Source organism: Streptomyces marincola (assembly GCF_020410765.1).
Taxonomy (GTDB): domain Bacteria; phylum Actinomycetota; class Actinomycetes; order Streptomycetales; family Streptomycetaceae; genus Streptomyces; species Streptomyces marincola.
The window spans coordinates 3775101-3830209 of sequence record NZ_CP084541.1 but is presented as its reverse complement, the minus strand read 5'-3'; the positions used below and the strand labels follow the sequence as shown (position 1 = coordinate 3830209).

Below are 55109 nucleotides of genomic sequence, written 5' to 3'. Positions count from 1 at the left end.
TTCCGCTCGGGAATAAGTCGATCTCCGATTCATCGCTCCGATGTGACCGTCTCAGGAGACGAAGCGCCATGGCCTCGCCGCCTGCACCCCGAGGGCCCAGGGGAACAATGCCACCGGACCGCTCCGGCGCCCCGTACCCTCTGCGAGCTGCGCGTTTCTCCCCTATCGACGGCCCCTCGGAAACGCGCGCGCCATGCAAAGGAAACATGCGGCCGACACTCCCCCTGTGCCGATGGATCAGTCTCTGGTCACCGGCCGATCTCAACGTGACTACCTTAGTGGTGAAGTCGAAGCCGAAACAAGTCACGCGGACGTGAAGCGCAGCATTTCCGGGCGCGGCAATGCCTTTCCGGTCCGCCGGTCGGACGCCGCGCCCGGGCGGCGGGCCGCCCCCTGCATCCGGTGCGCGGCGGACTCGGGTGGATGGCCTTGCCGGTCTTCTGGCCCAGCCACGCCTCGCGGTGCTCGGCGGCGCAACGCCCAGGTCTCCGGCGAGCCTTCCCCGGGGTGTCCCTCGTCCGACGGTCGTGGTGGCGGGACGGTCCGGACCGGGGGGCGATGGGGCGCGGCGCGGGCGGCCTAGGGTGTCGGGATGGAGGTGCGATGACGTCAGCTGTGGTGAAGCGCCTACAGGCGGTGGGCCTGACCGAGTGGGAGGCGCGGGCCTATCTGGCGCTGCTCGACGAGGCGCCCTCGTCCGGGTACGCGGTGGCCAAGCGGTCGGGCGTTCCCACGTCGAAGATCTACCAGGTGCTCGACTCCCTCGCCGGCAAGGGCGCGGTGCACGTCACCAGAGGTGGCACCACCCTCTACCGGGCCCTTGAGCCACAGGAGTTGGTGGAGCGGCTGCGCGGGCAGGCCGCGGACCGGATCGACGCGGCCGAATCCGCTCTCGCGGACTACACCCGGCGGGGGCCCGACGACAGCGCGGCCATCTGGGACCTCCAGGGCGAGACCGAGATCATGGAACGCGCCCGGCGGCTGATCCGCTCGGCCGGGCGCCGCATCATGATGGAGGTGTGGCAGGCCGACGCGTCCCTGCTGCACGCCGATCTGGAGAACGCGGCGGCGCGCGGCGTCGAGGTGATCGTCGTGGCCTACGGGGACCCCGGGTATCCGTTCGCCCAGGTCTACCCGCACCCGTCGACGGACGAGGTGACCGCGGGGCTCGGCGGCCGGTGGCTGGTGGTCAGCGCGGACAGCAGCGAGGTGGTCGCCGGGATCGTCTCGACCGGCGCCGAGAGCCGCGCCGCGTGGACCAGCCATCCGGCGCTCGTCGTCCCGGTCACCGAACTGATCGCGCACGACATCTACAAGCTGGAGATGCTGGCGGCCAGGGGCCCGGAGCTTGAGGCCGACTTCGGTCCCGGACTGATCAGGCTGCGGGAGCGGTTCGCGCACTCCGCGCAGCGCCGGCCGGACGAGGAGGCCCCGCCCGCGCCGGCCGACGCGGAACGTTCCTGACCGCGCGCCGCTCTCGTTCGCGGGCAGGAACCGCGCCGCGCACCGGTCTTCGGGCCGGTCGTGCCGTGGGGCCGCCCGCCTACGCTGTGGGGATGACAGCGACGCGTTCCGAGGAGCAGGGCGCGGCCCGGGTGCGGGTCGTTCTCGCCGACGACCAGACCGTGGTCAGGGCCGGGTTCCGGGCGCTGCTCGACCTCACCGACGACCTCGTGGTGGTCGCCGAGGCCGCCGACGGCGCGCAGGCCGTCGAGGCGGTCCGCGTGACGCGGCCCGACGTGGTGCTCATGGACATCCGCATGCCGCGCGTGGACGGGCTCGCCGCGACCCGCGCCATCGCGGCGGACCCGGCGCTCGGCGGGGTGCGCGTGCTGGTGCTGACGACGTTCGAGGCCGACGAGTACGTGTTCGAGGCGCTGCGCCACGGTGCCGCCGGGTTCCTGCTCAAGGACATCGAGCCGGACGAGCTGCGCGAGGCGATCCGCACGGTCGCCGCCGGGCGCAGCCTGCTCGCGCCCGCGGTGACGCGGCGCGTCATCGAGGAGTTCGCGCGGCTGCGCGCCCCGCTCGCCGGCGCGGCGGCGCGGCTCGCGCCGCTCACCGCGCGCGAACGCGAGGTGATGGCGCTGGTCGCGGCCGGCCTGTCGAACGAGGAGATCGGCCGACGGCTGCTGATGTCGCCGCTGACGGCCAAGACGCACGTCAGCCGCGCCATGACGAAACTCGGCGCCCGCGACCGGGCCCAACTCGTCGTGCTCGCCTACGAAACGGGCCTGGTGCGGGCCGGCGACCCCGGCCACGGGGGCGGCCACCCCGGCGGCGCCTGACGGCGCGGGCCTGAGGCCGCCCGCCGGCTGCTCCCGGCGCAGTACCCGCCGTCTCCCGTCGGCGGATGGCACGGCCGCGCCCGGCGCCTAGCGTCGGCCGCATGATCGAAGTGCGCGAACTGACCAAGCGGTACGGCGGCAAGGCCGCCGTCGACGGGCTGTCGTTCACCGTGCGGCCCGGCCGGGTGACCGGGTTCCTCGGCCCGAACGGCGCCGGCAAGTCGACGACGATGCGGCTGGTCCTCGGCCTCGACGCGCCGACCTCGGGCAGCGCCCTCGTCTGCGGGCGGGCCTACGCGGAGCTGCCCGTGCCGTTGCGGACCGTCGGGGCGATGCTCGACGCGAAGGGGGTGCACGGCGGGCGTTCCGCGTACGCGCACCTGGCCGGCATGGCGGCGGGCAGCGGCCTCCCGCGGCGGCGGGTGGACGAGGTGCTGGACGCGGTGGGCCTCGACCCGGCCACGGCGCGGCGGCGGACGCGCGGCTTCTCCCTCGGCATGGGCCAGCGGCTCGGGATCGCCGCGGCGCTGCTCGGCGATCCCGAGGTACTGATCCTGGACGAGCCGGTCAACGGCCTGGACACCGAGGGCATCCGCTGGATCAGGGAGCTGATGACGTCGCTGGCGGCCGAGGGCAGGACGGTGTTCCTCTCCAGCCACCTGATGAGCGAGCTGGAACTGGCCGCGGACCACCTCGTGGTGATCGGCCGCGGGCGGCTGCTCGCGGACACGCCCCTGCGGGAGTTCATCGAGGCGGACTCCGGGCGCGGGACGCTCGTGCGCGGCCCGGAGGCGGAGCGGTTGCGCGGCCTGCTGGAGAACGCGGGGGCGCGGGTGTCGCCCGACGCGCGCGGCGGGTGGCTCGTGACGGGCCTCGGCCCCGAGGACATCGGGGAGCTGGCCCGCGCGCACGGGGTCGCGCTGCACGAGCTGACGCCGCGGCGCTCGACGCTCGAAGAGGTCTACACGGCCATGGCGCGCGAGGAGGCCGAGTACAGGACGGAGGTGCGGGGGTGATGGCGGGGTTCCGGCGGGCGCTGGCGTTCGAGTGGATCAAGTTCCGCAGCGTGCGCTCCACGGTGTGGACGACGGCCGTCGCGGCGCTGCTGCCGGTGCCGGGCGCGGTGTTCGTCGCCGCCTCCGGCAGTCTTCAGCCCGATGACACGGTGCTCGGCGGCAGCCTGACCCTGACCGTTCCCGCGCTGATGCTGGCCGCGGTGGCCGGGGCGCTGACGGTGTGCGGCGAGTACGGCAGCGGGACGATCAGGACGACGTTCGCGGTCGTGCCCGGGCGCGGTTCCGTGCTCGCCGCGAAGGCCGTGCTGGTCGCGGGGCTGCTGTACGCGCTGGCGCTGCCCTCGGTGGCGGGCGCCTACCTGGTCGGTGGCGGGATGCTCGACGACGGGTACGCGCAGGGCGACCCGGTGCCGGCGCTGTTCGGGGTGGCCGCGGCGTTCTCGGTGGCCGGGCTGCTCGGCCTGGCCGTGGGCACGCTGCTGCGGCACGCGGCGGGCGCGGTGACGGCGGTGCTCGCGGTGCTGCTGCTGCCGTCGATGCTGGGGCCGCTGTTCGGCGACGCGCAGCGGTGGGTGGCGGGGGCCTCGCCGACCGCGGCGCTCGAAAAGCTGACGCAGACCTCGGACGCGTCGGCCGACGCGGTCGGTTCGCTGGGCGCGTGGCCCTCGTTGCTGCTGGTGGCCGGCTGGACGGGGCTCGCGCTGCTGGCCGCGGCCGTGGTTCTGCGCCGCCGCGACGCGTAGTGGGAACGGCCGGGTCCTGGCTCTGTTCCCGCCCGGTCGGCCTCCGTTCCGCCCGGCCCGGCCCGCGGCGCTACCGCGCCGTCCGGGCCACCGCGTCGAGCAGCGCGTACTGCCGTTCGCGCGCCGCGGCGGGTGCGACGGAGTCGGTCTGCACGGCGAACGTCGCGTTGCGGGCCTCGGTCGCCAGGGTGAGCAGCCGGTCGTCCGTCGTGGCGAGCCGCAGCCGGTTCATGGCGTGGTTGACGCGGGACCTGGCGGCCCAGCTGTCGCGCCTGGCCTCCTCCTTCCTCTCCTGCGCCGTGTCGGGCAGCGTCTCCAGGTGGGTCTGCCAGTACAGGCGTTCCCTGTAGTCGGTCAGCGCGTTCGCCAGGTCGGCCGCCGCGTCCCGCAGGCGCTGCCGCTCGGCCACGTGCTCGGCCCGCACGGCCACCCAGCGCTGGAGCAGCCCGGTGGTGAGCGCGCCGAGCAGGGTGCCGGCGACCGCGATGGCGCTCGTCCACACCGCGTTCACGACGTCACATCCCCTTTCTCCGCCGCCGGTCGCGGCTCAGCGCGCCTCGGCCGCCCGCCAGGGGCTGATCCCGGCCAGTCCTGTGGTGCCGAGGTCGATGCCGCCGTCCGGCGTGATCTCCTGCGCGGGCGCGCCGGGCGCCGGGGTCACCTCGGCGTGCTCGGCGACGACGGGCGCGCCGGTGCCGGTCACGGTGTTGCGCCAGATCAGCCCGGCGTTCGCGCTCTCGCCCGGCGCCAGGGTCAGCGGACGCGGCGCGTCGTCGAACCCCTCGACGACCGCGATGCCCGCCGAGCCCTCAACCGGTTCGACGCCGACGGGCGCGCGGTCGGCGTCGAGGAGGACGAGGTGCGGGTGGCCTTCGAGCCGGTAGGGCTCGGTGCCGCAGTTGGTCAGCTGGATGTCGAGCACGCGCAGGCCCATCGCGGCCTCGACGAGCCCGGGGGTGACGCGCACGCCCGGCTCGGGGCACTCGGGGGGCGGCGGGGTGCCCGGGGCGCCCTCGGGCGGCGCGGGCGAGGGTGCCGCCGCGCCGCCCGCGGGGGCGGCGTCCGCGGGCGCGGCGGGCGACTCGGTGCCGCAGCCGGTGGCCGGCAGCACGGCGAGCGCCAGGGCCGGCAGGAACCGGCGGGTGATCGTCACCACCCGATCCTCGCACGGGCGACCGACAACGGGTCAGGAGTGCGACGGAACCCGCCCGTCCGCCTCCACCTCGTCGTGGATGCGCTCGCACACGCGGTTGAGCAGGCGGGAGACGTGCATCTGGGAGAGGCCGAGGCGTTCGCCGATCTCGCGCTGGGTCAGCTCGCGGTAGAAGCGCAGATACAGGATCTGCCGTTCGCGTTCGGGAAGTTGCCGCAGCTTGGGGCGCACGGCCTCCCGGCGCGTCACCCGCTCGTACCCCGCGTCGGCGGCGCCGATGGTGTCGGCCAGCGTGAACGTGCCGTCGCCGCCGCGCCCCAGCTCCGCGTCGAGCGACAGCGGCCGGTAGCTGTCCAGGGCGGCCATGCCGTCCCTGACCTCGGCCGGCGTCAGCCCGCTCGCCTCGGCCAGGGCGTCGACGCCCGGCGGCCGGTCGTCCACCCGGTGGTCGAGCGCGCGGTGCGCCGCCCTGACCCGGTTGCGCAGCTCCTGCGTGCGGCGGGGCACGTGCACGCCCCACAGGTGGTCCCTGAAGTGGCGCCTGACCTCGCCGACGATCGTCGGCACCGCGTAGCTCTCGAACGCGCAGCCGCGCGCCGGGTCGAAGCCGCGCACCGCCTTGACCAGGCCGAGCGCGGCCACCTGGGCCAGGTCCTCCTGGCTCTCGCCGCGGTCGCCGTAGGTGCGGGCGAGCCGTTCCGCCATGGGCAGCCAGGCGCGCACGACCTCGTCGCGCAGGCGCGCGCGCTCGGGGCCCTCGGGGAGCGCCGCGAGGCGTTCGAACTGCCGGGAGGTGTCGGGCGCGTCGTCGTGCGGGTGCCTGCGCCCGCGGCGCGCGGGCCCGGCGGGGCGCGGGCGGCGGGAGGTGCCAGGCGCGTTGGCACGTGATCCGTTGGTGCGGGGTGCGTTGGTGCGGGGTGCGTTTCGGGTCGAGGTCCTCATCACAGCTCTCCGAGGCGTCGACGGCGGTGTGCGCGGAAGTCGTTTCGCCCGGGTGCGTACCGTATCGTCCCGGGCCTGCGGGCTCGCCTGCCCGACGTCCCCGGCCGGTAAACGGGGCGGGTCCGCGCCGTTCCCGGGTTGCCGCGCTTCCGGTGCGGCAGCAAAGTGGAAACGGCGGCGAGGCAGGCGGCCCCCGGAGGTGTCCCGTGGACTTTCTGGTATTGCTCGGGCGGATTCTGTTCGTGCCCATGTTCCTCGCGTCGGCGTTCGGCCACCTGACCCGCAGCAAGGCCATGGCCGGCTACCCGGCGTCCAAGGGGGTGCCGGCGCCGCGCGCCGCCGTCCTCGCCTCGGGCGCGGTGATGCTGCTCGGCGGGCTCAGCGTGCTGCTCGGGGTGTGGCCCGACCTGGGCGCGCTGCTGCTCGCGGCGTTCCTGCTGCCGGCGGCGGTGCTGATGCACGCGTACTGGAAGGAGACCGACGCGGGCGCGCGGCAGAACGAGATGATCCACTTCCAGAAGAACCTGGCACTCGGCGGCGCGGCGCTGATGCTCGCCGGCCTGTTCGCCATCGCGGGAGACGAGACCGGCCTCACGTGGACCGGGCCGCTGTTCTGAACGGACCGTTCCGGGAACATCACCGCGTTCCCCCACGTTTCCCGATCGGGGCGCTGAGCAGGTCTACCCTCGGTGTCTCCATCATCAGTTCTTCCGCCGCAGGGCCCGCAGGAGACCGGGCGGGGTCTGCGACCGGGCGACCAGGGGGGTAGCGGTGAACCTGCTCGACGCGCTGCTGCTGCTCGCGGTGGTCCTCGCGGCCGTCTCCGGTTTTCAGCGCGGGCTGATCGCCGGTGTCATCTCGCTGATCGGTTTTGTCGGTGGCGCCGCGTTCGGCGTGTGGCTGCTGCCGTACATCGTGGAGCACATGGAGCCCGGCTCCGCCTCCGCGACGATCGTGGCGCTCGTGGTCGTCCTGGTGCCCGCGGCGGTGGGGCAGGCGCTGGCGTGGCCCCTCGCGCTGCGCCTGCGCGACTCCGTGCGGTGGGCACCGGCGCGCTGGCTGGACGGCGTGGGCGGCTCCGCGTTCAACGCGGTGGCCGTGCTGCTCGTCGCCTGGATGGCGGCGAGCGCGCTGATCCCGACGCCGTCCCCCGGGCTCAACCGGGCCGTGCAGGGGTCGCAGGTGCTCGGCGCCGTGCAGGACCGGATGCCCGACCAGGCCCCCACCTGGTTCAACCGGGCCACCGACGTGCTGGGGGACGCCGGCTTCCCGCAGGTGTTCAACCCGTTCGAGAACGCCCCGACGGCCGAGGTGCCCCAGCCCTCGGGCGACAACGTCACGCAGGCCGCGGTCGCCGCCGCGCGGAACAGCACGGTGAAGGTCACCGCGACCGCCGGGTTCTCCGGCCAGGAGGGCAGCGGGTTCGTCTACGCGGCCGAGCGCGTCATGACGAACGCCCACGTGGTCGAGGGCGCCGACGTGACGGCCGTGCAGGTGGGAGGCGTCGGCCCCCGGCTTGAGGCCGAGGTGATCCTGTACGACCCGGCCGTCGATGTCGCGGTGCTCAGCGTGCCGGGGCTCGACGCGCCGACCCTGTCCTTCGCCGGGGACGCGGAACGCGGCTCCCCCGGCGTGGTGGCCGGGTACCCCGAGGACGGCCCGCTGGACGTGCGGGCCGCGACCGTCGCGGGACGGACGGCGGCGCGCGGGCAGGACATCGACGGCAGCAGCGTCGTCACCCGCGACATCTACACGGTGCGGTCGCTGGTGCGCCCGGGGAACTCGGGCGGGCCGCTGCTGACGACGGACGGGCAGGTGTACGGCATGGTGTTCGCGCGTTCCGTCACCGACGCCGAGACCGGGTACGTGCTGACGGCCGACCAGATCACCGGGCACGTCGAGCTGGCGGGCTGACGCGGGCGGCGCGTCCGGCGCGCGCGCCCGCGCGCGGCCAGGCGCCGCGCCTCACGCGTCGCTGTCGCGCGCCGCGCCGTCGCGGGCCGCGAGGCCGTTCGCCCGCGCGTCCTTGTCGCGGCGCTCGACCGTGCCGCCGTCGGCTTCGATCAGGCGGAGCAGCTGTTCGGAGGCGCGCGCCACCTCCTCAGGGCGGCCGGGGCGCATCAGCTTCCCGGCGCGGTCGCCCCACTTGGGCGAGACGGTGTACCGGGTGCCGTCGACCTTCATGGCGAGGGTCTTGCCGCCGGTGAAACGCGCCTTGCTGGCCTCGACCTTGCTCATGGGCGCGCTGACGATGACCTTGCGGTCGGAGCCGAGCAGCTTCAGCGTGCCCCGGTCGACGGTCACGAAGCCGTGCTGGGCGACGGGCCGGACGCCCTTGTTGATGTGGACCTCGTCGAATTCGGCCTTTCCACTGAGAGTCATGATCCTTCTCCGATGCTTTCGCGATACGGAAGTATCGGATTACCCGGAAATACGACCTAAAACGTCGTCAGGTCCCCATGCCCGCCGGTTCCGGGCTCGCTTTCCCCGGACGCGGCGCGCGACACCCCGCGCCGGACGTGCGGCGCGGAACGCCCCGGTGACCGCTCGGAGAACTCTTCGACCAGGTCTGCCGCACACCCGTCCGCACGCCGGATACTCACTCGCGTCCCGTCCCGCCGTACCCGGGAGTCCTCGTGGGGTATCCAAGCCGGTATCCAAGTCGTCGCCGAGTCATCGGGGGCGCCGCCGCCCTCTCCGCCGCGCTCACCGGCGCGGTGGCCGTTCCCGCCCACGCCTCCGCGTCCGCCACCGGCGGGTGGCGGCCGGTGCCCGCGCCCCTGCGCCGGGCGCACGCCCACAACGACTACGAGCACGAACGCCCGCTGCTCGACGCGCTCGCCCACGGCTTCACCAGCGTCGAGGCCGACATCTGGCTGGTCGACGGCGAACTCCTCGTCGCGCACGACTTCGAGGACCTCGTCCCCGGCCGCACGCTTGAGGCGCTGTACCTGGACCCGCTGCTCGCGCGCGTCCGCGCCCACCGCGGGCGCGTCCACCCGGGCAGCCAGGCGCCGTTCCAGCTCCTCATCGACCTCAAGAACACCGGTGAGGCCACCTACCTGGAACTCTCCCGGCGCCTCCGCCGCTACCAGCGGATGCTCAGCACGGCGGCGGGCGGCCGGGTGCGCGCCGGCGCGGTCACCGCCGTGATCTCGGGCGACCGCGCGGCGCGGGCGCCGATGGAACGGGAGCGGGTGCGGTACGCGTTCTACGACGGCCGCCTCGACGACCTCGGCACCGCGGCGCCCGCGTCGTTCATCCCCCTGATCAGCGGCAACTGGAACAGCAGCTTCGCGTGGCAGGGCGTCGGGGAGATGCCGGCGGCGGAGCGCGACCTGCTGCACCGCGTCACGGCCGCCGCCCACCGGGCGGGGCAGCGCGTGCGGTTCTGGGCGACGCCCGACCTGCCGGGCCCCGCGCGCGAGGCCGTGTGGCGGGAGTTGATCGCCGCGGACGTCGACCACCTCAACACCGACGACCTGGCCGGCCTGGCCGCGTTCCTGAAGCGGGAGGACCGCTGACCAGGACGCCTGAAGCGGGAGGACCGCTGACGGGGCCGCCGGGCCGGGCCCGCGCGGGGCGGGTGCCGGCCCGGCGGCCGGGTCACTGGCTCCTTGCGGGCAGGTCGTCGACCCAGGCGTAGCGCGTGCCGCGCCCCTCGGTGCACTGGAGTTCGTAGAGTCCGCCCGGCTGCGGCGCCGCCAGCATCAGCGGCAGGGGCACCCGGCCGGTGATGAGGACATCGATCGTCCGGCCGTCGCGAGGGCCGCCGTCGAACCGGACGCTGATCACGTGGTGCTCAGCCATGGCGCCAACCTATCCGTGCGGCACCGGCCCGCGCGCCACCCGCAAGGGTGGCGCGCGAGACGCCGACTGGACGGTTTCCCACGTCGCGGGCCACCCCCGGGGGCGCGCCCCGCCGCCGGGGCGCCGTCAGGGCGCGGCGCGCAACTCCGAACGCTGCCGCCCGAGCCCCGTGATCTCCAGCTCCATCACGTCGCCGGCCGCGAGGTAGGGGAACCGGCCGGAGAGCGCGACGCCCTGCGGCGTCCCGGTGTTGATGACGTCGCCGGGTTCCAGCACGAGGTACTGCGACAGGTCGTGGATCAGCCGCGCCACGTCGAAGATCATGTCCGCGGTGGTGGAGTCCTGGCGCGGCTCGCCGTTCACCCACGAGCGCAGCCGCAGGTCCCGCGGGTCGCCGGCCTCGTCAGGGGTCACCAGCACGGGCCCGAGCGGGTTGAACGTCTCGCAGCTCTTGCCCTTGGACCACTGCCCGCCCGACTCCTCCAGCTGGAAGGCGCGTTCCGAGACGTCGTTGCTGATCGCGAACCCCGCGACGTGCGCGAGGGCGTCGGCGGGCGAGTCGAGGTAGCGGGCGCGGCGGCCGATGACGACGGCCAGCTCGACCTCCCAGTCGGTCCTGCGCGAGCCGCGCGGGATCAGCACGTCGTCGTGCGGGCCGACGACCGTGTTGGGCGACTTGTAGAACAGGATGGGCCGCTCGGGCGGCTCGGCGCCGGACTCGGCGGCGTGCGCGGCGTAGTTCTGGCCGATGCACAGCACGGCCGAGGGGCGCGCCACCGGGGCGCCCACGCGTTCGCCCGCGATGTCCGTCTCCGGCAGCCGGGACGGGTCGGGCACGATGCCGGGGTCGTCGCTCAGCGCGGCCAGGAACGCGCCGTCGATGTCGGCGGTGACCGGCCGCAGGTCGTGGTGGCGCTCGCTGCCGCCGCTGCCCGAGACGATGACGGGCCGCTCCCGGCCGGGTTCTCCGACGCGCATCAGACGCATGATGGGGTGACTCCTCGCTGTTCGTGACGTGCCCTGCTGGTCGCACTCTCCCCCAGCAGGCGCGCGCCACTCAACCGTTCGGGTCACGCGGGCGGCGTTCCGGCGGTGATTCAGGGGTCAGGCCGGGTGGGTCGCGGGCGGCTCGCCCGACGCCGCCGACAGGTCGATCACGGCGAACCGCACGCCCTGCGGGTCGACCACGGTGGCGAACCTGCCGAACGGGCTGTCCACCGGCCCGTCGGCCACCCGGCCGCCGAGCTGCCGCACGGTCTCCACCGCGCCGTCGCAGTCCGGCACCGCGACGTACACGAGCACGTGCGGGGCCTGGCCGTCCGCCGGCGCGGCCATCCGGCCGAGCACGGGCGTTCCGTCGAGCGTGTAGACCTGGTAGTCGAGGCCGTCGGGGTCCTCAACGCGCCGTGCCTCGAAGGGGAAGACGGCGGGGAAGAACGCGTCGGCCGCCGCCGGGTCCCGCGTCACCACCTCGGCCCAGGAGAACGCGCCCGGCTCCTCGCGCCGCTCGAACCCGCGGTGCGCTCCCGCCTCCCACACGCCGAACAGCACGCCGCCCGGGTCGGTCGCGATCAGCATGCGGCCGACCTCCCCGACCTCCATCGGTTCGAGCAGCACCCGGCCGCCGTGCTCGCGGACCAGCTCCGCGGTGCCCGCGACATCGGGCGAGGCCAGGTACAGCGTCCAGGCCGGCGGCGCGTCCTGCCCGGCCTGGCAGGGCGCGAGACCGGCCACGGCCCGCCCGTCGAGCGACGCCGTGGCGTACCCGCCGTACTCGGAGGAGCCCGTCGCGAAGGACCAGCCGAACAACCGTTCGTAGAAACGGGTGCCGGCCGTCATGTCCGGCACCGTGGCGTCCGCCCAGCACGGCGCGCCCGTGGGGAAGCCCCCGTCGAGGTCGGACATGCCCTGCACCCCTCTCGTTCGGTTGTTCGTTCGGTTGTTCGTTCGGCTCTTCGTTCGGCTCTTCGTTCGTCGGCCCTGTGCTGCTCCCGCACCCGGACCCGCGCCCCACGCTAGTCAGCCGGGCGATAATCGGCACGGTGAGCGAATCCACCGGAGCACACGGCTGGCAACGCGTCGCCCGCCTCGATCCCGACCGCATGGCCGACGCCCTCCACGAGCACACCGGAACGCGCCTCACCGTCGAGGGCCGGTGTCCCGGCGGCCAGGTCGGCACCGCCTACGTGCGCTGGCCCGACGGCCGCAGATCCGTGCTCAAGTGGCGGCCGGGCAGCCGCCTGTCCGACCTGCGCGCCGGTCCACTCGCCGCCGCGGCGGCCCTGCGGGCGGCGGGCTGGCCGGTGCCCGCCACCGAACTGTCCGCGCAGGTAGGGCCGGACGTGGTGCTCGTTCAGGAACTGCTGCCCGGCACACCGCCGGAACGCCTCGGGCACGCCGCGCTCGACCGGGTGCTTGAGCTGAACGACGCGCAGGCCGGCCGCCTCGCCGGCCACCCCGGCATCCCGGCGACCGCGCTGCACCTGCGCGGCGACGGGCCCGGCTACTGCCTGCACGGGCCGCTGCGCGCGTCCGGCCGGCGCGGCGCCGCGCTCGACGCGTGGATCACCGAGGTCGGCGCGCACGCGCCCGACCGGCTCGAAGGCGACGACGCGGTGCACCACGACTTCCACCCGGGCAACCTCCTCGCGGGCCTGGGCGGGGAGATCACGGGAGTCGTCGACTGGGACGGCGCGGGCCGCGGCGACCGCCGCTTCGACCTGGTCACGCTGCGCTTCGGGCTGCACCCCGACCACGCGGAACCCGGCGTCGCGGAACGCCTCGACGCCGTCCTCGACGCCCTTCCCGACGACGTCCTGCGCCCGATGTGGGCCTCGATGAGCCTGCGCATGACCGACTGGGCGATCCGGCACTTCTCGCCCGCGGACGCCGACCTGTGGCTGGATTTCGCCGAACGCCGCGCGCGCACGCTGTCCTGAACGCCGACGCCGGGCCGCACGCCAACTGACCGCGCGGCACCGGGCGTTCACCAACCCAGCGGCAGCCGGGGGCCGTTCTCCCGCCCCCCGCTCCGGCGCCTGGCCCGCGCCCCGCCACCGCCGTGACCGGCCCGTTCCTCCGCCGTGAGCGGCCGGTCACGGGCTCCGCGGCGTCACTTTCACGCCTCCCGCGCGTCGTCGACGCGCGGCGCGCGCGTCATCCGGGCTGGCCAGGGTGTCCGGGACCGGCGCCACCCGGGCGCCCGGACAGGAGCCGCGCACCGCTCATGGACGCACACGCCCCCGACTCCCCTTCCCTCTCCCCCCGCCGCCGTTCGTTCCTCCAGCTCGCGGGCGTCAGTTCGGCCGCGCTCCTCGCCGGCGTCGGTGTGCCCGGCACCGCGGAGGCCGCCTGGTCGGGCCAGCGGCTCCGCGAGGACCCGTTCCGGCTCGGCGTCGCCTCGGGCGAGCCGGACGACAACGGTTTCGTGCTGTGGACCCGCCTCGCCCCCGAGCCGCTGGCCCCCGACGGGCACGGCGGCATGCCGCGCGCGCCGTTCGACGTGCGCTGGGAGGTCGCGGAGGACGAACGTTTCCGCCGGGTCGTGCGCCGGGGGCGCGCGCTCGCGCTGCCGGACCTGGCGCACGCCGTGCACCCCCGCGTGCGCGGACTGCGGCCCGGGCACCTGTACTTCTACCGGTTCCGCACCGGCGACTGGACGAGCCCGGCCGGGCGGGTGCGCACCGCGCCGCGCGCCGGAACGCTGCCCGGCTCGTTCACGTTCGCGACCGCGTCCTGCCAGGCGTGGTACCACGGCTGGTTCTCCGCGCACCGCCACCTGGCCGCGGACGCGCCCGACCTGGTGTTCTTCCTCGGCGACTACATCTACGAGTACGCCATCACCGCGGGCAACCTGTGGCGGCAGGGCGCGAGCCTCGGCGAGGGCCACGACCGCGAGACCGTGACGCTCGCGGAGTACCGGCTGCGGTACGCGCTCACCAAGAGCGACCCCGACCTCCAGGCCGCGCACGCCGCCGCCGCGTTCGTCATCACGCCCGACGACCACGAGGTCCAGAACAACTACGCGGACGAGACCTCGCAGTACGGCACCCCGCCCGAGGACTTCAGGCTGCGCCGCGCCGTCGCCTACCGCGCGCTGTACGAGAACGCGCCCCTGTCGCTCGCGGCGCTCCCGGTGGGCGGGCCCGACGCCCGCTACTACCGGCGGCTGCGGATCGGGGACCTCGCGACGTTCAACGTCCTCGACACGCGCCAGCACCGCGTGCCCGCGCGCAGCATCCTCGGCGCCTCGCAGGAGCGGTGGCTGCTCGACGGGCTGCGCCGCTCGCGCACGACGTGGAACGTGCTCGCGCAGCAGGTCGCCGTCATGCACGTGACGGACGACCGCACCGACCAGTGGGACGGGTTCCCCGAGGCGCGGCAGCGGCTGCTCGACACGTTCGCGGAACGCTCGGTCCGCAACCCCGTGGTGCTCACCGGCGACACGCACCGGGCGACCGCGGGCGACCTGCTCGCCGACTTCCGCGACCCGGACTCGCGCGTCGTCGGCTCCGAGCTGATCACCACGTCCATCGCGTCCGACGGCGACGGCGCGGACCACGACGCGTACGAGCCGGACTGGACGCAGCACCCGTGGGTCAAGTTCTACAACGGCCGCCGCGGCTACACGCTGTGCCGGATGACGCCGCGCGAACTGACCGCCGATTTCCGCTCGGTGCCCTGGGTGGAACGGGACGGCAGCGCGCCGGTGTCCACTCTTGCCCGTTTCGTGACCGAGGCCGGACGCCCGGGCCTGGAGAAGGTGAACTGACATGTCTTTCCTGGCGCATCCTGTGCGCGGCCTGCGCGCCGAGGGGCGGATCGCGGCCGTCGACCTGACCTGGAACGCGGCGCCCTGGGTGCCGCTCGTGGACCACTTCGAGGTCTACGCGGCGCGCGACCGCGCGCCGCGCGAGAACGCGGACACGCTGCTCGCGCGCACGCTCTACCCGCACTTCACGCACGCCGTCCTCGGTCCGCACGCGGTGACCTGGCACTACCGCGTGGTGGCGGTCATGGCCTCGGGCGCGCGCGGGCGGGCCGCGACGGCGCGGGCGACGACGTCCGCCTCGTACGCGGCGGGCCGCCCGGTCGCGGTGGTCGGGGAGTTCGACCACAAGGGGCTCGAATTCGCGCTGTCGCCCGCGGGCAGCTCCCGCTACCTGGCGACGTTCCCCGACGGCGTGGACTACCGGTACGGGCAGAGCACGCCCGGCACGCACTGGCCGTACCTGCACCCGGGGCCGTCCGACGGCTGGGCGGGGCGGCGGTCGCACCGGTTCGCGCTGCGCTTCGCGCTGGACGCGGCCCCGGCCGCCGACCTCGGGTTCGCGCTGTGGCTGACCGACACGCACGCCACGATCCCCGGGCGGGCCGTGCTCGCGCTGAACGGAACGGAGGTCTCCGAGATCGCGTTCGAGAAGGGCGCGACGAAGGGCTCGCTCGAAGGCGACGCGACGCGGCCGGGCAACCCGCTGAAGCCGTCGTTCGTCGAACTGCCGCTGCCCGCCGACGCGTTCACCAGCGGCGAGAACGTGCTGACGCTGGAGAAGACGGACGGTTCGTGGCACGCGTACGACGCCATCGGGGTGTTCGCGCCGCGCTGACGGGCGCGCCGGGGCGGTGGGGGGCGCGCGTTGCGGGCGCGCGCCCTCATGGCCGGAACGGGAAGCCGTTCAGGTGCACCGCGACCGCTTCCCTGCCCTCCGTGCCCTCCGTGCCGCCCGCCTCGCGGGCGGCACGGGCCCGCGCCTGCCACTTGGCGACGACCGCGCGCAGTTCGGCCCCGAGGCCGGCCGTCTCCTCCGGCGTCAGCAGCGGCACGAACTCCACGCTGAACGCGGCGCCGCGCCATTCCTCGCCCCACGCGGCCTGCTCGTCGGCGTACCGTTCGAGCATGTCGGCGCGCTGCCGGTTGATCAGGCGCGTGACCGCGCCGTGCGCCGCGGCCCGCTCCTGCGCGCCGCCGAACTCCTCGTCAGGTGCCTTCGCGCGCCCGCGCACCAGCTCCCACCAGCGTTCGCGGCTGTCGCTGCTGCGCCCGCTGACCTCATGGATCAGGCCGTGGTCGGCGAGCTTGCGCAGGTGGTAGCTGACGAGGGAGACGGCCTCCCCCGCCTGGTGCGCGAGCTGGGAGGCGGTGGCGGTGCCCGCGACCGCCAGGGCCCGGTGCAGTCGCAGCCGCAAGGGGTGGGAGAACGCCTTGAGCGTGCCGAGGTCGGTGACGACGTGCAGGTCCTCGGGTGCCGCGGTACCGCCGTTGGGGGGATCGGGTGGGTCGGTGACCATGCGGGCAGCCTAGGAGGGCCGGGGTAGTCGCGGGATAAGCACCGGGGGTCTCGCCGCGCGGGCCCCCGGCGGCGCGTTCCGGCGTGGCGTCCCCGGGGAACCCGGCCCGAGCGGCCACTCTGGCTGCACCGGTTGAATCGCCACAAAACGCCAGAGAAGCCGCACTCGGCGTGCGCGCGCTCCGGTCGTGAGGTGCGATGAAACGGTCGCAACGCACCACAGATCCCGCATGAAAGGGCAGGCATGGCCACGCAGACGCCCACCCGGAGCGGCGGCGCGCACCCCGCACCCGACCCCTACACCGGCTTCGACAGCATGCCGGTCGGCGGCACGTGGCGGGCCGGCCGCGCCGGCCGGACCAAGGCCGACCACGACCCGTACACCGGCGAAGAACTGACCGAGATCCCGCTGGCCGACGCCTCCGACGTGGACGAGGCCTACCAGGCCGCGACCGAGGCGCAGCGCGCCTGGGGCGCCGCGCCGGCCGCCGAGCGCGCAGCCGTGCTCGGCCGGGCCGCGGTGGTCATGGCGGAACGCGCGGCCGAGATCGGCGACTGGCTCGTGCGCGAGGCCGGGTGCACCCGGCCCAGGGTCGCCATGGAACTCGACATCAGCCTGGCCATCACCCGGCTGGCGGCCTCGCGCACGTTCCTCGACATGCGGACCGTGCCCTCGGACACGCCGGGCAAGGAGAACCGGGTCTACCGCCGCCCGGCCGGGGTCATCGGCGTGATCAGCCCGTGGAACTTCCCGCTGTTCCTCACCAACCGCTCCGTCGCCCCCGCGCTCGCCGCGGGCAACGCGGTGGTGCTCAAACCGGCGGGGGACACCCCGGTCACCGGCGGGCTGCTGCTCGCGAAGATCTACGAGGAGGCGGGGCTGCCGCCCGGCGTGCTGAACGTCCTCGTCGGCAGCGGCGGCGAGATCGGCGACGCGCTGGTGCGGCACGACGTGCCGCGCGTGATCTCGTTCACCGGCTCGACCCCGGTCGGGCGCGGCATCGCCCGGCAGGCGGGGCTGAAGAAGCTGGCGCTCGAACTCGGCGGCAACGGGCCGCTGATCGTCCTCGACGACGCGGACCTGGACGCGGCGGTGTCGGCGGCCGTCTACGGCAGCTACTTCCACCAGGGCCAGATCTGCATGGCGACCAACCGCGTCATCGTCGACGCCTCGATCCACGACGCGTTCGTCGAACGCTGCGCGGCGCGCGCCGGGGCGCTCGTCACCGGCGACCCGCGCGACGAACGCACCCAGATCGGGCCCGTCATCAACGACAGCCAGCTCGCGTCCGTGCGCGAGAAGGTGGAGCGCGCCGTCGCGCAGGGCGGGCGCCTGCTGGTGTCGGGCGAGCCGTCCGGCCCCACCGGGCGCGTGCTGCCGCCGCACCTGATCGTCGGCGGGCAGCACCTGGCCACGGCCTCCGAGGAGGTGTTCGGCCCGGTGGCCACGATCATCAGGGCCGAGGGCGAGGACGACGCGCTCGCGCTCGCGAACCACACCGAGTACGGCCTGTCCAGCGCCGTGTTCACGCGCGACGTCGAACGCGGCCTGCGGTTCGCCAAACGCGTCGAGGCCGGGATGACCCACATCAACGACACCACCGTGCACGACGACGTGAACGCGGCGTTCGGCGGCGAGAAGGACTCGGGGCTCGGGCGGTTCGGCGGCGGCTGGGTGTTCGACGAGTTCACGAGCGAGCACTGGATCAGCATCCAGCGCACCCCGCGCGACCTGCCCGTCCACTGAGGCGGCGGGCCCGGCCCGGCACCGCGCCGGAAAACCGGGTGCCGGGCCGGAGCGGGAACGGGTAGCGTCCCGGCCATGTCGACACCGGAAGCGTCCGAGGTGGGGGCTCGCGGTCACGCCGTCAGCCCCCTGAACCACTGAACCCGCACTCCGGGTGAGTGCGCGGCACCCGCCCGCGAGCCGCCTTCGCGGCCGGGCGGGCGCGCCGACGCGGGCTGACCGCGGTGACGAGACGACGTAATCGAACGCCTCTCCTCACCCGGAGCCTCCCCCATGCCTCTTCCTCTCTACCTGCTCGCCGTGGCGGTCTTCGCCATGGGCACATCCGAATTCATGCTCGCGGGCCTCCTGCCCGACATCGCCGCGGATCTCGGCGTGACCGTCGGTACGGCGGGCGCGCTCACCTCGGCCTACGCGGTGGGCATGATCGTCGGTGCCCCGGCCGTGGCCGCGTTCGCCCGGCGGTGGCCCGCGCGGTCCGCGCTCGTCGTGTCCGTCCTCGTCTTCCTCGCGGCGCACGTCGTGGGCGCGGCCACGACGAGCTTCCCCCTCCTGCTCGCGACCCGGGTGGCCGCGGCGCTCGCCAACGCCGGGTTCCTCGCCATCGCCCTGACGACGGCCGCCGCGATGGTCCCCGCCGACCGGAAGGGGCGGGCGCTGGCCGTGCTGCTCTCCGGCACGACGACGGCCACGATCGCCGGGGTCCCGGCGGGCTCGCTGCTCGGTTCGCTGCTCGGCTGGCGCGCCACGTTCTGGGCCGTCGCCGCGCTCTGCCTGCCAGCGGCCCTCGGCATCCTCAGGGGCGTCCCGGCGCGCGGCCCCCAGGAGGGCGAACGGGAACGCCCGGCCCTACGCGCGGAGTTCGCGCAGCTCGCGCGCCCGCGCCTGATCCTGGTGATGACGCTCGGCGCGCTGGTGAACGCGGCGACCTTCGGCAGCTTCACGTTCCTCGCCCCCGTGGTGACGGACACCGCCGGGCTCGACGAGCTGTGGGTGCCGTTCGCCCTGGTCGTCTTCGGGGCCGGTTCGCTCCTCGGCGTCAACGTCGCGGGGCGGCTGTCCGACCGGCTGCCCGGCCTGGTCCTGGCGGCCGGCGGCCCGCCGCTGCTCATCGGCTGGCCGGCCCTGGCGCTGCTGGCCGAGGTGCCGCTCGCGCTGTTCGCGCTGCTGTTCGTCCAGGGCGCGCTGTCGTTCGCCGTGGGCAGCACCCTGATCGCCCGGGTGCTCCACGAGGCGGCGGGCGCCCCGACCATGGCCGGCTCCTACGCGACCGCCGCCCTCAACGTCGGCGCCGCGGCCGGGCCGCTCATCGCCGCGGCCACGCTGCGCGGCCAGGGCGGCGGCCTCGGGCCGCTGTGGGCCGGCGGCGCGCTCGTCGGCGTGGCCCTGCTCGTCCTCCTCCTGTTCCGCGACGCGTTCGCGGTCGGGCGCGAACGCGTCGCGGGGCGCTGACGCACGGCCGGACCCACCGATCCGCCCGGCCGCCGGTGTGACGCCCCTCACAGGAAAATCCCTCGGCCACCCGCAACGCCACCGGCGGCCGCACGTCTGTGGGGAGTGGAGGCGCCTCCACCCACGGACGGCTCCGCGACCGTTCGCGCAGCCGTCCGCCCACAGAACCGAAGGAGCAGCATGCCCACACCCCAGGCCGGGCCGCCGCGTTCCGGCGCCCGGCGCCTCCGCGTCGCCCTCGTCACGGCCGCCGCCGGGCTCGCCGTCACCGTCGGCGGCGTCCTGACCGCCCACGCCACCAACGCGTCCCCGGCGTCGTCCGGCGCGGAGCCCGCGCCCGTTCCGGCTGAGGAAGCACCGGCGGAGGAAGCACCGGCGGAGGAGGCGCCCGCGCCCGTCCCCGCTCCGGACGAGGCCGGTCCCGAGGACTCCGGTGCCGAGCCCGTGCCCGTTCCGGCCGAGGAAGCACCCGCAGAGGAGCCCGTGCCCGTCCCCGCCGAGGACTGCCCCGAGGAGTCCGGCGCGGAACCCGCGCCCGTGCCCGTGCCGCGCGAGGCACCGCCCGTGGACGAGGACCCGCCCGCGCGTTCCGGCCGCTGACGCCTGACCGGACGGCGCCGCCGGAGCCGCCGGGTGACGGCCGTGAGCCCGTCACCCGGCGGCCTCGCCCCGCGCGCCGTCCGCCCCCTCCCGAGGAAACGAACACGATGACGGGACTCCCGGTGGTGCGCGGCGGAACCGGCCGGCGCGGCACGCGACCCGCGCCCGAGCCGTCCGGCGGGCCGCCGCCCTCGCCGCCCGGCGGCGGGGCCGGGGACGCGCGGCGGCCGGACATCGACGACCTCTACCACCACAGCCGCCTCGACCTGGTCCGGCTCGCGCTGTTCCTGGTGGACGACGTGCCCACGGCCGAGGATGTCGTGCAGGACGCGTTCGCCGCGCTGCTGCGCCGCCACGGCCCCGAACTCGACGCCGTGGACGCCCCGGAGGCGTACCTGCGCACCAGCGTGGTGAACGCGGCCCGTTCCGTGCTGCGCCGGCGCAGGACCGTGCGCGCGCACGTGCCCGAACGGCCGGGGCACGGCCCCTCGGCCGACGAGTACGTGCTGCTGCGCGAGGAGCACAGGACGGTGCTGCACGCGCTGCGCCGCCTGACCAGGCGGCAGCGCGAAGTCCTCGTGCTGCGGTACTGGTCCGGCCTCTCCGAGATCCAGATCGCCGACACCCTCGGCCTGTCGCCCGGCACGGTGAAGTCCACCGCGAGCCGGGCGTTGACGGCCCTGCGCAGACACCTGGAGACCAGCCCATGAGCACGCCCGGTGGAGGCGATCAGCACCCGGAAGCGATCGAACGGCTCCTGGCCGCCGCCCTGCGGGCCCGTGCCGAGACCGTCACCGCCGACGACCTGCGCGCCCCCCGCCCGCCCTCCGCGCACGCCCCCCGGCGCCTCCGGGTCCTGTCCGGACGGGCCACGGCCGCCGCGCTGCTCGGCCTGGCCGCCGCGGTGGTCGCGGCCCTGCTCGCGCTCGGCGGCAGGGCGCCGGAGCCGCCGCCCACCAGGCCCGCGGGCGTTCCCTCCGACCTTCCCCTGCCTCATCAGGAGGCCACGCCCGCCCCCGTTCCGGCCCCGTCGCCGCAGCCGCTCGACCCGCGGGAGTTCCCGAGCGACGGGGGCGAGGACGCGGGCAGCCACCCGAACGTTCCGGTCGAAGCGGTCGAACCGGTGCGGCCGGACGACGGGATGCCCTGAGCGCGGCCGGGGCCCCGCCGCCCGATGGCGGCCGGGCGGCGGCCGGGCAGCAGGTGCGGGTCAGCCGATCGGGTCGAGCCAGGGGCGCGGCGGCTCGTAGCCGCACCGGCAGTTCCTGAGCCCGTCGCCGCCGCCCACCGCACGCGCGCGGCACGCGGCCGGCAGGTGCCGCCGGTGGCCGCACGACGCGCACGGCCACGTGCCGGGGCCGCCCACGTCCTGCGGCTTGGGCCAGAACTCACGGCACGCGCACGGCCGGGGGGCGCGGCCACCGGCCGGGACAGCGGTCGTTCCCCGGCACCTGCCCTCGACCCTGACCAGCGGATCGTGGTCGGCGCGCGGGTGCCCGCACTCCCGGCACTCCTGCACCGCCCACTCGATGTCCGCCATCCGCGCCCCCTGTCGGCACCGCGCGCCGGCCCGCGCGCTCCCCGGCCCGATTCTGCGCGCGCCCCTGCCCCTCGTCCAGCGCCCCCGCGCCCCCGCCGGAGGAACGCCCCACCCCGAACGCCCCGCCCCGCGGCCGGAGGAACGCCCCGCCGCCCGTTCGGCCCGCTCGCCCGCCGCCCGTTCGGACACGCCCCGGATGCGCCCGCCCCGAACGCGCCGCATGATCGCCGGAGACGCACCAGGTGCCGGCGGCGCCGGGAGCGGCGGGCACGGAGGACCGGCGGCCACCCGTGGGGCGGCTCGGGAAAGGCGCGGTGGGCGATGGGCGTGCGCACGTGGATTCAGGACTGGCCCGTGTACCGGCAGCTGACCGGCACCGACCCGCTGGGCCGGGGCGCCGCCGCGCGCTCCGCGCGCACCGCGCGGCTGCGGCCGAGGACGGACACCGCCGACCGGGTGGTGGACTCGATCTGCCCGTACTGCGCGGTCGGCTGCGGCCAGCAGATCTACGTCAAGGACGAGCGGATCGTGCAGATCGAGGGCGATCCGGCCTCGCCGGTGAGCCGGGGCCGGCTGTGCCCGAAGGGTTCCGCGACGCTCCAGCTCGTCACCGGGGACGCCAGGCGCCACCAGGTGCTCTACCGCCGCCCGCACGGCACCGCCTGGGAGCCGATCGGCCTCGACGAGGCCATGGACATGGTCGCGGACCGCGTCATCAAAACCCGCCGCGAGACGTGGCAGTGGGAGGTCGAGGGCTCGCGCGTGGCGCGCACGCTCGGCATCGCGAGCCTGGGCGGCGCGGTGCTGGACAACGAGGAGAACTACCTGCTCAAGAAGCTGTTCACGGGCCTGGGCATCATCCAGATCGAGAACCAGGCCCGGGTCTGCCACAGTTCGACGGTCGCCGGGCTCGGCACGTCGTTCGGGCGCGGCGGCGCGACGACGTTCATGCAGGACCTCCAGAACGCCGACTGCATCGTGATCCAGGGCTCCAACTACGCCGAGGCGCACCCGGTGGGCTTCCAGTGGGTCATGGAGGCCAAGGCGCGCGGGGCGACGATCGTGCACGTCGACCCCCGGTTCACGCGCACCAGCGCGCTGGCCGACCTGCACGTCGGCATCAGGGCCGGCAGCGACATCGCGTTCCTCGGCGGGATCATCAACCACGTCCTGAGCGAGGGCAAGGAGTTCCGCGACTACGTGCTGGCCTACACGAACGCGGCCACCATCGTCTCGGAGGACTTCCGCGACACCGAGGACCTGGCCGGGGTCTTCTCCGGCCTCGACGAGGAGGGCCGCCACTACGACCCGGAGAGCTGGCAGTACGAGGGCGCGGCGGTGCGTTCGCTGGCGGGGGAGCCCGACCCGCACCGCAACCTGCGGCTCGACGACGCGGCGATCGAGCACGCGGCGGGCGGCTCGGAGTCGCACGGCTCCGGCGGGCAGGACGTCACGCCGCGCCCCCGGCGGGACGAGACGCTGACGCACCCGCGCTGCGTGTTCCAGATTCTCAAGCGGCACTACGCGCGCTACACACCCGAGATGGTCGAACGGGTGTGCGGCGTTTCCCCCGAACGGTTCGCGCAGGTGTGCGACATCCTGACGCGCAACTCGGGCCCGGAACGCACCGGCGCGTTCGTGTACGCCGTCGGCTGGACCCAGCACACCGTCGGCTCGCAGTACATCAGGGCCGCGTCCGTGCTCCAGCTGCTGCTCGGCAACATCGGCCGCCCCGGCGGCGGCATCCAGGCCCTGCGCGGCCACGCCAGCATCCAGGGGTCGAGCGACATCCCGACGCTGTTCAACCTGCTGCCCGGCTACCTGCCGATGCCGCACGCGCAGGCCCACCAGGACCTGGACTCGTTCGTGCGCGCGGTGCGCGCCCGCAAGGGCTACTGGGCCGACATGAACGCCTACATGGTCAGCCTGCTGAAGGCGTACTACGGCGACGCGGCCACCGCGGAGAACGACTTCTGCTTCGACCACCTGCCGCGCCTCACCGGCTCGCACAGCACGTACGACACCGTCATGGCGCAGCTCGACGGCGTCTGCAAGGGCTACTTCCTGCTCGGCGAGAACCCGGCCGTCGGCTCGGCGAACGCCCGCCTCCAGCGCCTCGGCATGGCGCGGCTCGACTGGCTCGTGGTGCGCGACTTCTCGCTCATCGAGTCCGCGACCTGGTGGCTCGATGGGCCGGAGATCGAGACCGGGGAGCTGCGCACGGAGGACATCGGAACTGAGGTGTTCTTCTTCCCCGCCGCCTCGCACGCCGAGAAGTCGGGCTCGTTCACCAACACCAACCGCTGGCTCCAGTGGCACCACGCCGCCGTGGAGCCGGCCGGCGACGCGCGCAGCGAGCTGTGGTTCGCCCACCACCTGCACCGCCGCATCCGCGAGAAGCTGGCCGGCTCCGACGACCCGGCCGACCGCCTGTTCCTCGACCTGGCCTGGGACTACCCGGTGACCGGCGCGCACGACGAGCCGATCGCGGACGCGGTCCTCGCCGAGATCAACGGGCGCGGCCCCGACGGCGCGCCGCTGTCGGCGTACACGGAGTTGAGGGACGACGGCTCCACGTCCTGCGGCTGCTGGATCTACTGCGGCGTGTACGCGGACGGCGTCAACCGCGCCGCGCGCCGCAAGCCGCACACCGAGCAGGACTGGGTGGCCGCCGAGTGGGCGTGGGCCTGGCCCGCGAACCGCCGCGTGCTGTACAACCGCGCCTCCGCCGCGCCCGACGGCACCCCGTGGAGCGAACGCAAGGCGTACGTGTGGTGGGACGCGGACGCGGGCCGCTGGACCGGCCACGACGAGCCGGACTTCCCCCTCACGTGCCCGCCTGACCACGTCCCGGACGAGAACGCGTTCGGCGTGGCCGCGCTGCGCGGCGACGACGCGTTCATCATGCAGGGCGACGGCAAGGGCTGGCTCTACGCCCCGGCGGGGCTCGTGGACGGCCCGATGCCGACGCACTACGAGCCGCAGGACTCGCCGTTCGGGAACGCGCTGCACCCGCACCACCCGCGCTCCCCCGTACGGCTGGCGTTCCCCCGCGAGGGCAACGAGTACCACCCGGCGAACGGGGCCCCGGGCTCGCACGTCTATCCGTACGTCGTGACGACCTACCGGCTCACCGAGCACTTCACGGCGGGCGGCATGACCCGTTGGTCGCCCTATCTGGCGGAACTCCAGCCGGAGTTGTTCTGCGAGGTGTCCCCCGAGCTCGCGGCGGAACGCGGCCTCGCCCACGCGGGCTGGGCGACGATCATCACCGCGCGCAGCGCCATCGAGGCGCGGGTGCTGGTCACCGAGCGGATGGCGCCGCTGCGCGCGGACGGCCGCACGGTGCACCACATCGGCCTGCCCTACCACTGGGGACCCAACGGCTACAGCACGGGCGACGCGGCGAACGAGCTGTCCGCCATCGTGCTCGACCCGAACGTGCACATCCAGGAGGTCAAGGCGCTCACCGCCGACATCCGGCCTGGGCGCCGCCCGCGCGGCCCCGCGCTGCGGGCCCTGGTCGAGGACTACCGCAGGCGCGCGGGCGCCGACGAGCGAACGGGCCTGGAGGTCTGACCCATGACGACGGAACCACCGGACCTGACGACGCAACGACCGAATCTGACGACGGAACGACCGAACCTGCTGTACGGGCCCGAGCCCGATGTCGCGGCCGACGCGGGGCACACCGACCCGCCCGAGCGCGTCGGGTTCTTCACCGACACCTCCGTGTGCATCGGCTGCAAGGCGTGCGAGGTTGCCTGCAAGGAGTGGAACGCCGTGCCTGAGGACGGGCTCGACCTGACCGGCATGAGCTACGACAACACCGGCGCGCTCGGCGCCTCGACGTGGCGGCACGTGGCGTTCATCGAGCAGGCCAAGCCGCTGGGCGGCCAGCAGTCGCAGCCCGACATGCGCTGGCTGATGGCCTCGGACGTGTGCAAGCACTGCACGCACGCCGCGTGCCTCGACGTGTGCCCGACGGGCTCGCTGCTGCGCACCGAGTTCGGCACGGTCGTCGTGCAGGAGGACATCTGCAACGGGTGCGGCTACTGCGTGCCCGCCTGTCCCTACGGGGTGATCGAGCAGCGCGAGGGCGACGGGCGGGCCTGGAAGTGCACGCTGTGCTACGACCGGCTCGGCGCCGGGAGCGAACCCGCCTGCGCCAAGGCGTGCCCGACCGACTCGATCCAGTTCGGGCCGCTGGAGACGCTGCGGGAGCGCGCGGCCGAGCGCGTCGCGCAACTGCACGCGACCGGCGTGCCCGACGCGCGCCTGTACGGCGAGGACCCGGCGGACGGGGTGGGCGGCGCGGGCGCGTTCTTCCTGCTGCTCGACGAGCCCGAGGTGTACGGGCTGCCGCCGGACCCGCAGGTCACCACGCGGGACCTGCCCGCGATGTGGCGGCACGCGGGCGTCGCGGCGGCGGCGCTGCTGACGGGGCTCGCCGCGATGTTCGCGGGAGGCAGGCGATGAGCGACGCCGAGGTGACCAGGGCGGGCCTGCGCAACGAACGGCCCGGCAGCCACGCGCTGTTCGGCAACGGCATGCCGGGCGGTCCCGGGGCCGTCCCGGACGGTGCCCCGCCGGACGGCCAACGGCCGTACGGCGCCGACGCGTTCAGCACCGGCACTGGCTCAGGCGAACGGCGGGCGGCGGGCCCGGCGGGCCGGCGGCGTTCCCGAGGCGGACCCGGCGGCGGCCCGGGGGACGGCGAGGCGTTCACGTCGTACTACGGCAGGCCGGTGCTCAAGGCCCCGCACTGGGCGGCCACGGACATCGCCGGCTACCTGTTCCTCGGCGGGCTCGCCGGGGCCGGCTCGGTGCTCGCCGCCGGTGCGGAGCTGACCGGGCGGCGCGCCACCGCGCGGGCGATGAAGCTCAGCTCGCTCGGCGCGGTCTCGCTGTCCGTCGTGGCGCTCGTGCACGACCTCGGCCGCCCGGCGCGCTTCCTGAACATGCTGCGCGTGATCAAGCCGACCTCCCCCATGAGCATCGGCTCGTGGCTGCTCGCCGGTTACGGCCCGCTGGCCGGCGTCGCCGCCGTCACCGACACGACCGGCCTGTTCCCCCGCACCGGCCGGGCCGCGACCTGCGGCGCGGCGGTGTTCGGGCCGGCGGTCGCCGCCTACACGGGCGTGCTGTTCGCGGACACGGCGGTGCCCGCGTGGCACGAGGGCCACAGGGAACTGCCGTACCTGTTCACCGGCTCGGCGGCGGCCGCCGCGGCCGGCATGGCGCTGCTGGCCGCGCCGGGGCGCGAGAGCGGCCCGGCGCGGCGCGCCGCCGTGCTGGGCACGGCCGCCGAGTTCGCCGCCATGCGGGCGCTGCACCGCCGCGCCGGGCCGGTCGACGAGACCTACCGGCGGGGGAAGGCCGGGCGCCTGCTGCGCGCCGCCTCGGTGCTCGGCGCCGCGGGCGCGGCCGGCGCGGCCGGGCTCGCCGGGCGCAGCCGCGCGGCGGCGGCGCTCAGCGGCGCGGCGCTGCTGGCCGCCTCGGCCTGCACGCGCTTCGGCCTGTTCCACGCGGGGCTGGCGTCGGTGCGCGACCCGAAGTACACGGTCGAGCCGCAACGCGCCCGCCTCGCGGCGGCCGAGGCCCACGCGGCGGCGGAGGCGGCCGAGACGCCCTGACGGCCGCCCGGCGCGCGCGCCGTCCGAGCGCGGGCGCGCGCCGGGCGCCCCGAGAGCAGCGAACGACCCCGTGGGCCGAACGGGCTGAATCCGGCCGCCGCGCGACCGTGCCGCCCCGGACCGGGGAACGCCTGCACGGCGGGCCGCCCTGACGGTGGCGGCCCCGCCGCACGGAACCACGGAAGGACACGCGATGCCGGTACTTTCCTCGCGGACCCGCCGAACGTCCCGGACCGCCCCGGCGCCCCCGACCGCCCCGACCGCCCCGACCGCCGGGACCGGGGTGCCGCGATGAAGCGGCTGACCGGGCCGACCGGCCGCGTCGTCGTGGTGGGCGCAGGGCTCTCCGGCCTGTCGGCGGCGCTGCACCTGCTCGGCGCCGGGCGCGAGGTGACCGTGGTCGAACGCGCGGCGCTGCCGGGCGGCCGGGCCGGGCGCGTCGACCTCGGCGGCTACCTGCTCGACACCGGGCCGACCGTCGTCACGATGCCGGAGCTGATCGACGAGGCGTTCGCCGCCGTCGGCACCTCGCTGCGCGAACGGCTCGACCTCGTTCCCCTGCACCCCGCGTACCGGGCGAGGTTCGCCGACGGCGGCCACCTCGACGTGCACACCGACGCGGCGGCCATGGAGGCCGAGGTCCGCCGGTGCGCCGGGCCGCGCGAGGCGGCGGGCTACCGCGGGCTGCGGCAGTGGCTCGAAGCGCTGTACCGCGCGCAGCTGCACCGGTTCATCGACGCGAACTTCGACTCACCGCTCCGGCTGCTCAACCCCGACCTCGCGCGCCTCGCGGCGCTCGGCGGGTTCGGCCGCCTCGACCGGCAGGTCGGCCGGTTCCTGTCCGACGAGCGGCTGCGCCGCGTCTTCACCTTCCAGTCCCTCTACGCGGGCGTGTCGCCCACCCGCGCGCTCGCCGCGTACGCCGTCATCGCCTACATGGACACGGTCTCCGGCGTGTACTTCCCACGCGGGGGCGTGCACGCGCTGCCGCGCGCCCTCGCGGCGGCGGCCACGGACGCCGGGGGAACGTTCCACTGGGGGCAGACGGTGACCCGCCTCGAACGCCGCGGCGACCGCGTCACCGCCGTGCACACCGCCGACGGCCTGCGGCTGCCGTGCGACGCGGTCGTGCTCACGCCGGAACTGCCCACCGCCTACCGGCTTCTCGGCCGCGTGCCGCGCCGCCCGCTGCGGCTGCGCCACGCGCCCTCCGCCGTCGTGCTGCACGCGGGCACCACGCGCACGTGGCCGGGTCTTGGCCACCACACGCTGTCGTTCGGCCGCGCCTGGGAACGCACGTTCGAGGAACTCACCCGATCCGGGCGGCTGATGACCGACCCCTCGCTGCTCATCACGCGCCCCACCGCGCACGATCCCTCGCTCGCGCCCCCGGGCCGCCACCTGCACTACGTGCTCGCGCCCTGCCCCAACACCGCCATCGGGCCCGACGCCGACGCGTGGCGCACGCTCGGCCCCCGCTACCGCGACCGGCTGCTCGCCGAGCTGGAACGCCGGGGGCTCGCGGGCCTGGCCGCCGCCATCGAGGCCGAACACCTGGTCACCCCGGCCGACTGGGCCCGGCAGGAACACGCGGCGGGCACGCCGTTCTCCGCCGCGCACACGTTCGCGCAGACCGGCCCGTTCCGGCCGCGCAACCTCGTGCGCGGCACCTCGAACGCCGTGCTCGCCGGCTGCGGCACGACCCCCGGCGTCGGGGTGCCGCCCGTGCTGCTCTCGGGGAAGCTGGCGGCGGCCAGGGTCACGGGCCTGCGCGGCGGCGACCGCTCCCGCACGACCATCACCCTCGCCTCATGACCGCCCGCGAACTGGACGCCGCGCGCATCACCAACCCAGCTCTGCGCGCCGCCTACACGCACTGCCGGCGGCTCAACGCCCGCCACGGCCGCACCTACTTCCTGGCCACCCGCCTGCTCCCGGCCGACCGGCGGCCCGCCGTCCACGCGCTGTACGGGTTCGCGCGGTGGGCCGACGACATCGTCGACGACCTCGCGCCCGGCACGCCGGCCGAGGAACGCGCCCGCGCCCTCGACGCGCTCGCGGCGCGCGTGGCGGCGGTGTTCGAACGCCCCGCCGTTCCCGGACCGTCCGCCTCCCCCGGGACTTCCGCCTCTGCCGGGGCGTTCGACGGCGCCCGGGGGCCCGACACGGCGCACGCCCCCGTCGTGCGCGCCCTGGCGCACACCGTCGCCCGCTACCGCATCGACCCGGACTACTTCACGGCGTTCCTGCGCTCGATGCGCAGCGACCTCGTGGTCACCGACTACCCCACCTACCAGGACCTGCGCGGCTACATGTACGGCTCGGCCGCCGTCATCGGCCTCCAGATGCTGCCCGTCCTCGGCACCGTCGTGCCGCGCGCCGAGGCCGCGCCGCACGCCGCCGCGCTCGGCGAGGCGTTCCAGCTGACCAACTTCCTGCGCGACGTCGGGGAAGACCTCGACCGGGGCCGGATCTACCTGCCGGGCGACCTGCTCGCCGCGCACGGCGTCGACCGCGACCTGCTGTGCTGGAGCCGCCGCACCGGGCGGCGCGACCGGCGCGTGACGGCCGCGCTGATGGCCGCCGCCGCGCTCACGCGCGGCGTCTACCGCGCGGCCGAGCCGGGCGTGGCGATGCTCGACCCGGTGGCGCGCCCCTGCATCCGCGCCGCTCGCACGCTGTACAGCGGCATCCTCGACGCGGTCGCGGCCGACGGCTGGTCCGTGCTGCACCGCCGCGCGGTCGTGCCGAGGCACCGGCGCGCGGCGGTCGCGCTCGACGGCCTGGCGCGCGCTGTCGCCGCGCGACGGCGCGCGCGGCCGGGCGGCCACACCCCCGCGCTGGTCGCCGCCGCCACGGAACGGAGTCCCGCATGACCGCACGCACCCGCTACCCGCTGCGCCTCGGGCGCCGCACCGCGTGGGAGGCGCAGCGCCCGACCTGGCGCGACGCGCGCCCCGCCCTGATCGCGGAAGCCCTGGCGCACGCCCTCGCACAGCCGACCGGCAACTGGTACGTGCTCGGCGCGTCCACCGACGTGGCGCGCGGGCGGCCGTTCGGGCGCACGATCGGCGGCACCGAGGTGGTCGCCTGGCGGGACCGGGCGGGGCGGCTGCTGGCCGGGCAGGGCGCGTGCCCGCACCTGGGCGCCCCCCTGGCCGAGAGCCGCGTCCGCTGCGGCCGGCTCGTGTGCCACTGGCACGGGCTGGCCCTGGACGGGAGGCCGTTCGCCGGGTGGCAGCCGTTCCCCGCGCACGACGACGGCGTCCTGGCCTGGGTACGGCTCGACGAACTGGGCGGCGAAGAACCCTCCACCGTCCCGCACGTGCCGCAACGACCGGAAGCGGCACGGGCGTTGGACGCGGTGTTCACCGGCACCGGCCGGTGCGAACCGCAGGACGTGGTCGCCAACCGCCTCGACCCGTGGCACGGCGCGTGGTTCCACCCCTACTCGTTCGTCGACCTGACCGTGGTGGCCGTCGCGCCGGAACGGCTCACCGTCGACGTGTCGTTCCGCGTCGCGGGCCGCGCCGTCGTCCCGGTGCGCGCCGTCTTCACCGCGCCGGGGCCGCGCACCGTCACCATGCTGATCGCCGAGGGCGAGGGCCGGGGCTCGGTCGTCGAAACCCACGCCACCCCGCTCGGGCCCGGGCCCGACGGCGCGCCGCGCACCGCCGTGATCGAGGCCGTCGTCGCGACCTCCCATCGCCCCGGCTTCGCCCTGGCCCGCGCCGCCGCCCCGCTGGCGCGCCCCCTGATGCGGGCCGCGGCCGGCCGCCTGTGGCGCGACGACATGGCCTACGCGGAACGCCGCCACACCCTCCGCGCCCGCAACACCTTCCCCGGCTGAGCACCCCCACCGGCCCGGAGGGCTGGTCGGTGGCACTCCGGAAACTCGCCCTTGCCCGCCCCGCACCGGCTCGCAGCGCCGAAGGTACACCTGACCGACACCTTGACTACCTTTGGTACATGCCGATGAAGCGCACGACCGTCTACGCCGACCCGGAGGACTTGGCCATCATCAAGGAGGCAGCCAGGCGCCGGGGCATCAGCGAGGCCGAGATCATCCGCCAGGGTATCCACCTTGTTGCCATGGCCAACCGCGTCTGGGACGAGCCGCTGTTCTCGCGCACCTTCGAGGGGTCGGGCCGCACACGTAGCTGCTCTTGACCCAGCACGGGGACGTGGGCTCTTTACCGCCAGCCGCCCAAGGAGATGTCGGTGTCGCCCGCGATGTATCCGTGAAGGGCACTTGATGTGGTGTCCACGAAGTTTTCGGGGATGGCGTCGGTGTCGACCCAGCAGACCCGGGAGTGCTTGCGGGGTTCGCGGTTCTCGGGTTCGCCGGTCCATGCGTGGGCTGCGAAGACGACGGTGAGGAAGCCGTTGGGCGCTTCGACGCCCCAGGCTTTGTGGATGATGTGGGCGGCCTTTAGATCCTCCGGCCTCACGGTCAGGCCCGTCTCTTCGAACAACTCGCGGACGGCCGTCTCGGTGATCGGCTCGCCAGGTTCGCTCTTGCCGACGGGCAGGTCCCACTTGCCTGGCGCGAACGTGGCGTTCTCGCCGCGTTGGAGGAGGACGACGCGGTCGGTGGCCCTGTCGTGAACGATGACGGCGGCGACCAGCAGGGTCATCGATGCGAGCGCTGGCCTGGCGGCCTTCGGCTGGTCGTCGGTCTGCTGATCCACAGCGATTCCTCCGTCGGACGTGCAAGAGGAGGCCCGCGCACCACCGTCGTCGCCACATCGGGCCCCGGACTTCACCCTGGCCCGCGAAGCGTTCCCCGGCTGAGTCCCCCACCGGCCGGTGCCGATGGGGGACTTGTGTTCCGGGGGCTACGCGCTCAAGGTGCCGTTGACCACACCCGCCACGAACGCCGCCGCACTGGCAGCGGGCACCCACAACTCGGGCCCCGCCCCCTCCTGCTTCGTGTCCCGCACCCCCACCACAGTCGCGGAACCAACGTTCACTTCGACGCACTGGTTGCCGTTACTGCTGTAGCTGCTTTTGACCCAGCCCGGGCCCGCGTTACTGCTCATACTCTCCCGCCACTCCCAAGATGAGGCGCCGGGACGCCACTTCATCAAGCGCCCCGTCCCACATGTCGCTGAACACCGCGTCGTACCGGTCGACCTCCCGGGGCTTGTCCAAGTACAAGTTGCCAGTGAAGCCATCCGAGTACACCGTAGTGGGCTCGCTGTTCTTGCCATCTCCGTTGACCGGGAAGCGCAGGATGGTGAACTGCCCGCTCAGCATGCCGAGGTGCAGGCCGCTACCGAAATGAGCCACACGCAGGTCCACAGTTGGCAAGTCGGCCAGCTCAACGACTTGGCGAAGTTGCTTGGCCATCGCCGCCGCGCCCCCGACCGGGCGCCGGAACACACCTTCCTCGACGACCATACGCAGGTGTGGGGGCGATACGTACCGTGTGAGCAAGTGCTGCCGACTCATCCGCAGACGCACTCGCCGCTCAACTTCCTCGTCCGACTCCTCGGGGTTGTAGGCACGCATGACGGCGTGCGCGTATTCCTCCGTCTGCAAGAGTCCGGGGATCAGAAGGGGCTCGTACCAGTCGATGCGGGCGGAGGCTTCCTCTAGCCCAATGTAGAGGTCGAATCCCTCGGGGATCGCCTCGCCGAACGAGTGCCACCAGCCGCGCGCCTTCGTCTCCTTCGCCAGCCCCATCAGGGCTTCGGTCAGGTCGGCCGGTGCACCGTAGATGCGGCACATGATCTCCACATCGAACGATCGCAGCGACGTCTGGCCTGTCTCGATGCGCCAGATCTTGGTGTCTGACATCTCCACCGCTTTGGCCGCGCCCTTGATCGTGTATCCCGCCTGATTACGCAGCTCGCGAAGGTGCCTTCCGAGCTGGCGGCGCGGGACCGTCGATCCCGTGGTCTCCGCCATGTTCCTCCCCTTTCTTCCCCACTCTGCAATGTCACGTCGTCCCGTAATGCAAGCACCGGGCTTGCCGGTTTGCAATGCGCGTCAACCGGCGCGAAAGAGCATGGTGAAAACTGGATCTGAAGTATTGCAACTCCCGCGTTGCGCAGGCAGTCTCTCGTTCAGTGCCACTGTGTGTGTCCCAACCAGCACGCACAGGCAGGCATCCTCATGACCTGGGAGACCCCTATGCCTCAACCCGAAGTCCGTGCGTCGCCCCCGCCGGGGCGGGTCGCGGGGGCGGTGCCGCTGCCTCGTCGTCGTTCGCGTATGCCGAGCCCGCTGAGGAGTGCGCGTGTCCCCGTTCTTCTGTGACCACTTCTGCGAACTCACGCGCCGGGACGACGGGGCGCACTGTGCGTCCTGCGACGCGTTGATCTATCCCGCCGATGTCCTTCCGCCGCGCTCCGCCGAGCAGGAGCCGGTGCCGACCGTGGAGGCTGACCAGTGAAAGGTGTACTCGTCTCCGTCGAGATCGACGCCAGGACGGTGGCGATCGGTGATCAGGTCATGGTGGGCGGCCAGGCGCTCACCGTGCACGACATGACCGCGATGAGTCAGGGGCGTAAGCGGTTGGTGTTCGCGACTGGCGAGAGCTTCGTCATGGGCCGCGCCACCGTGTTGTGGGCAAGCCGCCGCGTGGACCCGCGCATTGGGCGGGGGCGGCGCTGGTGACGGTGGCCGTCGCGCTGCTCGCGGCGGCCACCGCGCACTTCGCGGCGGGCTGCCTGTTCTGCCTGTCCCTCGTTCGCGCCCTCGCCGCAGACCCGTGACCCGCCTCGCCGCCCGGCCGCAACGACCATGCGGTCTACCGCACCATCCCCGCGTCCGCCGCGAGTTGGATGCTGAGCTGGGCGCCCAGCTTCCGAAACCCCAGGGCCGCCGCCACCCGGCGAGAGGCGGGGCCTCGGGCCCGCCACTGCGGGAGCAGCCCCGCCGCGAACGCGTGCGCGACGGCCGCCGAGCCCACCGCCCGGGCCAGTCCGCGCCCTCGCCATCGCGCGCCGGTGAGCACGCAGACGTGGGCCACCCGGTCCGGCCACACCTCGTACCCGGCGGCGGCGACCACCCGGCCGCCGGACCTGACCACGAACGCCGGTGAGGTAATTCCGACGATGCCGGCCTCGGCGGCCTCCTCGTCGGTCACCTGGTCCACCAGGTCGTCGAGCGCGCCCGATCCGGCTGCGCCCTGCGGTAGCCGCCGAACGTTCGCTTCGTCGGCGGCCACCGGCCGGAAGCCGTCGGCGGACGCGTAGGCGAGCGCCGCCGGGCCGAGCACATCGGTCACCGGGAGCACCGCGCGGACCGCCTCCGCGTCCGTGACCGCGTCGCCGGGCAGCGAACCCACAGCGGCCCGTACCACGGCGGCCGTGTCCGGGCGTGGCGCGGTCACGATCGCTGATCCGCCGAGCGCCACCAGACCGACCCAGCCGGGCGGGCTCAGGCCCGAGTCAGGAGAGGCGACCACGCACACGCCCCCGGCGCCAGGAAACGACACGGGCGCCCGTGCCCAGGTCTCCCAGCGCTCGCGAGCCCCAGCGAGCAACACGTCGGTCGCCATACGGGAATTCCTGGCAGCCACTTAGGAAGACAGGACGGTGTCGAGGTACTCCTGCACCGGCTCGAACAGTCCGAACGGCACGTACTCCGGGATCTCGCCATGGGCGACCCAGGCCAGTTCGGCCAGCTCCTCGGTGTCCGCCACGTGGGCGCTACCGCCCAGCACCTCGCACGCGGTGTATGACATCAGCCGGCCCGTCTTCGGGTGGACGCGCTCGCCGAGCAGCTTCACAGCCGCCACGGTCAGCCCGGTCTCCTCCTGGGTCTCCCGCACAGCGGCGTCCTCGCGGGCCTCGCCGGGCTCGACCTCTCCCGCCGGGAACTGCCAGGAGAGCTGTCCCTCGCTGACCCGGCGGCGCACCATCAGCACGCGTGCCTTGTTCACGACGATGGCGGCGGCGATGCCCGGGCGCTCGTCCGTGTTCTGGTTCGTCACGTCTGCTCCTCCAGGACGGCCAGAATGGGTGAAAAGATCGTATCGACGGAAATGAAGCGGAGCACCGAGTTTCTGGGGACCCACATGACGTCGATGTTCTCGGCCGCGTCGCTGTTCGTGGCCTCGCCGGCCAGGTACTCGCAGAGGAAGTATTCGCACAGCACGCCGGTCACGGGGTGAAGGCGGTTCCCGAGGTGCTGCCGGACCGCGCAGTGGACACCCGTCTCGTCCAAGGTCTCCCGCACGGTGGTGGTCTCCGCCTTGCCGCCTGGCTTGATGACGCCAGCCGGGAACTGCCACGTGATCCCAGCGGCGTCGTCATCCCGCCGGCATACCAGGAGGACGTCGGTGCCACGGACGACCACTGCGATGGCCACCCGCAGCGCCTGCGCGCCGGGCGGCATCGAGTCCACCGGGGATCGCTCCTTCGCCAGCAGGAGCGCGAAGCGCTGTCGCGCAGCCGGAGGAGCCTGCTCATGGGCCGTGTCGAGGAGCTGCTGCATCTCCCTGCGAGGCACGACGGACGCGTCGGAGTGCCAGGTGGCCACAGTCCTCACGGCGATGCCGAGGTGAGCCGCGAACTGTTCGTTTCCGAGGCGTAGGGCGGACTGGAGCAGGCAGGCGTACCGGCCGCTCCAGCGCTCGATCACGTCCACAAGACTGCCCCTTCGTCGCCGCCCCGGTGCAGGAACCCGCGTGCTGAAAGTGCACTCCCACTGCACTGGCACTTCATGGTCACGCGGGAAGGGCCCCGGAAGAATCGGAGTCACCAGGGGCCAAGGAATCACCCGCCAAAGGCTCAGTCCCTGGGAGGCGCATAAGAGGCGCGAGAGCGCCGAACGACCACAGGGAGATTCTAGATGCCCGCCCCCAGCGGATAGCGGAGACAGAGAAGTTGGCCGGATCGAGTCTCTCGACGGTCTGATCGGCCGCACCTTGGCCAGCATTCGCCCGTCCGGGGCATTGCCCGCGCGCCCGAACCGCCCTGCCAGCGCCGGTAACCTCAGCAGCTGACGGCTGGGTGTCCGTCATGTTTTTTGTAAGCAAGGCGAAAGGGAGTCAATGGCCGAGGTTCAGGCACACACTGTCGAGCGTACGCTCGTCCTGCTCAAGCCCGATGCGCTGGCGCGTGGCCTGGCAGGAAGGATCATCACTCGATTCGAGGACGCCGCGCTGAAGATCGTCGGCACGAAGATGAAGTGGATGGACGAGGAGTTCACCCGCAAGCACTACTTCGATCTGGAAGAGCGGCTGGGGTCGGAGGTCTACAGCGTCACGGCGACGTTCATGCAGCAGGGGCCGGTCATCGCTCTGGTGCTGGAGGGCTTCGACGCCATCGCTACGGTCCGCAAGATCGTCGGCAGCACATACCCGAACCAGGCTCCGGCCGGCACGGTGCGGGGCGACTTCTCGCACTACAGCGCGGCGGCCAGCACCGCATCGGGCAAGGCGGTCGCGAACCTCGTGCACGCGTCCGGCAACGCGGAGGAGGCCAAGCAGGAGGTTGAGCTGTGGTTCGACAAGGACGAGCTACAGGACTACAAGACGCTGGCCGAGATCTACACGTATTAGCAGCGGGGCACGGCGTGACGGTGGGGACGCCGGGGCGTTGATCACCACTGGGGCACGACCGTTGAACCGAGAGGTCACCATGACCAACCAGACCCGCCTGGCTTCCACCGACGAGCTGGAGTCGATCTTCCAGCGTGAGCTGGCGACCGACCGGTGGGCTGCCGCCGAGACCGCGTACGCCCTGGCCGTGCGCCACCGCGATGCGGGCGACTGGCCCGCGTCGCAGGAATGGGCCCAGCAGTGCCTGCGTCTGCTGGAGGGCTTCCCCAGCGAGACGGAGGAGCAGGTCGCCACCGGCCGCACGTCGGTGGGAGGCGTCCAGCTGCCGACCTACCTGCACTCGGGTGTGGTCGAGAAGCGCTTCGGCACCCTCGGCTGACACCCACCGATCCACCGGGGTGATGCGGCCAGCACCCGCATCGGCCGCATCACCCCGCGCTCAACCACCAAGCCCATAGCGATCGCCCGACCGGACAGCCCCCGCACGGCAGGGTCCGGCTGGCTTCGCCATGCCTGAAACGAGGAGGCAGCAGCCCCGTGGCCGTCGAGGTCGAAATGCGCGCCCGCTTCACCAAGGAGGTCCACGACCAGCTCGTCACCCGCCTGAAGGCGGACGGGGAGGACCTGGGCCCCGACGACAAGCACATCTACTTCTACGTACTCCCCGACCAACTCTTGAAGGTCACCGACAACACCGTCGCCGGCACCGCCAAGATCACCCTCAAGGGGAGCAAGATCGGGCAGGGCGCGGCCTTCGCGGAGACCGAGTTCGCCATCGCCTCCGCCGACGTTCCCGCCGCGGTGAAGGTGTTCAACGCCCTCGGGTTCGAGACGACGATGCACGAGGCGTTCAACTTCCGTCACAACTTCCGTCTCGACGACGTCGAGATCGCGGTCAAGTGGAGTGAGGCGTGGGGCTACCACGCCGAGTTCGAGGTCCTGCTGGAGGACGGCGCCTCCGACGCCGCCCGCGCCGAGGCCGAGGCCAAGATCACGGACGTCGCCACGGCGCTCGGCGTGACCCTGATGACGGAGCAGGAGCTGGCCGACTTCACCGCAGCCTTCGAGGCCGCCGAGCAGGAGCGCAAGGAGCGCGAGCAGCAGGCCGCGCCGATCCGGTAGAGAACATCACCGCGGAGACCACCAAGGGGGTGGGCACGAGTGAGCACGACCCCGTTGACCGCAAGTCTGATCGCCCTGGCTGCCCGAGGGCAGCTCCCGCTCCACCAGCACATGGACCACGCCACCATCGCGTGGATCAGCGACAACAGGCCCGACCTCCCACCGGCACCGCAGCCGGCCTTGCGCCCGCAGTCGAAGGAGCTACTCGCGCACGGCGGACTGCCCACCCGGTGGTGGGCCGACCCCCGCCTGTACACGTCGCTCCACGGCGTCCGCCACGCCATGCGGACGGCGGCGCTCGCCGCCATCCTCGCCGACACGAACGGCCTCGACGATGCCGACGCCGCCACGGCGATCCTCGCCGCCGCCGTACACGACTGCCAGCGGCGCCACGACCAGGACGACCGCGGGCATGGCGCCCGCGCGGCCATCTGGCTCGCCGCGAACGCCGACACCCTCTGGGGCCACTTCGGCCTCGCCGCCGCACCCCGACGCATCATGCAGGCGACCACCGCCGTCCGGCTGCACGACATTCCGTACGAGGCGTTCACCCCAGACGACAAGTCCGACCATGCCCGCGCCGAGCGCATCACCGACGTGGTCAAGGCCGCCGACGCCCTGGACCGCTACCGCCTGCCGAAACTGACGTGGTGGCCGGATTCCCGGTACGTCCGCGAGCCCGCCTTCAACCAGCTGCGCGGCCTCGCCTTCGACCTGGTTCTGGTCTCGGAGCGGGCCTACCTCGCCGGGGCCAGCGGCACCGCGGCCGTCCGCTATGCGCTCGCCGAGAAGGGCCTGGTCTGACCATGGACTTCCTCGACGTCTACCACCTGTGGGCTGACGCCCATGCCTTCTTCGACTCCACTCTCATCCCCGACCCCTCCGACCACACCGACCCGCTCGCCGCCCAGGCGGCGGGCTGGGACCGGCGTCTCGCCGAGGACACCCCGAACGGCCACCTGCTGCGGCGGAACGCCCTCTTCGAGGCCCTGAGCGGAAACGGCAAACTGCACCTGCTGCACGTCACCCACGCCCTGGAGAAGATCAGCCGGCAGGGAGTGCTTTACCCGTCGGGCGGCTGCCTCGTCGGAAGCATCTACTGCGCGCCGCTCACCGCGACCGACCAGGGCTTCCACATGCACAACCTCGGCTCCTACGTCCTGACCAAGGAAGCGCCGACCTTCCTGGCCAAGCTCGGCGTCACCGATCGAGTCCCCACCCCGCTCATCTTCGAGATCGACACCCCGCGGCAGGCGTATCGAGGTCTCGCCGGCGTGGACTACCTGCGCCTCGGCCTCATCCACCTGAACATCTACAGCCACCTCGAATACCTGCTGAGCAAGAACGAACGGCACCAGCTACGCGAGACCGTCGTCAGCCGGATCAAGAACTCGGCCGCATTCCTCGCCACCGCTGCCGCTGTCGCCTACCAGGGCACCCAGGTCGACGCCGAGCCGTTCCTCAAGCTGCTCGACGAGACGATCCCCCGACTGCCGATCCTCGGCTACCTGTACTTCGAAGCGGTCGCCGAGTACCTGATGCTCCACTCGACTTCGCACCACACCCGGCGCCTGGCCGAGCTCGGCGAGCTGAACAACTGGCTGTACAAGGAGATGCTGTTCGCCTCCTTCCCCGCCATGGCCGGCAAGTTCGACCTCGCGAGGTTCCGTCCCCGTCCGAAGCAGCTGGCCGCGCTCATCCACCGAGTCGACCCGACCATCGACACCACCCACGCGAGCGCGTACCTGGTCGAGCGGATCAGCTACCTCGTCGCCGCCCGCCTCTTCGCGCCCGGCGACACCCCGGAAGCCTGGCACCACACGCGCTGGGAGTTCGACTCCCTGGCCACGCAGCTCGGACCGCTCCTCGGCCACCTCATCCACCGGGAACTGCGCACCTTCGGCCGCTACCCCGACTTCTACTTCTACTTCGACCAGCACAAGGCGCTGCAAGCTTGGAACTACTGGAACCACATGGACATCGTCGCACCGTTCAACGGCACGATGCCCAAGGGCGAGATCGGCATCAACCCGGCCTACCCCAACCTCGACTACCGCGTCTGGCGCGCCGAGCAGGACGATGCCGGCCACCTCCACCCGGCCGAACAGCTTTCGCTGACCATCGCCCCGCGGCTGGTGGACATCAAGTACACCCTCATGCGCAACAACCAGTGGACCCCTCCCGCGCCCAGCGTCGCCTGACCATCGCGGCTATCCGCGGCACACCCCACCCCGAGCAACCTCACACGTAGGAGATCCGTGATGAGTCCCTCCGGCATGCCCTCCGTAGACCTCCTCGGCGAGCAGATCGCCTCCATCCTCGCCGACCCCGCCACCACCCACGGCCTCGCCCGTACCCTCCGGGCCGCCGCCAAGGAGATCGAACTCCACCGCTACCACCACTCCAGCCGCCGCGCCTGGCCCAACGGCCGTATCGACGACAAGCCCGCCAAGGTCCAGATCGGCGGCGGAGCCCACCGCATCGACGGCTTCTTCAACATCGACCTCGTCCCGCCGGCCGACCTCCTCTGGGACATCCGCGAGGGCATCCCCCTTCAGGACGACAGCACCGACGAGATTTTCTCCGAACACTTCCTGGAGCACATCGACTACCCACGCTCGGCCAAGCACTACGTCTGCGAGGCCCACCGCGTCCTCGTGCCTGGCGGCCGGATCATCACCGGCGTTCCCGACGCCGCCTTCGCCCTGAGCCAGTACCCCGGTCCCATGGACACCACCGACGAGACGATTGAGCACTGGTACGCCAAGCGCGACTGCCACGACGACATCAACACCCGGCTCGACCTCGTGAACCTCGTCTTCCGCGACCAGGACGACGACCCCACGTACACCCCGCACCTGTGGGCGTATGACCACGAGAAGCTCGTCCAGCTTTTCACCGGCGCCGGCTTCACCACCGTCAAACCCTGGCCCTTCGACCCCACGATGGCCAACCCGAAGCGCCGCTGGGGCAGCGTCTACGTCGTCGCCACGAAGTAGTCCTTCAAGCAGCCCGCGAGTCGGGACGCCCCGTCCCTGGCCACCCCGGTCTCGCGGGCCTCCACCCACGCCACAGCGCCGCACCCGCCCGGCCACGCCGCCGAGGGAGTCACCCGCATGAACCAGGTCCCCCGTCCATCAGCGAACTGACCCTCGCCGCCACCCACAATGCCGTCGCCTGGGCCCGACGCCACACCACCGACGTCCTCCGACGCTGGCGCTTCCCCGACGAAGGGATCGAAGTTGCCCGGCTCCTCGTCTCGGAGCTGGCCACCAAGAACCACGGCCCAGCGCTTTACTGCGCGCGGGGCTCAGGGGGTCAGGCGGACCACCTCTCGACGCGGACCGGGCAGGTCCGGGCCCAGGACACGCGCACGGGAAACCGGACAGAAGGTGTCGGGTTTTGGGGGGAGCATGAGGGCGTCGGTTCGCGTCGTTCGGGGGCGCGGGCCGGGTCACTCGTACACGCAAAGGATCTCCATGCGCGAAACGCCGGAAGAGACGCGAGAGCTTCAGGCCCTTCTCGACGCCTCTCTGTCCCGTTCCACCTCGCACCTCCGCTCGATCATCACCGCCGAGCGCACGCTGACCGCCGACCAGCTCACCCAGGTGCTCACCGGGATGTGCACCCTCTCCCTGTCCACCGTGACGGCGAAGGGCGAGCCCAGGATCAGCGGCGTGGACGGGCACTTCCTGCACGGGATGTGGTACTTCGGAACGGACCCCGGCGCCGCCAAGGCCCGTCACCTGGCCGCGCGGCCCGCCGCCAGCGTCGCGCACCTGCGCGGTGAGGACCTGGGGGTCTTCACGCACGGCACGGTGGAGATCCTGAACCCGCGGGGCGGCGAGCCGCACGCGGCCTGGCCGGAGTTCCTCGCATACGTCAAGGACTTCTACGGCGACCACGCCTTCGACTGGGAGAACGCCGTGGTGTACTACCGGCTGCGTCCGCACTGGATGGCCGCCTACGCCCCCGACTTCGCGAAGCTCGTCGAGGGCTGACCCAACCCGGCGGCGCGGGGGCGAGGCTTCAGAAACCACAGGACGCGACTCTTGTGCGGTTGACGGCGCACTGTCACTATCGCCCGCGGGTGGCTCCGGGGCGGGCCGCCCGTTCCTTTCCGCAGCAGGATGAAGGGGCGTCATGAATGGTTTCCGAACGTTCCGCAGGTGGGTGAGCCTGGCCGCCGGCGGCCTGGCCCTGGTGATGGCCTCATCCGGCGCGGCGTCGGCCGCGCCGGACGCCGGGCCGGGACGCGGCGGCCACAAGGCCGACGCGATGGACGCGGTCGAGGCGATGCAGCCCGGCTGGAATCTCGGCAACTCGCTCGACGCCGTCGGCGCGGACGAGACCGCGTGGGGCAACCCGAGGATCACCGAGGAGTTGCTGGAGAACGTCAGGGCTCAGGGCTTCAACAGCATCCGGATACCCGTCACCTGGGGCCAGCACCAGGCCCCGGGTGACCACGCGCTCGATCCCGATCATCTGGACCGGGTGGCCGAGGTGGTCGACTGGGCGCTGGACGACGGGTTCTGGGTGATGCTGAACATCCACCACGACTCGTGGCAGTGGATCTCCAGCATGCCGGCCGACCGCGAGGGGGTCCGCGCGCGGTACGACGCGATGTGGGAGCAGCTGGCCGAGCGGTTCCGGGACGCGCCGGACCGGCTGGTGTTCGAGAGCGTCAACGAGCCGCAGTTCAGCGGCTCCTCGGGGGACGCGGAGAACGCCGAGCTGCTGCACGAGTTGAACACCTCGTTCCACGAGATCGTGCGCGGTTCCGGCGGCAGGAACGACGACCGGCTGCTGGTGCTGCCCTCGCTGCACACCTCGGCCGACCAGGCGCGGCTCGACGAGCTGATGGCGACGTTCGACGTGCTGGACGATCCGAACCTGATCGCGACCGTCCACTACTACGGCTACTGGCCGTTCAGCGTGAACGTCGCGGGCGGCACCCGGTTCGACGAGGTCGCGCGGGACGACATGACGGGCATGTTCCAGCGGGTCCGCGACACGTTCGTCGCGCGGGGCATCCCGGTGGTGATCGGTGAGTACGGGTTGCTCGGCTTCGACCGGCACACCGGCACGGTGCAGCAGGGCGAGAAGCTGAAGTTCTTCGAACTCTTCGGTCACTACGCCCGCACGCACGGCGTCACGACGATGCTGTGGGACAACGGGCAGCACTTCCACCGGACTGGTTTCACGTGGAACGACGCGGAGTTGTTCGGTCACATCGAGTCGAGCTGGCGCGGGCGTTCGGGGACGGCGTCGTCCGACCAGGTGTTCAGCGAGCGTTCGGCGCCCGTGACCGATCAGCGGCTGACGCTGAACCTCAACGGCACCAGGTTCACCGGGCTGAGCCACGACGGCGACCGGCTGCGGCGCGGGACGGACTACGTCGTCCAGGGCAACGAGCTGACGCTGCGGGCCCGGCTGCTCGCCCGGCTGGACGGGGACCGGGAGTACGGCACGAACGCCCAGCTCACCGCGCACTTCTCGAAGGGCGAGCCGTGGCGGATCGACCTGATCACCTACGACCGGCCGGTGCTCGCGGACGCCTCGGGGACGACGGACGCGTTCGCCGTGCCGACCGACTTCCGGGGCGACCGGCTGGCGACGATGGAGGCGGTGTACGAGGACGGGACGAACGCGGGCCCGCACAACTGGACGCCGTTCAAGGAGTTCGACGTCGCGTTCGCGCCTGACTACGCGGGCGGGTCCACGACGCTGACGCCGGCGTTCTTCGCGGAGGTGGCGGACGGGCGGCGGGTGACGCTGACGTTCCACTACTGGAGCGGGGCGACCGTGACCTATGACGTGGTCAAGTCCGGGAACCAGGTCACCGGCACCGTGGCCTGACCGCACCAGACCGGGGCCCGCCGCAGGCTGCGGCGGGCCCCGGTCCTGTGGGGGGTGCGGGAGGTGGTCGGTTACAGGGGTTTGACGCGGATGTCGCGGAACGAGATCACGTCGGACGTGCCGTGCGTCTGCAACCCGATGTACCCGGCGTCGCGCTGCCGCCCGTCGGTGCCCGGGTCGTCGGCGCGCGGCGGGGAGAACAGCTGGCCGGGCGCGTTGGTGAACTCGTTGACCAGCAGCCCGTTGCGGTACACGGTGTAGTGCTGGTCCACGACGCGGATCTCGTAGTCGTTCCAGGTGCCCTTCGGGGTGGTCAGGGCCTCACCGCGGTTGACGAGGTCGAAGCCGTAGACGGAGCCCGTCTTGTACTGGTCCCCGAACGCGTCGTCGTAGATCTGGATCTCGTGGCCGTACTTGATCGCCACCCATTCCGGCCGTGACTCCTCGGGGTGGTCGTGGACGCGCGGGAAGCCGACGAACACGCCGCTGTTGGCCGAGCGGGTGCCAGGCGCGTCGTCGCGCCACTTCATGCGCAGCACGAAGTCCTCGTAGGGCTGCTCGGGGAACCACAGCATGCCCATGCCGCCGACGGTGTCGCTGCTGGTGATCGATCCGTCGTCGTTGAGGCCGAACGCGCCGCCGCCGACGTGCGACCAGCGGTCGAGCGACTGCGCGGTCCCGGTGAAGATCCGCTGGTAGCCGTCCCGGTTGCCGGGGTCTCCGATGCTGGAGCGGTCGGCGGCCTCCTGGATCTCCTCGGCGCCGCGCCGGTCGATGACGCCGTCGTCGATCATGGCCGCCGTGACCTGCCGGACGTGGTTCTGGAAGGAGCCGTTGGACGACCAGGGCGCCTCGTCCTCGATGCGCTCGTTGACGGTGCAGCCGTGGCGGTCGGTGCGGTTGGGGACGTTCGTCCACTCGTCCCCGACGACGACCAGCGGCCGGTCGTCGGACTCCGGGCAGTCCGGTGGCGGCGGCTCGCCGGGGCCCTGGTCCTCCTCGACGACCGTGAACGTCACGCTTCCGGTCTCCGACGAGTTGCCGGCGTTGTCCGTGGCCCGGTAGGTGACGGTGTGCTCGCCGACGCTGTGCACCATGACCGGCTCGGTGTAGGGCAGGAACTCCTCGCCGCCCGTGGCGTACTCGATGCCCGCGACGCCTGACCCGGTGTCGGTGGCGGTGAGGGACACGGTGGCCATGGTGACGTAGTTGCCGTCGGCGTCCTGCTCACCCTCGACGGTCGCGGCCACCTCGGGCGGCGTGGTGTCCTCGCCCGACGGCTCGACCACGGTCACGCTCGTCTCCTGCTCCTCGGAGACGTTGCCCGCCACGTCGGTGGCCCGGTAGGCGACGGTGTGGTCGCCCGGAATGCCGAGCACGACGGGGCTCTCGTAGGGGGCGAACTCCTCGCCGTTCACGGCGTACTCGATGCCGTCGACGCCCGAGCCCTCGTCGGTGGCCGTGAGGGAGACGGTGGCGCTGCCGATGTAGGCGCCGTCGGCGTTCTGCTCGCCCTCGACGGCCGCCGTCACCTCGGGCGGCGTGGTGTCCTCGCCGCCACCGCCGTCGCCCTCGGTGACGACGAGTTCGCCCTGCATCGCGCCGTGGCCCGGGATGGCGCAGAAGAAGCGGTAGGTGCCGGGGGTCAGGACGACGTCGACCTCCCAGCGACCGCCGTTCACGTCGTTGGGGTTGGCCATGATGTTGACGTCGACGTCGTTGTTGTAGTCGGGGTTGGTGGTGTCGAACGTCAGGGTGTGCGGCATGCTCGTGGTGTTGCCTGTGGCCGCGCTGTTCTCGAAGACGAGCGTCGCCTCGCCGGCGACGGCGGTGGTGGGCTGGGTGAGGTAGCGGTTGATGTCGTTGTCGGCCGTCCAGGTCAGGACCTGCTCGGCGGCCGGCTCGGCGCCGCCGCCGGGCTGCTGGGCCCGGGCGCCGGGGCCGGAGACCAGGGTGAGCGCCCCCAGGCAGAGGGCGACCAGGAGGACCAGCGTGCGGCGGGTGGCCGGGTTGTGGTGGAGGAGTCTGCTGCCCCGGGGTGCTGGCCCGGGGAGGCTGCCGTGCGTCATGCGTCCTTCCGTCCTTCTCGCGACGTTGCCGCGGGCTCGGATCAGCGGGCCAGGTCTGCGGGGAGCGGGGTGGCGGGCCCGCCCGTGTAGGTGACGCGCCAGAGCGCGGAGTGCTGGTCGGCGTTGAAGAAGCCGCGGCCGTAGTCGAGCAGGTACAGCGAGCCGTCGGGCGCGAACTTCCAGTCCATGAGGTTGCGGATGCCGCCCTCACCGACGGGGATGATGCCGTCAAGGCCGTCGGCGTGCACCGGGAGGCCGCCGCCCGCGACGTTGGAGGGGTCCATCACGACCGCGTGCCGCGGCTGGTCGGCGTCGTAGAGGTCGCCGACGAACCACTTGCCGTCCCAGTAGGCGGGCCAGGCGACGTCGCTGCCGCTCTCGTCGTCGTGCCGGTAGACGGGCCCGTTCATGGCGGCCTGTCCGCCGCCGGTGAGCCACGGCAGCCGCAGGAACTGCTCGTCCAGCTCGTAGCTCGGCACGCCGTCGGCGTCGCGCGGGAAGTCGGGGGCGCCGCCCTGCGGGGCGTACCAGATGTTGTTGTCGGTGACGGGCGGCAGGTCCACCAGGCCGTCGTTGTGCGGGGACTCGTTCCTCGGCGCGTCGCAGTCGTACCAGTCGAGCGGCTGCTCCGGGTCGGGGAGGTTGCGGTCGCGATAGGGCTGGCTGTTGCCCATGCAGTAGGGCCAGCCGCGGTTGCCGGCCTCGGTGATGACGGCGAACGTGTCGTACTTCGCGGGCCCCCACGTCGGACTCGGCTCGGGCGCGTCGGGCCCGACCCAGCCGGCGTAGAGCCAGTCGGTCTGCGGGTCGATCGCGATGCGGGCCGGGTTGCGCACGCCCATCACGTAGATCTCGGCGCGGGTCTTGCCGCCGCCCTCCTCCTCGCCCGTGAACAGGTTGCCCTCGGGGATGGTGTAGGTCCCGTCGTCCTCGGGGTGGATGCGCAGGATCTTGCCGTTGAGGTTGTTGGTGTTGCCCGCGGTGCGGCGCGCGTCCGCGAACGAGACGCCCGCGAACTCCGGCTCCGGGTTGTTGCCCGAGAAGCCGCCGCTGAACTGCGAGGAGTTGGTGTCGCCGGTGGCGATGTACAGGTTGCCCTCGGAGTCGAAGTCCATACCGCCGCCCGCGTGGCAGCAGCTGTGGATCTGCACCTGCCAGGACAGCAGGACCTGTTCCGAGGCGAGGTCGAGGGTGCCGCTCGCCTCGTCGAACGTGAACCGGGAGACGCGCCGTTCGCCGGTGTGGGTCTCGCGGTCGATCTCGGAGTGCGGCGTCCAGTGCAGGTAGACCCACTGGTTGTCGTCGAAGTCGGGGTCGAGGACGATGCCGACGAGCCCTTCCTCGTTCTTGACGAGTTCGCCGCCGCCGCCCTTGTTGCCGAAGACCTCAAGGGTGGCGGCCAGCGTCACCTCGTCGGTCGCCGGGTCGTAGACGTGCACGGTCCCGGGGCCGAGGCCGATGTCCGGGTCGGCCCAGTCGGTGACGACGGGCGCGTTGGTCCACTGCCCGCCGCGGCCGATGTAGAACACCCGGCCGTCGTCCGCGATGTCGAGGCCGTGCGGCTCGCCGATCTGGTCGAGGGACTGCGGCGCGTTGGGCTCGGTGAGGCGTTCGGCCGCGTAGTTGTCGTCGATCGTGGCCTGGCAGTCGGCGCGCGCGAGGCGGCTGGTCCACAGCAGCGCGCCGCGCAGGTGCTTGCGGAAGTTGTTCTCCGAGAAGCTCTGCGCGGTGCCGCCCATGCCGGTGTAGAACGAACGCCCGCCGTCGTAGTCGCGGCACCACGAGATCGGGTGGTCCCAGCCCTCGGCGGTGTCGCCGGGCTCGTAGGTGCTCTCCCGCACGCGGGCCACGGTGTGCACCTGGCCGCTCGGGTTCGACTCCCAGTTGAACCAGACGTCGCGCTTGGCCCATTCGACGGGCAGCCCCCGGGTCGCCGGGTTGACGCGGTCGCCGACCTCGACGACGGCGGTCTGAACGTCGTCCGGGCTCGCGGCGTCGGGGCGGGAGCCGATGAGGCCGGTGAACCACTCGGATTCCGGCTGGGCGAGCGCGGCGTCGTGGATGCCGACGAATCCGCCGCCGAGCCGCACGTAGGTCTGGAGCGCGGCTTCCTGGTTCGCGTTCAGCACGGCGCCGTCCGTGGACAGGAAGACGACGGCGTTGTAGTCGAGCAGGCCGGCCGTGGTGAAGTCCGCCGGGTCGCTCGTGACGTCGACCGCGAAGTGCTCGGCGGCCGGGCCCTCGGCGCCCAGTGCCTCGATGGCCCGGACCCCGGCCAGCGTTCTGTCCTCGGGCGCGTCCTCGGCGTGGAACACCAGCACCAACGGGTCCTGGCCGCCCGGCGGCGCCGCTCTCCTCTCCTCGTCCTGCGCGGCGGCCGGGACCGTGCCCAGCAGCGCGAGGGTCATGGTCGCAGCGAGTGCCACAACCTGTGGCTTGCGGCCCATAGCTCGCCAGCCCCTTTCAGGTGACAGCAGCAACGCCCTAGGAAGCTAGACGTCTTTTGCTGAGTCGCCAATGACTATGACCAGGATTGAAGAAACTTTGTCCTGATGGTGGTCAAACTCTTGGCGTGCCCATACCATGAGGCGCCGTCAGGATCACGTGTGCCGATCGAGGAAGGCGCATTTCATGCGGCGACCAGGCTTTTCCAGACGATCCTTCACCAGTGGCGCCGCCGTGGCGGCCCTCGTTCCCACCGGACTGACGGCCGCGCACGCCGCGTCCCCCGCCGGACGGCCTGCGGCGGCTCCCGCCCAGGTCCGCCGCTTCACGATGTACGCCGAGAACCTGCCGAACGGGCAGCTCGGCTACGGCCTCGAACCGGGCGAGGCCCGCATACCCGGCCCCCTCCTCGAAATGTACGAGGGCGACACCCTCCAGATCGATCTGGTCAACAACGCCGATGTGGCCGTCAGCCTCCACGTGCACGGCGTCGACTACGCGATCGACAGCGACGGCACCCGCATGACCGACAGCATCGTCGAGCCGGGGGAAAGCCGGCTGTACACGTGGAACTCGCACGCGCCGGGCCGCCGCGACGACGGCACCGTGATCGCGGGAAGCGCCGGGTACTGGAACTACCACGACCACGTCGTGGGCACCGACCACGGCACCGGGGGTCTGCAACGGGGCCTCTACGGACCGCTCGTGGTCAGGCGCCGGGGCGACATCCTGCCCGACCACCAGTACACGATCGTGTTCAACGACATGACGATCAACAACAGGAGCGGCGCCGACGCACCGAACTTCACCGCGAAGCTGGGTGAGCGCTGCGAGTTCATCATGATCACCCACGGCGAGTTCTACCACACCTTCCACGTGCACGGGCACCGCTGGGCGGACAACAGGACCGGGTACCTCGTCGACGAGAACGACTCAAGTCGCGTCATCGACAACAAGATCTGCGGCCCCGGCGACTCGTTCGGCTTCCAGGTCGTCGCGGGTGAAGGGGTCGGCCCCGGGCACTGGATGTACCACTGCCACGTGCAGAGCCATTCCGACATGGGCATGGCCGGCCTCTTCACCGTCACGCGCGCCGACGGCACCGTTCCCGGCGGCCCGCCCGACCACGGAGGAGGGGGCGGCGGAGGGCACCACCCGCACCACTGAACCGGCACTCCATCAGCATGGAGCCGGCCGCGCCCGGCCCGTTTCCGGGCCCGGGCGCGGTGCGGGTCGTGCGGGGTTCAATCCGGTTCGTGCGGCGCGGCGGTACCGGCCGGATCAGCAGTACAGGTTGCCGCCGGGGCTCACGCCGAGGATCTGCGTGAACTGCTGGTACCTGCTCACCCGGCTCTGCACGGTGGCGGGGTTGCGGCCGTCGCACTCAAGGGCGCCGTTGATCGCGCGGATGGTGTGGCCGAAGCCGGCCTGGTTCACCATGGCGTTGTGCGCGGTCATCCAGCCGGGTCCGCTCTGGGTGTTCCAGTACCACAGGCCCGTGCGCCAGGCGACCGCGGGCTCGCGCTCGACCCGCCACGGGTTGTTCAGCAGGTCCATGCCGAGGGCGTCGCCCGCGGCCTTGTAGTTGAAGTTCCAGCTGAGCTGGATCGGCCCGCGGCCGTAGTACGCGGACTGGCCCGCGGGGCAGCCGTACGGCTGGCTCCAGTCGCAGTAGTGCGGGTAGTTGGCCTGATTCTGCTCGACGATGTGCACGAGTCCGCCGGTTTCGTGGTGCACGTTGGCGAGGAACGCGGCGGCCTCCTGCCTGCGGACCGTGTCGCTGCCGGTGTTGGCGAACGCCGGGTAGGAGCTGAGCGCCTGGATCAGCCCGTTGTACGTGTAGAAGCTGTTGCGGTTCGGGAACATCTGGTTGAACTGGGCCTCGCTGACGACGAACGCCGCGTTCGGGGCGGCGGCCCGTTCCTCGGCGGCGCCGGCCGGGGCGGCCGGCAGCCCGAGGAATATCGCGACGAGGGCCAGCGCCGCGGCGGCGCGCCACGCCGAGAGCCGGCGGCGCACGGTGGGGGTGATGGTCACGGGAGTTTTCCCCTTCATGCCGTTGGTTACCGAGTGGTGCCGAACGGGAGAAGAACCATGGGACGGCCGGACCGCGCGGGTCCTCGCGGCCGGGTCCCGGCAGGGCCTGTGAGGTCGGGCCCCTTCAGGTCTAGACCATGACAGCGGCGTGGACGGCCGTCAATGGGTGCCGCCGCCGCCCGCTCCACCTCCGCCAGGAACGCTGCCGCGCCCCCCGCGCCCGCGGCCGGTTGCTTTGCACTGGCATGCCATGACTAAGCTGCTCCCATTCCCGATGGCAGGGCGCCCGCACACGAACGGGCGCGGCTCGTCGGGCCGTCGTTCTCGAAATACCTTCGCGGCCATCCAGGCGCGAACGAATTGCTGCCACCGGAGTTGTGATGCGCATACCCAGGAAATTCGTCGGAGTGATGGGCGCGGGGGCGCTGCTGCTGCTCTCCGGCTGCGGGGACGACGGCGGCGACGGCGGCACGGAGGGCGCGGAGAGCGCCGAGTCGAGCGGCGCGGACGAGGGCGGCTCGGGCGCCGAACCCACCGCCCTGACGCTGGACACGGCCGCCGGGCAGAGCACGTGGACGGTCGACGACCAGGCGAACGCCGTGGACATCACCCCCGTGAGCCTGGCCAGGGGCGACGCGTCCGACCTGGAGAACATCCGGCTCGACGACGAGATGGAGGGCTTCGTCCCCTACTACCTGACCGTCGAGTACACCGCGTCGGACTCCGCCCTCAGCGACGGCGACCTCGACGGCTTCTCGGTCGTCGACGCCGGCGGCTGGACCGGCGAACGCATCTCCATCATGGGCGGCTTCTCCTCCTCGGGCGAGTCCCCGCTGCCCGCGGCCTGCGACGCCGAGGCCCCCGAGCGGCTCGCCGCGGGCCAGTCCGCCGAGGTCTGCCAGATCCACATGCTGCCGCCGCACATGCAACCCACCGCCGTGTCCTACGTGGACGACGGCGCCGCGCCCCTCGTGTGGTCCGTCGAGGGTGCCGAGGGCGGCGAGGACGCCGCCCTGCCCGCCGGTGAGGCCGCCGCCACCACGTGGCTGGACAACGACGAGCAGGAGATCCCGCTGAACGTCACCCCGGCCGGCGTCGTCCAGGGCGCGCCCGAGGACCTGGCCGACTGGGACGTCGACACCGAGGGCCAGGTGCCGTACTTCGTCAGCGTCGAGTACCAGAACGACCACCCGGACATCGAGTTGTACCCGTCCATGCAGGACTCGGTCACGATGCGCACCGCGAGCGGTCAGCAGGCGCAGAAGGTGACGCTGATCGACGTCTACGGCCGCGAGGTCGAGCAGTGCAGGGACCGCGTGCCGGACGAGATGGTGGCGCCGGGCGGAACGGTGACCCAGTGCTCGGTCTTCCTGGTGCAGGAGGGTGACACGCCCGCCAGCATCACGTTCGCGCCGAACGGCGGCGAACCGCTGTACTGGTACACGCCCGAGGCCGGTTGATCCCGAGGGCTTTCGAGACCGCCGCGGGGCCGCGGGCGTTCGACCGCGGACTCGCGGCAGTCGAACGCCCGCGGCCTGCGCTTTCGTGCATGATCCCGTGGGTCAGCGGGCCGGACACGGGCCGAGGCGGGCGGGAAGCGGGCGGCGGCACCGCACAGCGTGGGCCGCAGTTGAACGCCGCGGCGCCGCGCGCGGTCCGACTGCCCCGCCCAGCGGTCGCCACGAGCGGCGTTTACGCAGGTCACCGCCCTGTTACCGGCGTGAGGGCCGACTGTGACGATTCTGCGACAGGCTGGTGGAAGCCCCTCCCTGGCCATGCCGGACGTGCACGGTCAGTATGAAAACACCCGCCGGGGCGCCGCGAGCAGGCCCGGGCACACCTGACGGAGCGGAAGAAGGACAGCGATGAGCAGTGATGAGGTCAAGCTCTCACCCGAGGAAGTCGACCGGGTGCAGGCCATCATCAACCAGGCGTACACCGACATGGAGGCCGTCGCGCAGGGCATCGGCGGCCACAGCGCCAGTGTCGGCACGGCCTACACCGGTTCCGGCACGGCCCGCGCCGTGGAGAACTACGAGGACCTGGGGCGCGCGGGACAGGCGCTCGCCGAGGCGCTCGACGGGCTGTCGCGCGACCTGGGGCTGACGGCGACGACCGGCCGGGAGACCGACCTCGACGCGCAGAACGTGCTGAACAACGCCGATGTGCACCAGGGCCCTGTGCCCGATTCGAGTATCGCCGCCCGCATCTGAGCCCGCCGGGCACGGCGGGCGACACGCGCGACAGCGGCATTCGGCAAGGGCACAGGCGAAGGAAGGGGCAGGACGATGAGCGGTGACACGATCCGGTTCGGCAACGAGGCGCTGGACGGCATCCAGTCGCAGACCACCGGCCAGCAGGAGCAGTACACGGAGATCTGGGACGGCGTGCACTCCCAGCTGATGGGCCTGATCGAGCAGGGGCTCGTGGACGCCTCGATCGGTGAGGTGCTGAACGAGCGCGACGAGCAGTTCCGCCGCGAGGCCACCGGCTACGACGACAGCGTGACCTCGCAGAACCGCGCGATGCGCGACGTTCAGCTGATCGGCAACGAGGGCGGCCGGGCCATGGTGAACGCGGCGTCCGGCGGCGGTCGCTGACCACCGCCGCGCCCGCACCCGCGCGCGGGCGAGCCGCGCGCGACGGGGCGCGGGCACCGGCGTGAGAGGGAAGAGGAAGGGGAGGACACGGGATGAGTGACGGGGACCTGGAACTCAACCCGGACGCCGCGCGCGACGTGGAGGCCGGCACCGGGGAGAGTGACCGGCTCGCCGCGATGCGGGCGAAGTTCATCGACATCGCGTCGGCCCAGGGCCTGTTCGGCACCGCGCCGAACGGCGCGGCGGCGGAAGCGGCCCTCGCATCGGCCGCCTCCGCCATGCTCACCGAGCTGGAACGGGCCGGCATCTCGGTGCAGGACATCAGCGAGAGCGCGGCCGAGACCGCGCGGCTCGCGGACGAGACGGACGAGGCCGCGCGGTCGACGCTGCACGGCGTGGAAGACCCCGTGACCTACATGAACAACTTCCTGAACTCCACCGGCGGTGGCGGCGGCTCGTACTACGAGGTGCAGTGACATGTCGACTTCCGCGGATTTCCACAGCATCGTCGACGACGTGTACAGCGCCGCGCACATCCGCATCTACGCCGCGGCCGGCGCGTGGATCGCGCTGGCCGGCGCGGGCACGTCCGAGGGCGACCGGCTCTCGGGCACCGCGTCGGAGGCGGCGGGGCAGCCGGGCGTCGGGCTGCTCGAACTGGCCGACCGCATCGAGGGCGCCGCGTCGTGGGCCGGCGGCGCGGGCGCCGTCGCCCAAGTGATCGCCGAGCAGCTGAACTCGGCGGGTGACGCCTCGGCGCGCGCGACGGAGCGCGCGCTGGCGCTTGAGGTCGAGTTCAACGCGGCGTCCGAGTCGCCCGGGGGGCCCGACGTCGGGGCGGGCGCGGTGCACGCGGCGCAGGTGCAGTTCGAGGAACGGCAGCGGCTGGTCAAGGAGGCCGAGAAGGTTCGGGCCCACCTCGGGGACGCCATCGCGCGGGTGACGGGCGGCGATGTGCCCGTGGCGCCAGGCGGCGGCGGTGGCGGTGGCTCGGGCGGCGGCCCCGTCGGTGGCGGTGGTGGCGGCGTCGGCGGCGGGGGCGCGGGGGGCGGCGGTTCGGCGGCGTTCGGCGGCGCGGGGGCCGCGGGGTACGGCGGTTCCGGCGAGCTGGTGCACGTGGCCAACGGCTCGCACGTCGGGGTCGGCGACTACCCGCACTCGCGCGTCCTCGGGCCCGAGCACGGCGACTTCGCCGGCTGGGTGCAGAGCCCGAACACCGGCTTCCTCGTCGACCCGGCCACCGGCCGGGAGTTCGACACCGTGACGGGCCGCTGGATCGACCCGGTCACCGGGCAGCCGTTCGGCGCGGTCACCGAGTACGCGACGCGGCTGTCCGGGCTCGGCACGGGCCCGGGGGCGATGGTGACCGGCTTCGGCGGCGGCGGGGGCGGCGCCGTGGCGGCCGTCGGCGTGGGCGGGACGGCGGCGGGACTCGCCGGTCTCTACGGCGGGACGATGCCGCCGAGCGTCGGGCACACGGGCCCCGCGCGCGGCCAGGTCGTGCAGCAGGCGACGCGCAACCTCGCGGCGCGGGCCGCGGTCGCGGGCCGGTTCGCGATGCACGAGGCCGCGCAGGGCGGACGGCCGTACACGCCGCCGCCCGGCGCGGCGGCCTCGCGCGCCGGCGCGCCCGGCGCGGGCCGCGCCGCGGCGGGCGCCCGCAGGCCCGCGACGGCCGAGGTGCCCGGCGGCGTCAAGCCGCGCCCGCGCGACGCGGCGGCCCGCCTCGCGGGCGCCCCTGCGCCCGCGCCGGGGGCGGCGCGACCCAGGGGCCGGGCCGATGAACGCGGTCGCCAGGGCAAGCCGACCGAGCTGACCGAGGACCCGCGCGTGTGGGCCTCGGGCCGCAAGGCGGGGCCCGGCGTGCTCGGTGGGTGACTCCGGCGGGCGTGGGTGCCACGGGGGCATCCACCCCCGCCGGTGAGCGGGCCGCCACCGCGGCGGCCGGGCCGAGCGCACCGGCCCGGCCGCCGCGGTGGCACGGTGGGAGCAGCACACAACGGCGAGCCGCCGTCGGCAGAACACGAAGAACAGCGAAGGAGGGCCTGATGTCGGACGACTCGACGGAGTACCTGCCCGAGGAGTTCCGCGTCAGCGCGGTGCACCACGACGAGTCGGCCGAGGTGGCGGGCAGCCTGGCCCGCCGCGTCGGCAACGCCTCCCCCGCCTCGACGCACTTCGGCGGCGCGCAGGCGGCGAGCTTCAGCTCGGCGCTCGGCTCGGCCGCCGGGGAGCGCTCCCGGGCC

General features: G+C 73.2%; 57 protein-coding genes (1 of these 57 only partly in view). 39 read left to right on the top strand and 18 right to left on the bottom strand.

The features are described 5' to 3' along the window. Positions 1 to 603: 603 nt before the first annotated feature. The 4 genes from LC193_RS16715 (at position 604) to LC193_RS16700 (ending at position 4047) form a co-directional block, all read left to right on the top strand. Positions 604 to 1464 carry a TrmB family transcriptional regulator gene (locus LC193_RS16715; protein WP_226075119.1) on the top strand — a complete coding sequence of 287 codons (861 nt, stop codon included), beginning with the start codon at positions 604 to 606 and terminating at the stop codon, positions 1462 to 1464. A gap of 92 nt (positions 1465 to 1556) precedes the next feature. Beyond that, positions 1557 to 2288, top strand: coding sequence for a response regulator (locus tag LC193_RS16710; protein ID WP_226075118.1), 732 nt, complete (start codon positions 1557 to 1559; stop codon positions 2286 to 2288). A 101-nt stretch (positions 2289 to 2389) separates the two neighbouring features. Beyond that, positions 2390 to 3304 (top strand): ABC transporter ATP-binding protein, encoded by a 915-nt coding sequence (locus tag LC193_RS16705; RefSeq protein ID WP_226075116.1) that lies wholly within the window; start codon positions 2390 to 2392, stop codon positions 3302 to 3304. Continuing rightward, positions 3304 to 4047 carry an ABC transporter permease subunit gene (locus tag LC193_RS16700; RefSeq protein WP_226075114.1) on the top strand — a complete coding sequence of 248 codons (744 nt, stop codon included), beginning with the start codon at positions 3304 to 3306 and terminating at the stop codon, positions 4045 to 4047. Before LC193_RS16705 ends, LC193_RS16700 begins: the two co-directional genes overlap by 1 nt. A 70-nt stretch (positions 4048 to 4117) precedes the next feature. Here LC193_RS16700 and LC193_RS16695 read toward each other — a convergent pair whose 3' ends face one another. Genes LC193_RS16695 through LC193_RS16685 form a run of 3 tightly spaced genes read right to left on the bottom strand, consistent with a single transcriptional unit; the run spans position 4118 to position 6142 of the window. Continuing rightward, positions 4118 to 4558 carry a hypothetical protein gene (locus LC193_RS16695; protein ID WP_226075112.1) on the bottom strand — a complete coding sequence of 147 codons (441 nt, stop codon included), beginning with the start codon at positions 4556 to 4558 and terminating at the stop codon, positions 4118 to 4120. Positions 4559 to 4594: 36 nt separating this feature from the next. After that, on the bottom strand, positions 4595 to 5200 hold the full coding sequence (locus tag LC193_RS16690; RefSeq protein WP_226075110.1) for a DUF4232 domain-containing protein: 606 nt from the start codon (positions 5198 to 5200) through the stop codon (positions 4595 to 4597). A 33-nt stretch (positions 5201 to 5233) separates the two neighbouring features. Further along, positions 5234 to 6142 (bottom strand): SigB/SigF/SigG family RNA polymerase sigma factor, encoded by a 909-nt coding sequence (locus LC193_RS16685; RefSeq protein ID WP_226075108.1) that lies wholly within the window; start codon positions 6140 to 6142, stop codon positions 5234 to 5236. A 206-nt stretch (positions 6143 to 6348) separates the two neighbouring features. Here LC193_RS16685 and LC193_RS16680 point away from each other — a divergent pair, with 206 nt between their 5' ends. Both LC193_RS16680 and LC193_RS16675 read left to right on the top strand, forming a co-directional pair. Then, a complete protein-coding gene (locus LC193_RS16680) occupies positions 6349 to 6759 on the top strand; it encodes a DoxX family membrane protein (RefSeq protein WP_226075106.1) in 411 nt (136 codons plus the stop codon). A gap of 154 nt (positions 6760 to 6913) precedes the next feature. Beyond that, positions 6914 to 8056 carry a MarP family serine protease gene (locus LC193_RS16675; RefSeq protein ID WP_226075105.1) on the top strand — a complete coding sequence of 381 codons (1143 nt, stop codon included), beginning with the start codon at positions 6914 to 6916 and terminating at the stop codon, positions 8054 to 8056. A gap of 51 nt (positions 8057 to 8107) precedes the next feature. On the opposite strand, the gene LC193_RS16670 is transcribed toward LC193_RS16675, so the two are convergent. Continuing rightward, the gene (locus LC193_RS16670) at positions 8108 to 8524 is read right to left on the bottom strand and encodes a hypothetical protein (RefSeq protein ID WP_226075104.1); all 417 of its coding nucleotides are present in this window, start codon (positions 8522 to 8524) and stop codon (positions 8108 to 8110) included. 254 nt (positions 8525 to 8778) lie between these two features. Between LC193_RS16670 and LC193_RS16665 the strand changes: the two genes are divergently transcribed. Continuing rightward, positions 8779 to 9666, top strand: coding sequence for a phosphatidylinositol-specific phospholipase C/glycerophosphodiester phosphodiesterase family protein (locus tag LC193_RS16665; RefSeq protein WP_226075103.1), 888 nt, complete (start codon positions 8779 to 8781; stop codon positions 9664 to 9666). A gap of 82 nt (positions 9667 to 9748) precedes the next feature. Here the strand turns inward: LC193_RS16665 and LC193_RS16660 are convergent, their stop codons facing one another. From LC193_RS16660 to LC193_RS16650, 3 genes are all read right to left on the bottom strand, one after another. Next, positions 9749 to 9952: a hypothetical protein gene (locus LC193_RS16660; RefSeq protein ID WP_226075102.1), complete on the bottom strand. Its 204-nt coding sequence runs from the start codon at positions 9950 to 9952 to the stop codon at positions 9749 to 9751. A 126-nt stretch (positions 9953 to 10078) separates the two neighbouring features. Next, positions 10079 to 10939, bottom strand: coding sequence for a fumarylacetoacetate hydrolase family protein (locus tag LC193_RS16655; protein WP_226075101.1), 861 nt, complete (start codon positions 10937 to 10939; stop codon positions 10079 to 10081). 117 nt (positions 10940 to 11056) lie between these two features. Next, positions 11057 to 11857, bottom strand: a complete 801-nt coding sequence (locus tag LC193_RS16650; protein WP_226075100.1) for a VOC family protein — start codon at positions 11855 to 11857, stop codon at positions 11057 to 11059. Between the two features lie 137 nt (positions 11858 to 11994). Here LC193_RS16650 and LC193_RS16645 point away from each other — a divergent pair, with 137 nt between their 5' ends. From LC193_RS16645 to LC193_RS16635, 3 genes are all read left to right on the top strand, one after another. Continuing rightward, on the top strand, positions 11995 to 12891 hold the full coding sequence (locus tag LC193_RS16645) for a phosphotransferase (protein WP_226075099.1): 897 nt from the start codon (positions 11995 to 11997) through the stop codon (positions 12889 to 12891). A gap of 287 nt (positions 12892 to 13178) precedes the next feature. Then, a complete protein-coding gene (locus tag LC193_RS16640) occupies positions 13179 to 14723 on the top strand; it encodes an alkaline phosphatase D family protein (RefSeq protein ID WP_226075097.1) in 1545 nt (514 codons plus the stop codon). A gap of 1 nt (position 14724) precedes the next feature. Next, the gene (locus LC193_RS16635) at positions 14725 to 15558 is read left to right on the top strand and encodes a polysaccharide lyase family protein (protein ID WP_226075095.1); all 834 of its coding nucleotides are present in this window, start codon (positions 14725 to 14727) and stop codon (positions 15556 to 15558) included. A gap of 46 nt (positions 15559 to 15604) precedes the next feature. Here LC193_RS16635 and LC193_RS16630 read toward each other — a convergent pair whose 3' ends face one another. Beyond that, positions 15605 to 16240, bottom strand: a complete 636-nt coding sequence (locus LC193_RS16630; RefSeq protein WP_226075093.1) for a helix-turn-helix domain-containing protein — start codon at positions 16238 to 16240, stop codon at positions 15605 to 15607. 243 nt (positions 16241 to 16483) lie between these two features. Here LC193_RS16630 and LC193_RS16625 point away from each other — a divergent pair, with 243 nt between their 5' ends. The 5 genes from LC193_RS16625 to LC193_RS16605 all read left to right on the top strand — a co-directional run bounded on the left by LC193_RS16625 (position 16484) and on the right by LC193_RS16605 (position 21188). After that, positions 16484 to 17986, top strand: coding sequence for an aldehyde dehydrogenase family protein (locus LC193_RS16625; RefSeq protein WP_226075090.1), 1503 nt, complete (start codon positions 16484 to 16486; stop codon positions 17984 to 17986). A 273-nt stretch (positions 17987 to 18259) separates the two neighbouring features. Beyond that, positions 18260 to 19438, top strand: coding sequence for a Cmx/CmrA family chloramphenicol efflux MFS transporter (locus LC193_RS16620; protein ID WP_226075089.1), 1179 nt, complete (start codon positions 18260 to 18262; stop codon positions 19436 to 19438). 180 nt (positions 19439 to 19618) lie between these two features. Next, entirely contained in the window at positions 19619 to 20038 is a 420-nt protein-coding gene (locus LC193_RS16615) for a hypothetical protein (protein WP_226078922.1), read from the top strand. A gap of 107 nt (positions 20039 to 20145) precedes the next feature. After that, a complete protein-coding gene (locus LC193_RS16610) occupies positions 20146 to 20748 on the top strand; it encodes an RNA polymerase sigma factor (RefSeq protein WP_226075088.1) in 603 nt (200 codons plus the stop codon). Further along, a complete protein-coding gene (locus LC193_RS16605; RefSeq protein WP_226075087.1) occupies positions 20745 to 21188 on the top strand; it encodes a hypothetical protein in 444 nt (147 codons plus the stop codon). Before LC193_RS16610 ends, LC193_RS16605 begins: the two co-directional genes overlap by 4 nt. A gap of 60 nt (positions 21189 to 21248) precedes the next feature. Here LC193_RS16605 and LC193_RS16600 read toward each other — a convergent pair whose 3' ends face one another. Then, positions 21249 to 21578 carry a hypothetical protein gene (locus LC193_RS16600; RefSeq protein ID WP_226075086.1) on the bottom strand — a complete coding sequence of 110 codons (330 nt, stop codon included), beginning with the start codon at positions 21576 to 21578 and terminating at the stop codon, positions 21249 to 21251. Between the two features lie 321 nt (positions 21579 to 21899). On the opposite strand from LC193_RS16600, the gene fdh reads away from it, so the two are divergent. The 7 genes from fdh to LC193_RS16565 all read left to right on the top strand — a co-directional run bounded on the left by fdh (position 21900) and on the right by LC193_RS16565 (position 31384). Next, positions 21900 to 25157, top strand: coding sequence for a formate dehydrogenase (gene fdh, locus LC193_RS16595; protein WP_226075085.1), 3258 nt, complete (start codon positions 21900 to 21902; stop codon positions 25155 to 25157). A 3-nt stretch (positions 25158 to 25160) separates the two neighbouring features. Beyond that, entirely contained in the window at positions 25161 to 26057 is an 897-nt protein-coding gene (locus LC193_RS16590) for a 4Fe-4S dicluster domain-containing protein (RefSeq protein ID WP_226075084.1), read from the top strand. After that, entirely contained in the window at positions 26054 to 27214 is a 1161-nt protein-coding gene (gene nrfD / locus LC193_RS16585; protein WP_226075083.1) for an NrfD/PsrC family molybdoenzyme membrane anchor subunit, read from the top strand. Before LC193_RS16590 ends, nrfD begins: the two co-directional genes overlap by 4 nt. A gap of 291 nt (positions 27215 to 27505) precedes the next feature. Continuing rightward, positions 27506 to 29029: a phytoene desaturase family protein gene (gene crtI, locus LC193_RS16580; protein ID WP_226075082.1), complete on the top strand. Its 1524-nt coding sequence runs from the start codon at positions 27506 to 27508 to the stop codon at positions 29027 to 29029. After that, a complete protein-coding gene (locus LC193_RS16575) occupies positions 29026 to 30090 on the top strand; it encodes a phytoene/squalene synthase family protein (protein ID WP_226075080.1) in 1065 nt (354 codons plus the stop codon). Before crtI ends, LC193_RS16575 begins: the two co-directional genes overlap by 4 nt. Continuing rightward, entirely contained in the window at positions 30087 to 31064 is a 978-nt protein-coding gene (locus LC193_RS16570) for a DUF5914 domain-containing protein (protein ID WP_226075078.1), read from the top strand. Before LC193_RS16575 ends, LC193_RS16570 begins: the two co-directional genes overlap by 4 nt. A 119-nt stretch (positions 31065 to 31183) precedes the next feature. Continuing rightward, positions 31184 to 31384, top strand: a complete 201-nt coding sequence (locus LC193_RS16565) for a ribbon-helix-helix domain-containing protein (protein ID WP_404819426.1) — start codon at positions 31184 to 31186, stop codon at positions 31382 to 31384. Between the two features lie 23 nt (positions 31385 to 31407). On the opposite strand, the gene LC193_RS16560 is transcribed toward LC193_RS16565, so the two are convergent. From LC193_RS16560 to LC193_RS16550, 3 genes are all read right to left on the bottom strand, one after another. Then, the gene (locus LC193_RS16560; RefSeq protein ID WP_404819425.1) at positions 31408 to 31905 is read right to left on the bottom strand and encodes an NUDIX domain-containing protein; all 498 of its coding nucleotides are present in this window, start codon (positions 31903 to 31905) and stop codon (positions 31408 to 31410) included. Between the two features lie 147 nt (positions 31906 to 32052). Next, on the bottom strand, positions 32053 to 32256 hold the full coding sequence (locus LC193_RS16555) for a DUF397 domain-containing protein (protein WP_226075076.1): 204 nt from the start codon (positions 32254 to 32256) through the stop codon (positions 32053 to 32055). Next, positions 32246 to 33127, bottom strand: a complete 882-nt coding sequence (locus LC193_RS16550) for a helix-turn-helix domain-containing protein (protein ID WP_226075073.1) — start codon at positions 33125 to 33127, stop codon at positions 32246 to 32248. The genes LC193_RS16555 and LC193_RS16550 overlap by 11 nt, the downstream gene beginning before the upstream one ends. Before the next feature lie 331 nt (positions 33128 to 33458). Between LC193_RS16550 and LC193_RS16545 the strand changes: the two genes are divergently transcribed. Both LC193_RS16545 and LC193_RS16540 read left to right on the top strand, forming a co-directional pair. Next, on the top strand, positions 33459 to 33614 hold the full coding sequence (locus LC193_RS16545; RefSeq protein ID WP_159029815.1) for a hypothetical protein: 156 nt from the start codon (positions 33459 to 33461) through the stop codon (positions 33612 to 33614). Beyond that, positions 33611 to 33838, top strand: coding sequence for a hypothetical protein (locus tag LC193_RS16540; protein ID WP_226075071.1), 228 nt, complete (start codon positions 33611 to 33613; stop codon positions 33836 to 33838). Before LC193_RS16545 ends, LC193_RS16540 begins: the two co-directional genes overlap by 4 nt. 133 nt (positions 33839 to 33971) lie before the next feature. Here the strand turns inward: LC193_RS16540 and LC193_RS16535 are convergent, their stop codons facing one another. The 3 genes from LC193_RS16535 to LC193_RS16525 are packed head-to-tail and all read right to left on the bottom strand — an operon-like array spanning position 33972 to position 35815. Continuing rightward, a complete protein-coding gene (locus tag LC193_RS16535) occupies positions 33972 to 34724 on the bottom strand; it encodes a GNAT family N-acetyltransferase (RefSeq protein ID WP_226075069.1) in 753 nt (250 codons plus the stop codon). 21 nt (positions 34725 to 34745) lie between these two features. Next, the gene (locus LC193_RS16530) at positions 34746 to 35159 is read right to left on the bottom strand and encodes an NUDIX hydrolase (protein WP_226075068.1); all 414 of its coding nucleotides are present in this window, start codon (positions 35157 to 35159) and stop codon (positions 34746 to 34748) included. Further along, positions 35156 to 35815 (bottom strand): NUDIX hydrolase, encoded by a 660-nt coding sequence (locus LC193_RS16525; RefSeq protein WP_226075067.1) that lies wholly within the window; start codon positions 35813 to 35815, stop codon positions 35156 to 35158. Before LC193_RS16525 ends, LC193_RS16530 begins: the two co-directional genes overlap by 4 nt. 406 nt (positions 35816 to 36221) lie before the next feature. Between LC193_RS16525 and LC193_RS16520 the strand changes: the two genes are divergently transcribed. The 8 genes from LC193_RS16520 to LC193_RS16485 all read left to right on the top strand — a co-directional run bounded on the left by LC193_RS16520 (position 36222) and on the right by LC193_RS16485 (position 43712). Continuing rightward, a complete protein-coding gene (locus LC193_RS16520; RefSeq protein WP_226075066.1) occupies positions 36222 to 36731 on the top strand; it encodes a nucleoside-diphosphate kinase in 510 nt (169 codons plus the stop codon). Positions 36732 to 36810: 79 nt separating this feature from the next. Beyond that, the gene (locus tag LC193_RS16515) at positions 36811 to 37110 is read left to right on the top strand and encodes a hypothetical protein (RefSeq protein WP_226075065.1); all 300 of its coding nucleotides are present in this window, start codon (positions 36811 to 36813) and stop codon (positions 37108 to 37110) included. A 158-nt stretch (positions 37111 to 37268) separates the two neighbouring features. Further along, entirely contained in the window at positions 37269 to 37853 is a 585-nt protein-coding gene (locus LC193_RS16510; RefSeq protein WP_226075064.1) for a hypothetical protein, read from the top strand. Positions 37854 to 37892: 39 nt separating this feature from the next. After that, positions 37893 to 38657, top strand: coding sequence for a hypothetical protein (locus tag LC193_RS16505; RefSeq protein WP_226075063.1), 765 nt, complete (start codon positions 37893 to 37895; stop codon positions 38655 to 38657). 2 nt (positions 38658 to 38659) lie between these two features. Next, on the top strand, positions 38660 to 40054 hold the full coding sequence (locus LC193_RS16500) for a hypothetical protein (protein ID WP_226075061.1): 1395 nt from the start codon (positions 38660 to 38662) through the stop codon (positions 40052 to 40054). Positions 40055 to 40114: 60 nt separating this feature from the next. Next, the gene (locus LC193_RS16495) at positions 40115 to 40852 is read left to right on the top strand and encodes a class I SAM-dependent methyltransferase (RefSeq protein ID WP_226075059.1); all 738 of its coding nucleotides are present in this window, start codon (positions 40115 to 40117) and stop codon (positions 40850 to 40852) included. A gap of 480 nt (positions 40853 to 41332) precedes the next feature. Continuing rightward, positions 41333 to 41854 carry a pyridoxamine 5'-phosphate oxidase family protein gene (locus LC193_RS16490; protein ID WP_226075057.1) on the top strand — a complete coding sequence of 174 codons (522 nt, stop codon included), beginning with the start codon at positions 41333 to 41335 and terminating at the stop codon, positions 41852 to 41854. 142 nt (positions 41855 to 41996) lie between these two features. Beyond that, positions 41997 to 43712 (top strand): cellulase family glycosylhydrolase, encoded by a 1716-nt coding sequence (locus LC193_RS16485; protein WP_226075055.1) that lies wholly within the window; start codon positions 41997 to 41999, stop codon positions 43710 to 43712. A gap of 71 nt (positions 43713 to 43783) precedes the next feature. Here the strand turns inward: LC193_RS16485 and LC193_RS16480 are convergent, their stop codons facing one another. Both LC193_RS16480 and LC193_RS16475 read right to left on the bottom strand, forming a co-directional pair. Further along, positions 43784 to 45781, bottom strand: coding sequence for an OmpL47-type beta-barrel domain-containing protein (locus LC193_RS16480; protein ID WP_226075053.1), 1998 nt, complete (start codon positions 45779 to 45781; stop codon positions 43784 to 43786). Positions 45782 to 45822: 41 nt separating this feature from the next. Next, positions 45823 to 48189: a ThuA domain-containing protein gene (locus tag LC193_RS16475; protein WP_226075051.1), complete on the bottom strand. Its 2367-nt coding sequence runs from the start codon at positions 48187 to 48189 to the stop codon at positions 45823 to 45825. Between the two features lie 223 nt (positions 48190 to 48412). Between LC193_RS16475 and LC193_RS16470 the strand changes: the two genes are divergently transcribed. Further along, positions 48413 to 49393 carry a multicopper oxidase domain-containing protein gene (locus LC193_RS16470; RefSeq protein ID WP_226075049.1) on the top strand — a complete coding sequence of 327 codons (981 nt, stop codon included), beginning with the start codon at positions 48413 to 48415 and terminating at the stop codon, positions 49391 to 49393. Positions 49394 to 49507: 114 nt separating this feature from the next. Here LC193_RS16470 and LC193_RS16465 read toward each other — a convergent pair whose 3' ends face one another. Then, the gene (locus LC193_RS16465) at positions 49508 to 50245 is read right to left on the bottom strand and encodes a chitinase (RefSeq protein WP_404819537.1); all 738 of its coding nucleotides are present in this window, start codon (positions 50243 to 50245) and stop codon (positions 49508 to 49510) included. A 398-nt stretch (positions 50246 to 50643) separates the two neighbouring features. On the opposite strand from LC193_RS16465, the gene LC193_RS16460 reads away from it, so the two are divergent. The 6 genes from LC193_RS16460 to LC193_RS16435 all read left to right on the top strand — a co-directional run. After that, positions 50644 to 51723: a hypothetical protein gene (locus LC193_RS16460; RefSeq protein ID WP_226075047.1), complete on the top strand. Its 1080-nt coding sequence runs from the start codon at positions 50644 to 50646 to the stop codon at positions 51721 to 51723. Positions 51724 to 52128: 405 nt separating this feature from the next. Then, positions 52129 to 52476, top strand: coding sequence for a WXG100 family type VII secretion target (locus LC193_RS16455; protein ID WP_086159299.1), 348 nt, complete (start codon positions 52129 to 52131; stop codon positions 52474 to 52476). A 75-nt stretch (positions 52477 to 52551) separates the two neighbouring features. After that, positions 52552 to 52863, top strand: a complete 312-nt coding sequence (locus tag LC193_RS16450) for a hypothetical protein (protein ID WP_226075046.1) — start codon at positions 52552 to 52554, stop codon at positions 52861 to 52863. A gap of 92 nt (positions 52864 to 52955) precedes the next feature. Then, on the top strand, positions 52956 to 53339 hold the full coding sequence (locus tag LC193_RS16445) for a hypothetical protein (RefSeq protein WP_226075044.1): 384 nt from the start codon (positions 52956 to 52958) through the stop codon (positions 53337 to 53339). 1 nt (position 53340) lies between these two features. Continuing rightward, on the top strand, positions 53341 to 54741 hold the full coding sequence (locus tag LC193_RS16440; RefSeq protein ID WP_226075043.1) for a hypothetical protein: 1401 nt from the start codon (positions 53341 to 53343) through the stop codon (positions 54739 to 54741). Between the two features lie 170 nt (positions 54742 to 54911). Beyond that, positions 54912 to 55109: the 5' portion of a type VII secretion target gene (locus tag LC193_RS16435; protein WP_226075042.1), read on the top strand. The gene runs 150 nt beyond the window's last position; the window shows 198 of its 348 coding nt (coding positions 1-198); it begins with the start codon at positions 54912 to 54914; its stop codon lies off the right edge, out of view.

Excerpts from the sequence above, each read along its gene's own strand:
- LC193_RS16715 (WP_226075119.1), top strand. The coding sequence starts at position 604 with ATGACGTCAGCTGTGGTGAAGCGCCTACAGGCGGTGGGCCTGACCGAG.
- LC193_RS16710 (WP_226075118.1), top strand. The coding sequence starts at position 1,557 with ATGACAGCGACGCGTTCCGAGGAGCAGGGCGCGGCCCGGGTGCGGGTC.
- LC193_RS16705 (WP_226075116.1), top strand. The coding sequence starts at position 2,390 with ATGATCGAAGTGCGCGAACTGACCAAGCGGTACGGCGGCAAGGCCGCC.
- LC193_RS16700 (WP_226075114.1), top strand. The coding sequence starts at position 3,304 with ATGGCGGGGTTCCGGCGGGCGCTGGCGTTCGAGTGGATCAAGTTCCGC.
- LC193_RS16685 (WP_226075108.1), bottom strand. The coding sequence starts at position 6,142 with ATGAGGACCTCGACCCGAAACGCACCCCGCACCAACGCACCCCGCACC.
- LC193_RS16670 (WP_226075104.1), bottom strand. The coding sequence starts at position 8,524 with ATGACTCTCAGTGGAAAGGCCGAATTCGACGAGGTCCACATCAACAAG.
- LC193_RS16660 (WP_226075102.1), bottom strand. The coding sequence starts at position 9,952 with ATGGCTGAGCACCACGTGATCAGCGTCCGGTTCGACGGCGGCCCTCGC.
- LC193_RS16655 (WP_226075101.1), bottom strand. The coding sequence starts at position 10,939 with ATGCGTCTGATGCGCGTCGGAGAACCCGGCCGGGAGCGGCCCGTCATC.
- LC193_RS16650 (WP_226075100.1), bottom strand. The coding sequence starts at position 11,857 with ATGTCCGACCTCGACGGGGGCTTCCCCACGGGCGCGCCGTGCTGGGCG.
- LC193_RS16640 (WP_226075097.1), top strand. The coding sequence starts at position 13,179 with ATGGACGCACACGCCCCCGACTCCCCTTCCCTCTCCCCCCGCCGCCGT.
- LC193_RS16635 (WP_226075095.1), top strand. The coding sequence starts at position 14,725 with ATGTCTTTCCTGGCGCATCCTGTGCGCGGCCTGCGCGCCGAGGGGCGG.
- LC193_RS16630 (WP_226075093.1), bottom strand. The coding sequence starts at position 16,240 with ATGGTCACCGACCCACCCGATCCCCCCAACGGCGGTACCGCGGCACCC.
- LC193_RS16625 (WP_226075090.1), top strand. The coding sequence starts at position 16,484 with ATGGCCACGCAGACGCCCACCCGGAGCGGCGGCGCGCACCCCGCACCC.
- LC193_RS16620 (WP_226075089.1), top strand. The coding sequence starts at position 18,260 with ATGCCTCTTCCTCTCTACCTGCTCGCCGTGGCGGTCTTCGCCATGGGC.
- LC193_RS16615 (WP_226078922.1), top strand. The coding sequence starts at position 19,619 with ATGCCCACACCCCAGGCCGGGCCGCCGCGTTCCGGCGCCCGGCGCCTC.
- LC193_RS16610 (WP_226075088.1), top strand. The coding sequence starts at position 20,146 with ATGACGGGACTCCCGGTGGTGCGCGGCGGAACCGGCCGGCGCGGCACG.
- LC193_RS16605 (WP_226075087.1), top strand. The coding sequence starts at position 20,745 with ATGAGCACGCCCGGTGGAGGCGATCAGCACCCGGAAGCGATCGAACGG.
- LC193_RS16600 (WP_226075086.1), bottom strand. The coding sequence starts at position 21,578 with ATGGCGGACATCGAGTGGGCGGTGCAGGAGTGCCGGGAGTGCGGGCAC.
- fdh (WP_226075085.1), top strand. The coding sequence starts at position 21,900 with ATGGGCGTGCGCACGTGGATTCAGGACTGGCCCGTGTACCGGCAGCTG.
- LC193_RS16590 (WP_226075084.1), top strand. The coding sequence starts at position 25,161 with ATGACGACGGAACCACCGGACCTGACGACGCAACGACCGAATCTGACG.
- nrfD (WP_226075083.1), top strand. The coding sequence starts at position 26,054 with ATGAGCGACGCCGAGGTGACCAGGGCGGGCCTGCGCAACGAACGGCCC.
- crtI (WP_226075082.1), top strand. The coding sequence starts at position 27,506 with ATGAAGCGGCTGACCGGGCCGACCGGCCGCGTCGTCGTGGTGGGCGCA.
- LC193_RS16575 (WP_226075080.1), top strand. The coding sequence starts at position 29,026 with ATGACCGCCCGCGAACTGGACGCCGCGCGCATCACCAACCCAGCTCTG.
- LC193_RS16570 (WP_226075078.1), top strand. The coding sequence starts at position 30,087 with ATGACCGCACGCACCCGCTACCCGCTGCGCCTCGGGCGCCGCACCGCG.
- LC193_RS16565 (WP_404819426.1), top strand. The coding sequence starts at position 31,184 with ATGCCGATGAAGCGCACGACCGTCTACGCCGACCCGGAGGACTTGGCC.
- LC193_RS16555 (WP_226075076.1), bottom strand. The coding sequence starts at position 32,256 with ATGAGCAGTAACGCGGGCCCGGGCTGGGTCAAAAGCAGCTACAGCAGT.
- LC193_RS16550 (WP_226075073.1), bottom strand. The coding sequence starts at position 33,127 with ATGGCGGAGACCACGGGATCGACGGTCCCGCGCCGCCAGCTCGGAAGG.
- LC193_RS16535 (WP_226075069.1), bottom strand. The coding sequence starts at position 34,724 with ATGGCGACCGACGTGTTGCTCGCTGGGGCTCGCGAGCGCTGGGAGACC.
- LC193_RS16520 (WP_226075066.1), top strand. The coding sequence starts at position 36,222 with ATGGCCGAGGTTCAGGCACACACTGTCGAGCGTACGCTCGTCCTGCTC.
- LC193_RS16515 (WP_226075065.1), top strand. The coding sequence starts at position 36,811 with ATGACCAACCAGACCCGCCTGGCTTCCACCGACGAGCTGGAGTCGATC.
- LC193_RS16500 (WP_226075061.1), top strand. The coding sequence starts at position 38,660 with ATGGACTTCCTCGACGTCTACCACCTGTGGGCTGACGCCCATGCCTTC.
- LC193_RS16495 (WP_226075059.1), top strand. The coding sequence starts at position 40,115 with ATGAGTCCCTCCGGCATGCCCTCCGTAGACCTCCTCGGCGAGCAGATC.
- LC193_RS16490 (WP_226075057.1), top strand. The coding sequence starts at position 41,333 with ATGCGCGAAACGCCGGAAGAGACGCGAGAGCTTCAGGCCCTTCTCGAC.
- LC193_RS16485 (WP_226075055.1), top strand. The coding sequence starts at position 41,997 with ATGAATGGTTTCCGAACGTTCCGCAGGTGGGTGAGCCTGGCCGCCGGC.
- LC193_RS16480 (WP_226075053.1), bottom strand. The coding sequence starts at position 45,781 with ATGACGCACGGCAGCCTCCCCGGGCCAGCACCCCGGGGCAGCAGACTC.
- LC193_RS16475 (WP_226075051.1), bottom strand. The coding sequence starts at position 48,189 with ATGACCCTCGCGCTGCTGGGCACGGTCCCGGCCGCCGCGCAGGACGAG.
- LC193_RS16470 (WP_226075049.1), top strand. The coding sequence starts at position 48,413 with ATGCGGCGACCAGGCTTTTCCAGACGATCCTTCACCAGTGGCGCCGCC.
- LC193_RS16460 (WP_226075047.1), top strand. The coding sequence starts at position 50,644 with ATGCGCATACCCAGGAAATTCGTCGGAGTGATGGGCGCGGGGGCGCTG.
- LC193_RS16455 (WP_086159299.1), top strand. The coding sequence starts at position 52,129 with ATGAGCAGTGATGAGGTCAAGCTCTCACCCGAGGAAGTCGACCGGGTG.
- LC193_RS16450 (WP_226075046.1), top strand. The coding sequence starts at position 52,552 with ATGAGCGGTGACACGATCCGGTTCGGCAACGAGGCGCTGGACGGCATC.
- LC193_RS16445 (WP_226075044.1), top strand. The coding sequence starts at position 52,956 with ATGAGTGACGGGGACCTGGAACTCAACCCGGACGCCGCGCGCGACGTG.
- LC193_RS16440 (WP_226075043.1), top strand. The coding sequence starts at position 53,341 with ATGTCGACTTCCGCGGATTTCCACAGCATCGTCGACGACGTGTACAGC.